The 54,510-nt window shown below is 66.7% G+C and carries 54 protein-coding genes, 3 tRNA genes and 1 riboswitch (1 of these 58 only partly in view); of the genes, 28 read left to right on the top strand and 29 right to left on the bottom strand.

Features of this window, described 5'->3' with window-relative positions:
• The 3 genes from AC3WLC_RS28205 to AC3WLC_RS28195 form a co-directional block, all read right to left on the bottom strand.
• A protein-coding gene (locus AC3WLC_RS28205; protein WP_493687210.1) for a DMT family transporter crosses the window boundary here: on the bottom strand, positions 1-264 show its 5' end (the start). It extends 645 nt beyond the left edge of the window; only the first 264 of its 909 coding nucleotides appear in the window; it begins with the start codon at positions 262-264; the stop codon falls past the left edge of the window.
• Positions 265-545: 281 nt separating this feature from the next.
• Positions 546-1,616 carry a serine hydrolase domain-containing protein gene (locus AC3WLC_RS28200; RefSeq protein ID WP_493687209.1) on the bottom strand — a complete coding sequence of 357 codons (1,071 nt, stop codon included), beginning with the start codon at positions 1,614-1,616 and terminating at the stop codon, positions 546-548.
• Positions 1,617-1,759: 143 nt separating this feature from the next.
• A complete protein-coding gene (locus AC3WLC_RS28195) occupies positions 1,760-2,008 on the bottom strand; it encodes a DUF6894 family protein (RefSeq protein ID WP_493687208.1) in 249 nt (82 codons plus the stop codon).
• A 235-nt stretch (positions 2,009-2,243) separates the two neighbouring features.
• On the opposite strand from AC3WLC_RS28195, the gene AC3WLC_RS28190 reads away from it, so the two are divergent.
• Positions 2,244-3,476 (top strand): HWE histidine kinase domain-containing protein, encoded by a 1,233-nt coding sequence (locus tag AC3WLC_RS28190; RefSeq protein ID WP_493687207.1) that lies wholly within the window; start codon positions 2,244-2,246, stop codon positions 3,474-3,476.
• Between the two features lie 65 nt (positions 3,477-3,541).
• Here the strand turns inward: AC3WLC_RS28190 and AC3WLC_RS28185 are convergent, their stop codons facing one another.
• The 3 genes from AC3WLC_RS28185 to AC3WLC_RS28175 all read right to left on the bottom strand — a co-directional run bounded on the left by AC3WLC_RS28185 (position 3,542) and on the right by AC3WLC_RS28175 (position 5,866).
• On the bottom strand, positions 3,542-4,303 hold the full coding sequence (locus AC3WLC_RS28185) for an AAA family ATPase (protein ID WP_493687206.1): 762 nt from the start codon (positions 4,301-4,303) through the stop codon (positions 3,542-3,544).
• A 675-nt stretch (positions 4,304-4,978) separates the two neighbouring features.
• Positions 4,979-5,188 (bottom strand): DUF4167 domain-containing protein, encoded by a 210-nt coding sequence (locus AC3WLC_RS28180; RefSeq protein WP_493687205.1) that lies wholly within the window; start codon positions 5,186-5,188, stop codon positions 4,979-4,981.
• A 420-nt stretch (positions 5,189-5,608) separates the two neighbouring features.
• Entirely contained in the window at positions 5,609-5,866 is a 258-nt protein-coding gene (locus AC3WLC_RS28175; RefSeq protein WP_493687204.1) for a hypothetical protein, read from the bottom strand.
• A 377-nt stretch (positions 5,867-6,243) separates the two neighbouring features.
• Between AC3WLC_RS28175 and AC3WLC_RS28170 the strand changes: the two genes are divergently transcribed.
• Positions 6,244-8,919, top strand: a complete 2,676-nt coding sequence (locus AC3WLC_RS28170) for a phosphoenolpyruvate carboxylase (protein WP_493687318.1) — start codon at positions 6,244-6,246, stop codon at positions 8,917-8,919.
• 60 nt (positions 8,920-8,979) lie between these two features.
• Here AC3WLC_RS28170 and AC3WLC_RS28165 read toward each other — a convergent pair whose 3' ends face one another.
• The 4 genes from AC3WLC_RS28165 to AC3WLC_RS28150 all read right to left on the bottom strand — a co-directional run bounded on the left by AC3WLC_RS28165 (position 8,980) and on the right by AC3WLC_RS28150 (position 12,585).
• On the bottom strand, positions 8,980-9,270 hold the full coding sequence (locus AC3WLC_RS28165; protein WP_493687203.1) for a hypothetical protein: 291 nt from the start codon (positions 9,268-9,270) through the stop codon (positions 8,980-8,982).
• A 120-nt stretch (positions 9,271-9,390) separates the two neighbouring features.
• The gene (locus AC3WLC_RS28160) at positions 9,391-9,750 is read right to left on the bottom strand and encodes a hypothetical protein (RefSeq protein WP_493687202.1); all 360 of its coding nucleotides are present in this window, start codon (positions 9,748-9,750) and stop codon (positions 9,391-9,393) included.
• Positions 9,751-9,900: 150 nt separating this feature from the next.
• Positions 9,901-10,413, bottom strand: a complete 513-nt coding sequence (locus tag AC3WLC_RS28155; protein WP_493687201.1) for a hypothetical protein — start codon at positions 10,411-10,413, stop codon at positions 9,901-9,903.
• Between the two features lie 228 nt (positions 10,414-10,641).
• Positions 10,642-12,585 carry an SGNH/GDSL hydrolase family protein gene (locus tag AC3WLC_RS28150; RefSeq protein WP_493687200.1) on the bottom strand — a complete coding sequence of 648 codons (1,944 nt, stop codon included), beginning with the start codon at positions 12,583-12,585 and terminating at the stop codon, positions 10,642-10,644.
• Positions 12,586-12,718: 133 nt separating this feature from the next.
• Here AC3WLC_RS28150 and AC3WLC_RS28145 point away from each other — a divergent pair, with 133 nt between their 5' ends.
• The 3 genes from AC3WLC_RS28145 to AC3WLC_RS28135 all read left to right on the top strand — a co-directional run bounded on the left by AC3WLC_RS28145 (position 12,719) and on the right by AC3WLC_RS28135 (position 15,126).
• Positions 12,719-14,299 carry an AMP-binding protein gene (locus AC3WLC_RS28145; RefSeq protein ID WP_493687199.1) on the top strand — a complete coding sequence of 527 codons (1,581 nt, stop codon included), beginning with the start codon at positions 12,719-12,721 and terminating at the stop codon, positions 14,297-14,299.
• A 29-nt stretch (positions 14,300-14,328) separates the two neighbouring features.
• A complete protein-coding gene (locus AC3WLC_RS28140) occupies positions 14,329-14,979 on the top strand; it encodes a DUF1190 domain-containing protein (protein ID WP_493687198.1) in 651 nt (216 codons plus the stop codon).
• A 60-nt stretch (positions 14,980-15,039) separates the two neighbouring features.
• Positions 15,040-15,126: transfer RNA gene (locus AC3WLC_RS28135), tRNA-Leu, on the top strand.
• A 6-nt stretch (positions 15,127-15,132) separates the two neighbouring features.
• On the opposite strand, the gene AC3WLC_RS28130 is transcribed toward AC3WLC_RS28135, so the two are convergent.
• Entirely contained in the window at positions 15,133-16,863 is a 1,731-nt protein-coding gene (locus tag AC3WLC_RS28130) for a S1C family serine protease (protein ID WP_493687197.1), read from the bottom strand.
• Between the two features lie 282 nt (positions 16,864-17,145).
• Here AC3WLC_RS28130 and AC3WLC_RS28125 point away from each other — a divergent pair, with 282 nt between their 5' ends.
• Positions 17,146-18,156, top strand: a complete 1,011-nt coding sequence (locus AC3WLC_RS28125) for a DUF1254 domain-containing protein (RefSeq protein WP_493687317.1) — start codon at positions 17,146-17,148, stop codon at positions 18,154-18,156.
• Between the two features lie 134 nt (positions 18,157-18,290).
• Here the strand turns inward: AC3WLC_RS28125 and AC3WLC_RS28120 are convergent, their stop codons facing one another.
• The 6 genes from AC3WLC_RS28120 to AC3WLC_RS28095 all read right to left on the bottom strand — a co-directional run bounded on the left by AC3WLC_RS28120 (position 18,291) and on the right by AC3WLC_RS28095 (position 24,157).
• Positions 18,291-18,617, bottom strand: a complete 327-nt coding sequence (locus AC3WLC_RS28120; protein WP_493687196.1) for an NIPSNAP family protein — start codon at positions 18,615-18,617, stop codon at positions 18,291-18,293.
• 103 nt (positions 18,618-18,720) lie between these two features.
• Positions 18,721-19,944, bottom strand: a complete 1,224-nt coding sequence (locus tag AC3WLC_RS28115) for an MFS transporter (RefSeq protein WP_493687195.1) — start codon at positions 19,942-19,944, stop codon at positions 18,721-18,723.
• Positions 19,945-20,119: 175 nt separating this feature from the next.
• Positions 20,120-21,079: an ABC transporter substrate-binding protein gene (locus AC3WLC_RS28110; protein ID WP_493687194.1), complete on the bottom strand. Its 960-nt coding sequence runs from the start codon at positions 21,077-21,079 to the stop codon at positions 20,120-20,122.
• A gap of 43 nt (positions 21,080-21,122) precedes the next feature.
• Positions 21,123-21,866 carry an ABC transporter permease gene (locus AC3WLC_RS28105; RefSeq protein WP_493687316.1) on the bottom strand — a complete coding sequence of 248 codons (744 nt, stop codon included), beginning with the start codon at positions 21,864-21,866 and terminating at the stop codon, positions 21,123-21,125.
• A gap of 98 nt (positions 21,867-21,964) precedes the next feature.
• Positions 21,965-22,061: riboswitch (TPP riboswitch) on the bottom strand.
• 226 nt (positions 22,062-22,287) lie between these two features.
• Positions 22,288-22,932, bottom strand: coding sequence for a TenA family protein (locus AC3WLC_RS28100; protein WP_493687193.1), 645 nt, complete (start codon positions 22,930-22,932; stop codon positions 22,288-22,290).
• A 58-nt stretch (positions 22,933-22,990) separates the two neighbouring features.
• On the bottom strand, positions 22,991-24,157 hold the full coding sequence (locus tag AC3WLC_RS28095; RefSeq protein WP_493687192.1) for a hypothetical protein: 1,167 nt from the start codon (positions 24,155-24,157) through the stop codon (positions 22,991-22,993).
• A 187-nt stretch (positions 24,158-24,344) separates the two neighbouring features.
• Here AC3WLC_RS28095 and AC3WLC_RS28090 point away from each other — a divergent pair, with 187 nt between their 5' ends.
• On the top strand, positions 24,345-24,974 hold the full coding sequence (locus AC3WLC_RS28090) for a glutathione S-transferase family protein (protein ID WP_493687191.1): 630 nt from the start codon (positions 24,345-24,347) through the stop codon (positions 24,972-24,974).
• A gap of 33 nt (positions 24,975-25,007) precedes the next feature.
• Here the strand turns inward: AC3WLC_RS28090 and AC3WLC_RS28085 are convergent, their stop codons facing one another.
• Positions 25,008-25,409 carry a VanZ family protein gene (locus AC3WLC_RS28085; protein ID WP_493687190.1) on the bottom strand — a complete coding sequence of 134 codons (402 nt, stop codon included), beginning with the start codon at positions 25,407-25,409 and terminating at the stop codon, positions 25,008-25,010.
• 90 nt (positions 25,410-25,499) lie between these two features.
• Positions 25,500-25,574: transfer RNA gene (locus AC3WLC_RS28080), tRNA-Asn, on the bottom strand.
• Between the two features lie 191 nt (positions 25,575-25,765).
• Here AC3WLC_RS28080 and AC3WLC_RS28075 point away from each other — a divergent pair.
• Positions 25,766-25,839 (top strand) — tRNA-Cys (locus AC3WLC_RS28075).
• A 105-nt stretch (positions 25,840-25,944) separates the two neighbouring features.
• Here the strand turns inward: AC3WLC_RS28075 and AC3WLC_RS28070 are convergent.
• Together AC3WLC_RS28070 and AC3WLC_RS28065 are read right to left on the bottom strand one after the other, a co-directional pair.
• Positions 25,945-26,436: a hypothetical protein gene (locus AC3WLC_RS28070; RefSeq protein WP_493687189.1), complete on the bottom strand. Its 492-nt coding sequence runs from the start codon at positions 26,434-26,436 to the stop codon at positions 25,945-25,947.
• Positions 26,437-26,562: 126 nt separating this feature from the next.
• Positions 26,563-26,874 carry a hypothetical protein gene (locus AC3WLC_RS28065; protein ID WP_493687188.1) on the bottom strand — a complete coding sequence of 104 codons (312 nt, stop codon included), beginning with the start codon at positions 26,872-26,874 and terminating at the stop codon, positions 26,563-26,565.
• 316 nt (positions 26,875-27,190) lie between these two features.
• On the opposite strand from AC3WLC_RS28065, the gene AC3WLC_RS28060 reads away from it, so the two are divergent.
• The 5 genes from AC3WLC_RS28060 to AC3WLC_RS28040 all read left to right on the top strand — a co-directional run bounded on the left by AC3WLC_RS28060 (position 27,191) and on the right by AC3WLC_RS28040 (position 32,777).
• Positions 27,191-28,291 (top strand): hypothetical protein, encoded by a 1,101-nt coding sequence (locus tag AC3WLC_RS28060; protein ID WP_493687187.1) that lies wholly within the window; start codon positions 27,191-27,193, stop codon positions 28,289-28,291.
• A 183-nt stretch (positions 28,292-28,474) separates the two neighbouring features.
• Positions 28,475-29,599 (top strand): helix-turn-helix transcriptional regulator, encoded by a 1,125-nt coding sequence (locus AC3WLC_RS28055; RefSeq protein WP_493687186.1) that lies wholly within the window; start codon positions 28,475-28,477, stop codon positions 29,597-29,599.
• A gap of 130 nt (positions 29,600-29,729) precedes the next feature.
• Complete coding sequence (locus tag AC3WLC_RS28050) at positions 29,730-30,371, top strand: protein-L-isoaspartate O-methyltransferase family protein (RefSeq protein ID WP_493687185.1); 642 nt, start codon at positions 29,730-29,732, stop codon at positions 30,369-30,371.
• A 219-nt stretch (positions 30,372-30,590) separates the two neighbouring features.
• A complete protein-coding gene (locus AC3WLC_RS28045) occupies positions 30,591-32,009 on the top strand; it encodes a TolC family outer membrane protein (protein ID WP_493687184.1) in 1,419 nt (472 codons plus the stop codon).
• Between the two features lie 168 nt (positions 32,010-32,177).
• The gene (locus AC3WLC_RS28040; RefSeq protein WP_493687183.1) at positions 32,178-32,777 is read left to right on the top strand and encodes a PopZ family protein; all 600 of its coding nucleotides are present in this window, start codon (positions 32,178-32,180) and stop codon (positions 32,775-32,777) included.
• A gap of 6 nt (positions 32,778-32,783) precedes the next feature.
• Here AC3WLC_RS28040 and AC3WLC_RS28035 read toward each other — a convergent pair whose 3' ends face one another.
• Both AC3WLC_RS28035 and AC3WLC_RS28030 read right to left on the bottom strand, forming a co-directional pair.
• Entirely contained in the window at positions 32,784-32,999 is a 216-nt protein-coding gene (locus AC3WLC_RS28035; protein WP_493687182.1) for a hypothetical protein, read from the bottom strand.
• A gap of 10 nt (positions 33,000-33,009) precedes the next feature.
• The gene (locus AC3WLC_RS28030) at positions 33,010-33,495 is read right to left on the bottom strand and encodes a pyridoxamine 5'-phosphate oxidase family protein (RefSeq protein WP_493687181.1); all 486 of its coding nucleotides are present in this window, start codon (positions 33,493-33,495) and stop codon (positions 33,010-33,012) included.
• Between the two features lie 130 nt (positions 33,496-33,625).
• Between AC3WLC_RS28030 and dps the strand changes: the two genes are divergently transcribed.
• The 6 genes from dps (at position 33,626) to AC3WLC_RS28000 (ending at position 41,375) form a co-directional block, all read left to right on the top strand.
• Positions 33,626-34,105: a DNA starvation/stationary phase protection protein Dps gene (dps, locus tag AC3WLC_RS28025; protein WP_493687180.1), complete on the top strand. Its 480-nt coding sequence runs from the start codon at positions 33,626-33,628 to the stop codon at positions 34,103-34,105.
• A 133-nt stretch (positions 34,106-34,238) separates the two neighbouring features.
• Entirely contained in the window at positions 34,239-37,067 is a 2,829-nt protein-coding gene (locus tag AC3WLC_RS28020; protein ID WP_493687179.1) for a valine--tRNA ligase, read from the top strand.
• Between the two features lie 171 nt (positions 37,068-37,238).
• The gene (locus AC3WLC_RS28015; RefSeq protein WP_493687178.1) at positions 37,239-38,867 is read left to right on the top strand and encodes an alkaline phosphatase D family protein; all 1,629 of its coding nucleotides are present in this window, start codon (positions 37,239-37,241) and stop codon (positions 38,865-38,867) included.
• A gap of 170 nt (positions 38,868-39,037) precedes the next feature.
• Positions 39,038-39,619, top strand: coding sequence for a YqaA family protein (locus AC3WLC_RS28010; RefSeq protein ID WP_493687177.1), 582 nt, complete (start codon positions 39,038-39,040; stop codon positions 39,617-39,619).
• Between the two features lie 147 nt (positions 39,620-39,766).
• Positions 39,767-40,711, top strand: a complete 945-nt coding sequence (locus AC3WLC_RS28005; protein ID WP_493687176.1) for a hypothetical protein — start codon at positions 39,767-39,769, stop codon at positions 40,709-40,711.
• A 73-nt stretch (positions 40,712-40,784) separates the two neighbouring features.
• Positions 40,785-41,375: an SH3 domain-containing protein gene (locus AC3WLC_RS28000; RefSeq protein ID WP_493687175.1), complete on the top strand. Its 591-nt coding sequence runs from the start codon at positions 40,785-40,787 to the stop codon at positions 41,373-41,375.
• A gap of 4 nt (positions 41,376-41,379) precedes the next feature.
• On the opposite strand, the gene AC3WLC_RS27995 is transcribed toward AC3WLC_RS28000, so the two are convergent.
• Positions 41,380-41,988, bottom strand: a complete 609-nt coding sequence (locus AC3WLC_RS27995; RefSeq protein WP_493687174.1) for a DUF938 domain-containing protein — start codon at positions 41,986-41,988, stop codon at positions 41,380-41,382.
• 108 nt (positions 41,989-42,096) lie between these two features.
• Here AC3WLC_RS27995 and AC3WLC_RS27990 point away from each other — a divergent pair, with 108 nt between their 5' ends.
• The 5 genes from AC3WLC_RS27990 to AC3WLC_RS27970 all read left to right on the top strand — a co-directional run bounded on the left by AC3WLC_RS27990 (position 42,097) and on the right by AC3WLC_RS27970 (position 47,264).
• Positions 42,097-43,356 (top strand): hemolysin family protein, encoded by a 1,260-nt coding sequence (locus AC3WLC_RS27990; protein WP_493687315.1) that lies wholly within the window; start codon positions 42,097-42,099, stop codon positions 43,354-43,356.
• Between the two features lie 241 nt (positions 43,357-43,597).
• A complete protein-coding gene (locus AC3WLC_RS27985) occupies positions 43,598-44,416 on the top strand; it encodes a chromate resistance protein ChrB domain-containing protein (RefSeq protein ID WP_493687173.1) in 819 nt (272 codons plus the stop codon).
• A 10-nt stretch (positions 44,417-44,426) separates the two neighbouring features.
• Positions 44,427-45,824 (top strand): chromate efflux transporter, encoded by a 1,398-nt coding sequence (gene chrA / locus AC3WLC_RS27980; RefSeq protein WP_493687172.1) that lies wholly within the window; start codon positions 44,427-44,429, stop codon positions 45,822-45,824.
• Between the two features lie 122 nt (positions 45,825-45,946).
• Positions 45,947-46,492, top strand: coding sequence for a carboxymuconolactone decarboxylase family protein (locus AC3WLC_RS27975; RefSeq protein ID WP_493687171.1), 546 nt, complete (start codon positions 45,947-45,949; stop codon positions 46,490-46,492).
• Positions 46,493-46,631: 139 nt separating this feature from the next.
• Positions 46,632-47,264 (top strand): pyridoxamine 5'-phosphate oxidase family protein, encoded by a 633-nt coding sequence (locus AC3WLC_RS27970; protein ID WP_493687170.1) that lies wholly within the window; start codon positions 46,632-46,634, stop codon positions 47,262-47,264.
• A 51-nt stretch (positions 47,265-47,315) separates the two neighbouring features.
• Here the strand turns inward: AC3WLC_RS27970 and AC3WLC_RS27965 are convergent, their stop codons facing one another.
• The 4 genes from AC3WLC_RS27965 to AC3WLC_RS27950 form a co-directional block, all read right to left on the bottom strand.
• Positions 47,316-47,627, bottom strand: a complete 312-nt coding sequence (locus AC3WLC_RS27965; protein ID WP_493687169.1) for a hypothetical protein — start codon at positions 47,625-47,627, stop codon at positions 47,316-47,318.
• Between the two features lie 208 nt (positions 47,628-47,835).
• On the bottom strand, positions 47,836-49,032 hold the full coding sequence (locus AC3WLC_RS27960; RefSeq protein ID WP_493687168.1) for an FAD-dependent monooxygenase: 1,197 nt from the start codon (positions 49,030-49,032) through the stop codon (positions 47,836-47,838).
• A gap of 38 nt (positions 49,033-49,070) precedes the next feature.
• Positions 49,071-49,325, bottom strand: a complete 255-nt coding sequence (locus AC3WLC_RS27955; protein WP_092159679.1) for a zinc-finger domain-containing protein — start codon at positions 49,323-49,325, stop codon at positions 49,071-49,073.
• A 121-nt stretch (positions 49,326-49,446) separates the two neighbouring features.
• Positions 49,447-50,418, bottom strand: coding sequence for an acetyltransferase domain-containing protein (locus AC3WLC_RS27950; RefSeq protein ID WP_493687167.1), 972 nt, complete (start codon positions 50,416-50,418; stop codon positions 49,447-49,449).
• A gap of 131 nt (positions 50,419-50,549) precedes the next feature.
• Here AC3WLC_RS27950 and AC3WLC_RS27945 point away from each other — a divergent pair, with 131 nt between their 5' ends.
• Both AC3WLC_RS27945 and cysE read left to right on the top strand, forming a co-directional pair.
• Positions 50,550-51,317 (top strand): alpha/beta fold hydrolase, encoded by a 768-nt coding sequence (locus tag AC3WLC_RS27945; RefSeq protein WP_493687166.1) that lies wholly within the window; start codon positions 50,550-50,552, stop codon positions 51,315-51,317.
• A 173-nt stretch (positions 51,318-51,490) separates the two neighbouring features.
• Positions 51,491-52,339 carry a serine O-acetyltransferase gene (cysE, locus tag AC3WLC_RS27940; RefSeq protein WP_493687165.1) on the top strand — a complete coding sequence of 283 codons (849 nt, stop codon included), beginning with the start codon at positions 51,491-51,493 and terminating at the stop codon, positions 52,337-52,339.
• A 176-nt stretch (positions 52,340-52,515) separates the two neighbouring features.
• Here cysE and AC3WLC_RS27935 read toward each other — a convergent pair whose 3' ends face one another.
• Entirely contained in the window at positions 52,516-52,827 is a 312-nt protein-coding gene (locus AC3WLC_RS27935) for an Rdx family protein (protein ID WP_493687164.1), read from the bottom strand.
• A gap of 177 nt (positions 52,828-53,004) precedes the next feature.
• On the opposite strand from AC3WLC_RS27935, the gene AC3WLC_RS27930 reads away from it, so the two are divergent.
• Positions 53,005-53,670: a hypothetical protein gene (locus AC3WLC_RS27930; protein WP_493687163.1), complete on the top strand. Its 666-nt coding sequence runs from the start codon at positions 53,005-53,007 to the stop codon at positions 53,668-53,670.
• Positions 53,671-53,755: 85 nt separating this feature from the next.
• Positions 53,756-54,510 (top strand): elongation factor Tu (locus tag AC3WLC_RS27925; RefSeq protein ID WP_493687162.1); only part of this gene is annotated, 755 nt, incomplete at its 3' end.

Genomic DNA, 54,510 nt, shown 5'->3' with positions numbered 1-54,510 from the left:
GAGCGGGCCGACCAATGCGGTCAGGATCAGTGCCCGCTTCCAGCCGAGCTTGCCGACCGGGAAGGGCTTCAGCCGCTTCAGCGCGAAGGGCAGCAGCACCAGCGAGGCAGCGAGGAAACGCAATATGGTGACGTCGCCGGCCGAGAGCCCGTCCGCCACCGATTGCCGCGAGACCACCGCCTGCACGCCCCAGATCAGCGAGGCGAGGATGCCGCAGGCAAAGCCGATGGCGAGGCGAGGGGAGGCGGGCGCGGCTGGGGACACTGGCTCTGGGCCTTGCGGGGGCAGGGCGGCTTATGGGGGCAAGGGGAGGTGCCGGCAAGGGTGGCCGCGGCAGGAGGCTCTACGTCGGACGCATGGGCGAGGAACGGGATGAAGGGCGCGGGGAACCCTCTCCTGTAAGGAGAGGGTAGGGTGAGGTGTAGGCCGTTCGACCAGTTCCGCGAGCGCTCACGGCGCGGTTGGGTCCAGGCCAACGTTTTCAGCCCGAACACCTCACCCCTGCCCCTCTCCTTCCAGGAGAGGGGTTCTGCGTCGAGATCCTCTCACCCCACCGCCGCCACCAGCCGCTCCAGGAAGCCGTCGATCGCGGCCTTGTCGATCCAGCGCAGCACCGCGACGAGCTCGTGCTCGGGGTCGATCCAGATCAGGTTGTTGCCGGCGCCCTGGGCGCTGAAGGCGCTCGCCGGCAGCTTGGGATTGGCCGCGGCGCCGCGGTTCAGCCACCAGAGGAAGCCGTAATTCGGCAGGGTCGGCGAGGGCACGACCGACTGCGCCAGCCAGGCGGACGGGATCAGCTCGCGCCCCGCCCAGACGCCGTTCTGCGCGATCAACTGGCCGAAGCGGGCATGGTCGCGGGCGCTGATGAAGAGGCCGCCGCCCCAATGGCCGCCGCCGGGGACCGACTGCATGCGCTGCCCGTCGATCTCGAGCCATGAGGTCTCGTAGCCCTCCCAGCGCCAGCCCTGCGAGGCGCCGATCGGGTTCATGATGCGCTCGCGCAGCACCTGCGGCAGCGGCTTGCGGAAACGGCGCAGCAGCGCGTAGCCGAGCGCGTTGACCCGGACGTCGTTGTATTCGTAGAGGCTGCCGGGCTCGCGCAGCTCGCGGCGCTGGCCTTTGCGGCTGTTGTCGGCGCCGATGCCGATCTGCCTGAAGTGGTCGACCTGGTCGGATTTTCCAAAAATCTCCCCCTGCCATTCGCTGTTCATGTTGAGCAGATGGCGCCAGGTGATCTTCGCATTGTGCGGGCTGGCGAAATGCGGGCCGTCGACGCTCCGGCCCACCGGCTCGTCGATATCGGCGATCAGCCCATCGGCGACGGCGAGGCCCGCCAGCGCCGAGAGATAGCTCTTGGCGATCGAGAAGGTCATGTCGGCACGCTCGACATCGCCCCATTCGGCGACGACCTTGCCGCCCTGGAGCACGACGCCGGCCGGCCCGCCGCGCGGCTCGACCGGCCCGACGATCTCGGTCCAGGGACCCTTCTCGTCCCATTCGCGATTCCCGACATAGGCGCCGTCCGGATAGAACATGCTGCGCGGCCAGGGGGAATCATGCGCCTGCGCGAAGTCGACGGCGGCCTGGAGACGGGTGGGGGAGAGGGAGTTTGGCAAGGCGGGGACTCGGGCAGGGGAGGACAACACTGGTCTAGCATTGCTGCTGGAAGGCGTCTTTGCCCGCTCGCGCAAACTGTATGGCGCGATCGGAATGGGTCCCATCGCCGAAAGGGCGGACTGCTGCCCCCGGAAACACCCTGTTACTGCTTCAATTTGTTTGGATTCAGCCAAGTCGACCTAAAATCGAGCGAGGCACGATATATTTGCGCTCCCGTTTCGTCACTGATCACTGCTTCGAATTTGAGATACGGACTATCCGACGGCGCGTCCCACATCATGTCGACCAAGGCTTGCTGGGCTTCGTCGGCAGCGGCGGTCTGGCTGGTGACGGCGATCAGCGTGTCGAACGATTCCCGGGTATCGAGCGTGGTGATCTTGAAGATTGGCATGGTTGCGCCTCGTGCCTCTGGAGGTCACCGGTCGCAAAGCACCGCGGGCGGCATCCAAGCCCAACATTGTACGCGTTCCGAAGTTCCGGTCGGCACTTGGAGGAGTGCATTAGCTTTTGACATGGCCCCTTCTGCGGAAACCCGATATCGAGCAATGGATTCGCAATCCGGCTCGCGATCGGTAGTCTGGAGCTCAGTGGTTTCCGTTTGAAACCTCCAGTCCTCAGGAGGGATTATGGCAAGCCTGCTTCAAGCCCGATCGGTCAATCCCAACTCTGTTTCGACCGATGCGCGCGAAGCCGAACTTGCCGACATCGATCTTCTGCACAGGATCAGCGTCGAGCTGATCGGCGAGCAGGACCGTGTCGAGCTTTGCGGCAAGATCGTCGATGCCGCCGTCTCGATCACCGGCTCGCAGTTCGGGACGATGCAGCTGCTATGCCCGAAGGGCGATCCCTCCGGCCATGGCGGGGAATTGCAGCTGCTGTGCCATCGCGGCTTGCCGCCGGAGGCTGTCGCGTTCTGGCAATGGGTCAGGCCCTCCGCCCACAGCAGCTGCACATTGGCGCTCAAGCTCGGCAAGCGATCGATCATTCCCGATTTCGAGGAATGGGACGACATCGCCGGCACGCCGGATCTCATCGCTTTCCGTGCGGCCGGAATCCGTTCAGCGCAGACCACGCCGCTGCTGTCCCGCACCGGCAACCTGCTCGGGATGATTTCGACGCATTGGAACAGGCCGCACCAGCCCTCCGCCCGGGACTTGCGCCTTCTCGATATTCTGGCCCGACAGGCGGCCGATCTCCTCGAGCGGACGATCGCCGAGGAAGCGCTCCGCGCCCGCGAACAGGCTCTGCGGGAGAGCGAACAGCGGCAGACGATGCTGGCGGGCGAGATGAGCCATCGGGTGAAGAATCTGTTCGCGCTCGTCAATATGATGATCCGGTTCGGCGCGAAGAGTGCGAAAGACAAGGACGATTTTTCCAAGAGCCTGTCCGGCCGGATTCAAGCACTCGCCGAGGCGCACCATCTGGTGCTGGCCGGCGAGGCGACAGCCTCCGCCCTGGAGCTTGAACAGATCATCCGGTCGGTGATCGAACCCCATCAATCCGAGAACGCACTTCGCTTTGGCCTGGCGGGCTCCCCTTTGTCGATCAAGCCGGAATCGATCAGCGGCCTAGCGCTGGTCGTCAACGAACTGGCCACAAATGCGATCAAATATGGTGCGCTCGCCGCTGACGAAGGAACCGTCGCAATCTCCTGGAGCACCGAGGACGACCAATTGTCGGTTCGCTGGGAAGAACGTGGCGGTGCAGCGGTCGAAGCCGCGCCGGATCGCATCGGGTTCGGCAGCCGTCTGCTGGACGGAACGATCGTCCGTCAGTTCGGCGGGACGTTTTTGCACGACTGGCAACGTGAAGGCGTCGTCGTTTCGATCAGGCTGCCGCTGTCGGCCATTTCGACCTAGACGGCCGCCTCGACGTTTCCGATCTTCGCCTGTCGGCACGCGAAGTGCAGCGCATTGCGGGGCCCTCACTCCTCCATCATCGTCTCCACAAACGTCGCCGGGTCCATGCAGAATTCCCGGATGAGCCGGAAATGCTGGGTCTGCTCGATCGTCACCGGATCGAGCCCGTATTTGGTCAGGCCCAGCAGGCGGGCGCCGGGATAAGCCATCAGGATCGGGGCGTGGGTCGCCATGATCACCTGGCACTGGCCGAGCCGGTCCATGCGGCGCAGCAGCTTGAGGAACTCGATCTGGCGGGCCGGCGACAGCGCCGATTCCGGCTCGTCGAAGATGAAGATGCCGCGGCGCTGGCAGCGCTCCTCGAAGAAGCGCAGGAAGCCCTCGCCATGCGAATGGGAGAGGAAATCGGGCGGGGCGTAGCCGGCCGCGCGGGCCGCGCCATCGAGATAGCGCGCTACCGAGAAGAAGCTCTCGGCCCGGAAGAACCAGCCATCGGTGACTTTTGGCAGCCAACTCGCCTTGAGCGAGCGGGCGAGGGCGCCGCCCATGGCTTCGACCGCCTGGGCATGATCAACCGGGCGATAGCCCTTGCCGCCGCCGGCCTCGTCATAGCCGGCGAGCACGGCGATGCCTTCGAGCAGCGTCGATTTCCCGGTGCCGTTCTCGCCGACGATGATGGTGATCGATCTGTCGAAGGAGAGTTCGAACGCCTCGCGCAGGAAGGGCAGGCACCAGGGATAGGCCTCAGGGTCCGGCACCGCCTCGCGGTCGAGCCAGATGCGCCTGAGATAGGGCGCGGGCAGGCGGGTCGGGCTGCTTCGTCTCATGGGGGCTCGGGGGTGAGGTGGAGCAGGTTAGGGCGTGCGATGCTGCAATCAAAGCGCGGGTTATCCCGAATCTCCGCTGCGCTCCGTCCGGATGACCCGCGCTTGAATGACGAAGGCTACGACGATCGTCCATGCACGAATGCCTCGCCGGCTTCCGCCGCGAGGTTTCGAGGGAATCGCCATCCGAGGGAGGGCGCGGGGTCGGGCGGCGTCGCAGTCGACGACTGCGTGCCGAATGTCGATGTCGATGATGTCGAAGCAGCGCCACTGGCCGCTGCCCGAACCCCGCGCGCGGTTCTCTTGTGAGCTCTCGTCATCTGTTTATGTCCGGCGGGACCGGGACCGCATGTCCCGAACGACGATCACCCTCCGCAGCTACTTTGGACCCGCAACAGTCCATTCGCCACGGACACCGCTCTCCCGCCCGGCCTCATGATGCCTCGCGAAGCCCCCTCGGTTCGGGCGGGACGGGGAGAAGCATAAGCCAGGTTTCGGGGGCGGGGATCGATTGGGGACTTGTCCCCGTTTGCTCGACCGTCATGCTCGCCCTTGTGGCGAGCATCCACGTCTTGAACTTCGGCCAGCGGAGTAAAGACGTGGATGGTCGGGACAAGCCCGACCATGACGGAAAAGGCGTGGGGAAGCCTTCCTGAAAGGAGAGGGGCCTCCGGCGCCTCAGGCGGCCGTGCCTTTGATCAGGCGCAGATAGTGCTCGGCGTATTGATAATAGCGCTCGGCTTCGATCCGGTCGCCGGCGAGGGCCTTGGCTTTGGCCAGAGCGAGATAACGCTCGTAATTGGCCTGCGCGGATGAGGCTCGCCGCGCCGGCGCGGCGTTGGTCGGGGAGACGCGATTGTCGAAGGCGATGGATCCGGGTTGGCGCATGGGCATTTCCAGCCTCCTTATCCCAGCATCTTCCTGACGATGCGCCGCAGTTCCTGGCGGCTGAGGCCGCATGGTTGCGGCTTCCAATCGGGGGCGGATTTCGGCGGAAGCGTCGTGGCGGTCGCAGTGGCGACACAGCCGGTCTCGGGTGATTTCAGTTCGATTGATTCTTGCATTTATATCCGTTTGCCGCCCGGCCGGGACCGTGCGGTCTTGTGATGGCATCGCCGGGCACATTGCGTGCGACGATGGTGCTGCCGAGGGCAGCAATCAGTTTTTGACGGTAGGATGGAGGCGTGAGGCCGCTTCCAATCAGAGGAGCCAGCCGGTCAGTCTTCGCCTGCATGCTGCTTGTACAGAGGCAATGTGGCTAAAACAAGTTGTTCAGATGAGCTTTTCTATTTGGTGACTGTGGGCAGCTTACGGGAAATAGTTCGTCGGAAGAGTTGCCGCATGATGGCGGCAGGGGCCGTTGAGGTTCTTCTCGATCGCCGTCATGGCCGCCTCGACCGACAGGAACGGTCCTTTCCGGATGTCAGTCAGGCGCGCAACCTGATCCTGCGAGAGGATGATCCAGCAACTGCCGTGCGGGTCGCGAATGATCGAGCAGATCGAGCGTTCGAGCAGGTCGGAGACACCCCAGTTGCCGGAGAGATTACGCCGCACGGTCGTATCCATGGCTTCCTCCGGGTCCATCCCGATATGGCCATGGAAACCTGTGATTGTAAGGGCCGGATATCGGTCGCGGCGCAGGCATCCGCTCCGACGCTGCGCTGGCATGGCGAGGACGCGCGTCGTGCAACGAGCGCAACGCCTTCTTGCTGCGGGGCCGCAATTCATTTCGCGGTTGCAGCAAAATCGAAATCCTGCTCACCTGCGGCTCGCCTCATCAAACGATTGAAAAAGCGGAGAGCGGCGTGGCGGGTGCGGAGGAATTGTCGCCATCGGCGCTGGCCGGCGAATTGTCGGCGGCGATCGTGCAGGCGCGCTCGGATGCGCGCGAGGACCCGTTCGGCAATCCGGTGCTGCGCGCCACGCTCTGGCTCACCCGCAGGATGGATCGCGGCGAGGTGACGCTTGCCGACACCGCCGCGCTGATCCGCCAGCTCGGCCGCGCCGCGCTCGCGGACAGGGCGGCGCGCGTCGCGTCCTATGTCGGGCTGGAGCGTGACGAGGCCGCAGCCTATGCGGCGCTGGCGCGGCGCGTCGCCGAGGAGGCGAGCGCTTCGGCGCAGCCTTTCGAGGCCTATGGCGCGGCGCTGGCGCGGGTGCGCTTCGCCGCCGTCTTCACCGCGCATCCGACCTTCGGCATGAGCCGGACGGTGGCGCATGCTTTGGCCGAGCTCGCCTCGAACGAGGGCGAGGCGGCGGCGCTGATGGCGGCCGACCTCTCCTTCCGTCCGGATGCGGCGATCACCCTGCAGGACGAGTTCGAGCAGGCGCGCTTTGCGGTCCGCAATGCCCGCGACGCGATCGACCGGCTGAACGCGGCCTTCCTGGCCGAGGCGCGGGCGCGCTGGCCGCAGCGCTGGCGCGAGCTCAGGCCGCGCGCCTTGCTGCTCGCCTCCTGGGTCGGCTGCGACACCGATGGGCGCACCGATATCGGCTGGTGGGACACGCTGCGCTACCGGCTGGAATCGAAGCGCGGCCAGTTCTTCCGGCTGCTGGAGAAGCTGCCAAGGGCGCCGGCGACCGCTGAGGTGACGGCGCTAGTCGAGGCCGCACATGCCGCCGTCGAGCGGCAGCTCGCGCTCTGCCCGCCCTTGAACAACAAGCCGGAGATCGCGGCGCTGCAGGCCTTCTCGCTGGCGCTGGTCGGCGAGCGCGAGGCGGCGCTGCCGGAGTCCTCCAAGCTGGTGGCGGCGCTCGACAAGGCGATCGTGCTGGCCGAGGATGAGGCGACGGCGGAAGCGCTGGTGCTGGCGCGGGCCGGTGTGATCGCCCATGGCGTCTCGATCGCGCTGCCGCATTTCCGGCTGAACGCCTCGCAGCTCCACAACGCGATGCGCGGCGTGATCTCGCTCGACGAGGAACCGGCCCAACCGGCCCAGCGGCGCGCCTTCCTCGCTGCAGTCAACCAGGCGCTGGCCAAGGTGAAGCCGACACCGGTCGATTTCGGGGCGCTCGCGGTCGAGCGCGCCTCGGCGGCGCGGATGATGATGATGGTCGCGCAGATCGTGAAGCATGTCGACGGCTCGCGGCCGGTGCGCTTCCTGATCGCCGAGACCGAGACCGGCTATACACTGCTCAGCGCCCTCTATCTTGCCAAGCGCTTCGGCATCGCCGATCTCGTCGAGATCTCGCCGCTGTTCGAGACGTCGGATGCGCTGGAACAAGGGCCGCGCATCATCGACGAGGCGCTGCGCAGCCCGCATTGGCGCGACTATCTCAAGCGCCATGGCCGGCTCTGCGTCCAGTTCGGCTATTCCGATTCCGGCCGCTATATCGGCCAGGTCGCGGCGACCTTCTGGGTCGAGCGGCTGCGCAGCCGCATCCTCGAATTGCTGCAGCGCTACGGCCTCACCGAGATCGAGCTGGTGATCTTCGACACCCATGGCGAGTCGGCCGGGCGCGGCGCCCATCCCGACAGCCTCAACGACCGGCTCGCCTATCTCGATCCGGAATGGCCGCGGCGTGCCTTCGCCAAGGCCGGCGTCAAGGTCACGCGCGAGACGAGCTTCCAGGGCAGCGACGGCTACCTGCTGTTCGGCACCAAGGGGCTTGCCGGGGCGACGGTGGCGCGCATTGGAGAGGCGGTCTTTGCCGATGCGACTGCGGGAGCGGACGATCCGATCTATGCCGAGCCGGACTTCGCCACCGAGTTCTTCCAGACGGTGCGCGAGGAGATGACCCATCTCGTCGACGATCCCGGCTATGCGGCGCTGATCGGCACCTTCGGTCCGTCCTTGCTCGATAAGACCGGTTCGCGCCCGGCGGCGCGGCAGAGCGATGCCGGCGGGCCGGCGGTGATCCGCCATCCGCGCGAGTTGCGCGCCATTCCCAACAACGCGATCCTGCAGCAGCTCGGCTGGCTGGCGAACAGCGTGCACGGCATCGGCCAGGCGGCGGCGCGGGCGCCGGAGCTGTTTTCGAGCATGCGCGAGAGCTCCGAGCGCTTCGGCCGGGCCTACCGCCTCGCGGCCCATGCGATGGCGAACAGCGATCTCGACGTGCTGCGCGCCTATCTCGATACGCTCGATGCCGGCTCCTGGTTCGACCGGGCCCGGCGCACCGAGAAGGAGGGGCGGCGCGACGAACTGCTCGCGGTCGCCGAGGCGCTGGCGCAGCTCGATCTCGCCCCGGCGCTGCGTCGGTTGTTCTGGCGCTTCGCCTCCGACCGGCTGAAGCTGAAGGAGGCGGCCGGCGAGCCGCCGGCGATGCCGGTCCGGCTGGTTGCGCTGCACACGCTGCGCCTGGCGCTGCTGCACCGGATCTGGCTCCTGGCGACGCATATCCCGGATTTCCGGCCGCATGCCGGGGTGACGCGCGAGCTGCTGCTGGAGCGCATCCTGCGCCTCGACATGACCGGCGCGCTCGCTCTGCTCGGCGAGATCTTCCCGCTCAACCCCGACCCGGCGCTCGGTCTCGATTTCGGTGAGCCACCGGGGCCACGCGAGGGCGGCGCCTATGCCGCCTTCCATCGCGACGTGGTCGAACCGATGCGGGAGTGCTTTTCGCTGCTGCGCGAGATCTCGGGTGCGATCCAGCATGAGATCGGGGCGTTCGGCTGAATTCGAACTCCGTCATGCTCGCCGCAACGACGAGCATGACGGAGGAGATGCCGGACGGCCTCACGCCGCCTTGTCTAGGGCGACCACGACGTCGGTGTATTCCGGCTCGTGCGGCGCGAGGTTCCTGCGGGTCTCGTCGCCCCAGCGCGCGAGCTTGACCACGCGGCCCATGGCCTCGGCAGCTCCATCCGTCTTGACCGGCTCGAGAATGGTCAGGCCGCCTGAGTCCAGAAAGAAGGTATGGTCACCGAACAGCTCGCCGAGCTGGACCGTGGCAGGGTGGTTCTCGGGGATAGCCTGAGCCTCGAGCTGGCTCAGGGCGCTGTCGATGCGTGCTTCGGTCAGCTTCATGATCCGTCCTTTCGAGATGGCGCTGCGCGGGATCGGGCAGGAGCGCCGAACTGCCCCATGAAGGCGCTTGGCCTTGCAGCCGCACTCTCCAAGTCGTCTGGGCCCCAAGTCGTCTGGGTCTCAGATGTTCTCTTCGGCGATCAGGGTCAGGTCGCCATCCTCGTCGACGGCGACCGCGATCACCGCGGCGGCGTTCATGCCCCTGGCCTGCAAGGCCCTGGTGGCGGCGGGAATGGTCGCGACCGTATCCCTGAGCTGCTGCAGGTCGTCGGGGCTGGCCTGGGCGACGGCGCTGTCGACCTGCACGCGCAGTTGCGGCGGCAGCGAGCGCCGTTCGATCACGGTGGCGTTGCGGATCGCGGCGGGATCCTGCAGGCCGGGAGCGTCGGGGCTGGGCATGGAAGGAGACTGGGCCTGCGCTGCCACAGCGCCGGCCAGCAGCGCGAGGGACAAGCAGGCGGCTCCGGCGAGATGTCGCATCATTGGCTCCTTTCCATCGCTGGAGGGAGGGGCAAACGCCCGATGCGGACCGACGCTAGTTGCGAAATCCGGTCAGCCTCTGTCTGAGGTCTGACCGTTCGAAGGTATCAATGCGACGGGAATGCGATGGCGCCGGCCTTGCCCGGAGGCTCAGCGCGAGCGCTCGGAGAGCTCGGCCGAGGCGCTGGTGTTGCGATCCGTGATCGCCTGGACCGGCTCCCACACCGTGTGATTGTCCCGCGGTGTCGAGACCAGATATTTGAGCTGGCCCTTGGCCTTGGCCGAGAGCAGCTTGCTGGTCTGGAAGCTGGCGAAATTGGCATAGTCGCGGCCGCCGCCGTCGAAGACCACGACGCGATCCTTCAGGACGATGATGTCGCCCTTCTTCAGCGTCTCGTCCTTGAGGTACCAGAACGGATCGTTGGCATATTCCATCGGCTTGACGAGCTTTGGCTTCGGCCCGTCCTTGCCGTCTATCGTCGTCGCGGCCTTCTTGTGCTTGGGCCGCACGGTCATGTGCAGCGGGTTGCTGTCCGGCACGGGCGCCACGGCGGGCCGCTGCGGGACGCCGAACAGCGTCTCCCAGAAACCCGCGGCATTCGCCGGCGCGGCGCTGGCGACGAAGGTCGCTGCCAGCGCGGCGGCTATGATCTGTTTCGACATGGTCGGCACGGCCGCAATCCCCAGCTCCGCAACCGGAGATAGCGACTAGACTGCCCGATCTCAATGACGGCCGCGCGACGTGATGAATCGCTTCTTCGTCACATTTCGGCGATTGCGTCGGCTTCGTTTCGGGATTGTTGAGTTGCGGCCGGCTTTCGCTCCGGTTTTTGTTGCATTGCAGCATTTCGGCCGCGCCCGGCGCATCGCGGCCATGCGCCGGCAAAGCGATCAAGGCTGTGGAAGGCCGAGCACCTCGCGCAGGACCGGAATGGTCGCATCGGCGATCGCGGCGTGGCCGCTGGCGTTGGGATGAAAGGAGCCGCCGAGCGTCGCGGCGAAGAGCGGCTGCTCTGGGCTCAGCGGGTCGGTGGTGTCGGAGCCTTCGAACCTTCCGACGCGCATGTAGTGGCCGGTCAGGAAGGAATCGTTGGGCGTGACGAACCAGCGCTGCCGCGGACGATAGGCGCGCCAGGCGCTCGGTGCGAACGGCTCCCAGCGGCGTTGTGTGAAATTCCAGGTCGGAAAGCGCATGGTGCCGGAGACCGCGTTGTCCGGCGCCTCGGCCGGTGCGCCCGCCGAGCACAGGGCGTGGCCGGCGAAGCGCTCGACATGGGCATCGACGAAGCGCCAGCGCCGCGCTTCGGGAAGGGCGGCGATCGCTGCGGCGATGCCCCGGTTGAGATGGGGCACGAACGACGCTGCCTCGCTGCCCGTGCTCGCCTTGCTGATCGACAGGATGCGGTGCACGTCCATGCCGGTGGTGCTGATGCCGCATGGCCCGCTCTCGCCGCGCGTGATTTGCGGATAGGCGGTCTGGACGATGGCCGAGGCCGGGACGTCGAGATGCTTCTCGAAGGCTGCGGAGAGCTCTCGGATACGTTCCGGGATCACCTCGTCGACGGCCCGGCGCGCTTCGGCGAAGGTCTTTGTGTCGATCTGGCTGAGCCAGAGCTTGTAGAGCAGGCCGATGCGCAGGCCGAAACGGCCGCGGCCGACCACTTCCTCGGCGATGACGCTGGAGAAGCCGATATCGTTGCCGCCGATGCTGAGTAGCACCGCATCCGGCTTCAGGGCGCGCGGCTGGCTGCAGCGCGGGAGATCGCGCCGCCAGTCGAAGCCTGAGCCCTCGTCGTCGAAGCGGTTGTAGCCGGCGAAGCTGCGGCAATAGTCGCGCCAATAGCGCATCAGTTGCGGCGAGGCGTCGTAGACGGCATCGCCGACATCGTCGCGGGCCGCGTAATAGCCGAGGAGCCCGGCGCTGACTTCGGCTCCGGTGCAGCTATAGGGCGTCAGCGTCACCGCGACGTCGCGATGGGCCAGGGCCAGGACGAGCGCGGCGCGGACATGCTGCGAATAGAGCGAGCGGTGGCATTGCGCGTTGAGCCAGATCGCCGCGGCCGCTCCGCCCAGCGAGCTGTCGGTCGCGCCGCGCCGCCGCGGATAATTGCGGAAGCCGTGGCCTTCGGGCAGGGGCGAGGAATTGCGATAGGTGTTGATGCCGTCGTCGACGAATTCGGCTGGCCGGTCGGGATTGCCTTCGCCCGAGGAGAAGGAATCGCCGAAGCCGGCAATGGCGATGTGGCGCAGCTTCACCGCCTTGGCCTCGGCAATGGGCGCGCCATCGACGCTGACCGCGATGTCGAACGGCTCGCCGAAGGCGCGGCGCGCAAGCCTGGCCTCCTTGGAGCAAGGAGCGACTACGGCAAGCTCGCCGGCCGTCCAGCGGCAGGTCTTGCCGGCGAGCGCCGGCGGCAACTCGGCGATCCGCACGAGCACATCGGCGACGCGCGGCTCCATGAACTGGTCGCCGGTGTCGAGCAGGCATTGCCAGTGGCCGCGATTGCCGTTCTCGAAGCAGGTCCGGCGCGTGACCGCCGAGGTCCAGCCCCAGCGCGCGACGCTGACGGAATCGCCGAAAGCCGGCCCGAGCGTGCGGGCGGCCGCGGTACGCTGCATCGCCTCCTCGAAGGCGAAGGCCGGGCGCTCGCGCCGGTCGGCCGCGGGCAGGGTGGCATAGATCTCGGCCAGCTTGCGGAACTGCGCCTCGTCGCGGAACAGGCGGAAGCGGTTGGCGATTTCCCACTCGATACGCGGCTGGGCGAGCGCGCCGCCAGCCGCGAATTGAACCGTAACGATCAGAAGCAATGACAGGAGCAGGCGCAGTCGAGGCATGGCGGCGGCCTCCAGTGGCGGCGCAACCCTAGCGGGTTGGGTAACGCCGGGGAAGTTGCCGCCGGTGCATTGTATCGCCGCCCGTTGGCCTTAGGTTGCGGGCGAGAGGAACGACAAGGGGAGCACGAGCCGAATGGCCGCAACCGAACTGCCGGCACAGCCCTTCGACGTCGAAGGCGCCAGGATCACACTGTTCCAGGCGCTGCTGGCTGCCGCCGGCAAGCACGGCAAGAGCCGAGTCGCGCTGGAGGATCCGGAACGCAAGCCGCTGAGCTATGGCAGCCTGGTGCTGGGCGCGCTGGTGCTCGGCCGCAAGCTTTCGGCGCTGACAAAGCCCGGCGAAAAGGTCGGGCTGATGCTGCCGAACGTGCAGGGCATGGCGGTGACGCTGTTCGGGCTCTCGGCCTATGGCCGCGTGCCGGCGCTGCTCAACTTTACCGCCGGCCTGAAGAACCTCACCGCCGCCTGCGAGATCGGGCCGATCTCGACCATCGTCACCTCGCGACGCTTCATCGACCAGGCCAAGCTCGACGACATCGTCGAGGCGCTCGCGCCGGGGCGGCAGGTGATCTATCTCGAAGACGTCCGAAAGGACCTGACCAGCCTCGACAAGGCGCTCGGCGCGCTGGCTTCGTACGTGCCCGGGCTGGTGCTTCGCCGCCATGCCGCCAGGCCCGACGATCCCGCCGTGGTGCTCTTCACCTCCGGCACCGAGGGCAAGCCCAAGGGCGTGGTGCTGAGCCATGCCAACCTCGTCTCCAACGCCAACCAGATCTTCCAGCTCGCTGCCGGCTTCCTGAGCGAGCGCGACGTCGTCATGAACCCGCTGCCGGCCTTCCATTCCTTCGGGCTGACGGCGGCGCTTTTGATGCCGCTGACCCATGGCATGAAGGTCGTGCTCTATCCGAGCCCGTTGCACTACAAGCAGGTGCCCAAGCTGATCGGCGAGACCGGGTCGACCTTCCTGTTCGCCACCGACACCTTCCTTCAAGGCTATGCCCGCGCGGCGGACGAGGGCGACCTCAAGAGCGTGCGCTATGTCGTCGCCGGGGCCGAGCGGGTGAAGCCGGAGACCCGCAAGCTCTGGGAGCCCTACGGCACCACCATCCTCGAAGGCTATGGCTGCACGGAGTGCTCGCCCGTGCTGGCCTGCAACACGCCGGTGGCGATGCGCGAGGGCACGGTCGGCCGGCTCCTGCCCGGCATCACCGCCAGGCTCGAGCCGGTCGAGGGCATCACCGAGGGCGGGCGGCTCTGCGTGAAAGGGTCGAACGTGATGCTCGGCTATCTCAACGCCGACAATCCCGGCGCGATCGTGCCGCCCGAGGGCGGCTGGCACGACACAGGCGACATCGTTTCGATCGATGACGGCTTCGTCGCGATCAAGGGGCGGGCCAAGCGCTTCGCCAAGCTCGGCGGCGAGATGGTCTCGCTGGCGGCGGTCGAATCGATGGTCGCGGGGCTCTGGCCCGGTCACAATCACGTGGTCGTGGCGCTGCCCGACGTTCGCAAGGGCGAGCAGCTCGTCCTCGTCACCGAAAAGCCCGATGCCGAGAAGAAAGCGCTGCAGGACGAGGCCAAGCGCCAGGGCTTCCCGGAATTATGGCTGCCCAAGGCGATCCTGGTCACCCGAGCGATTCCCGTCCTCGGCAACGGCAAAATCGATTATGGTGGCACGCGCGAGCTCGCCATCACGATGAGGCCGCTGCTGTGACGCCACAATCGCATGCTCAGGGAAGCCGCATGATCACGCTCCTTCCCCTTGTCTTCGCCCGCGCGGCGGCCTTTGCCGTGGCCGGGATCGCCCTGACGCCCGCCGATGTCGTCGCCCAGGCGGCCGGCCAGACCTATGTTCGCCGCGACGAATGCATCGACGCCGGCAAGCTTTCGGCCGAGCAATGCGAGCACGCCTATCGCAACGCCCGTGCCGAATTCGAGCAGAAGGCGCCGCGCTACGCTTCGCGCGCCGCCTGCGAGCGCGCCCATAAGCGCTGCGGCGCGCAGATCTCGACCACCGGCGGCTGGGACGCGCTGGCGCGCGCCGGCGGCGGGCAGACCTACGTGCCGCGTTTCGTCGGCATCCGCGTGACGGGCGAGGGCGCTGCGGGCAAGGCGCTGCCGATCATCGAGGGCACGGCCAAGGTCGCCTTCGCGGCCCGCCAGGTCGCGGCGCTCGACGACAAGGTCGCGGCCCGCCGTGCGGTGATGGGCGGCGGCGATGGCGGCGGACGCGGCCAGCACCAGCAGGCGAGCGGCCCCTATATCCGCCGCGGCGACCGCGACGACACGGTGCGTGTGCCGATGCAGGAGAAGAAGATCGGGTCGGACGTTGCGCCCGGGCTCTATGTCGATCCCGACGGGGTCGAATGGTACAAGCCGGCGCATCGGCGCTGAGGGCAAGTGCGCAACCGGCGCTTGTCGCCGGGCGCTTGCAACGCTAACCAGTCTCGCCGCGCGGACGTGGCGAAACTGGTAGACGCAAGGCACTTAAAATGCCTCACCGGAAACGGTATGCGGGTTCGATCCCCGCCGTCCGCACCATGCTCCTTATCGGCAAGTGATAAATACACTTGCTTTCTTGGCCCGCTCAGCAAGATCGGCCGGATCGAGTTTATCCCCCGGTACCCCGGTCTCGTAGGCGATCTGGTTAGCATCCAAGAAGCTGCCAGCGAGCGACGCTTTGACCGCGAAGTTGACGTTCTGCGGAAGGTCTCCTCGCTCTGAAGCCATTTTGATCGCGTCGAGCTTGGCCGACACCACGCCTACGACATTACCAGCGCCGTCGAGGAGGGGCCCGCCAGAATTGCCCGGCTGGACCGGGGCAGATACTTGAAGGTACCGACTGTCGTCTCTCAAGCCTGCCAATGCAGTTACGTTTCCGAGTGTGAAGTTGCCTGTGGTCGCCAGTATGTCGCTATGTGGAAAACCGAAGGCGGCAATACTCTCGCCAAGACGAACGCTTGCCCGAATAGGCAGAGTCTTGTCTGGCGAACCGGCGATTTTCAGAACAGCAAGATCGTTAGTCGGGTCCCGCGCCAGGACCTGAGCGGGCACAGCTACAGCCCCGTCAGGGCGGGCGGTAATGGTCGAGCATTCGCTGACGACATGCGCATTCGTCATTACATGCCCGGCTTTTGAAACGAAGAAGCCAGAGCCAGAAGAGGAAGTCTTTTTTGGAGGCTCCGGAGCTGGAGTCGAGACCGGCTGAGACGGCACAGAGCGCGGGGCGCTTGCGACCTCAGGCTCCCTAGACTCCCAAGGGTAGCTGGCCCGCGTCGTGGTGGGAAATGGTGCTCCGGTCATCGCCGCCCACAGCGACCCCGAGATGACCGTCACCAGTCGGTTCCCGTAGACAGGCGCGTCGTCATCCGCCCACCCCATGTCGAAGCCTAAGATACCGTCGCCGTCCGTGTGATAGCGAACATAACGGCTGTAACGACCCTGGTTGCCTGTGATCACGAAGAAACCCGGCTTGAGCACCTTGAAATTGATGTTATCGCCGCTTCCGAGCATCTCCCGAAGGGTCGCCTCATACGCGGCCTTCACGTCGGTCCCCGAGATGAAGTTGAACTTCAGTCGAAACCTGTTGCGTGGCTCTCGCATCTCGACGCCGAGATCAGTTCTGGTTACTGCGAGATCCAGTCCCTTGGGCACCCAGAGTTGCCTTCCACGCGTCGGATGCGGCACCCAGCGTAGCTGCCATCCGGCCAGAACCGACGCCGCTGACTGAAGCATGAGGCTAATTTGGCCGCTTGTCAGAACGCCGGTTGGCTCCTCTCCACGCGACCGCTGATACTGTTTGGTCGCCTCGAAAAGGCGCCGCGAATAACCCATATTGGGCACGGCAGGCCAATGCCCAGCACTTGTTAAGAAAAGCTGGAACCACAAGCGAGTTTCAGGCTTCAGCTCTTGAAAGGCTTGCTGAGCGGCTTGAAAATAAGGGTCAGGTGACTGCGCGCCCCCGGCCATTGGAGTCAGCACTAAAAACAGCCCGAAAGCGGCTGCTCGCAAACGCATAGCTTCCCCCCAACGCACAACTGAGGCGGAACCGTAAGCGCTGGCTGGCAGGCCGACAAGACGCTCCTTGCTTTTGGGAGTAATACTGAGCGGCTCTTTGACCTTCGCTCCGATTTCGCGAGGGCACTGCCCCCGCCGATGCTTCACCTTCAGCAGACCCGACGCCAGCAATCGGGTCGCCGGCAGAAAGGCGCAAGGGCAGTAAACTGCCTCGATACCGATCCAGTCAGTGGGCCCTCGGGTGGGCAGGCCGAAGCTCACCCGAAACCTACTTGCACCCCAACCGCTCGATCCGCGGCAGGCCGAACTCCGCGGAATTCGCAGCGGTCGATGACAGCGCATGGCCGTGCGCGATTGGCGCGAAATGGCAAGACGGGCGGGCCGCTCCTGCACGAAATGCCCGCGACCACATCCCGGGCCCGGCGGATCACAGGCATCTCTCGAGCCCAAGCCGATGATTGGCCGATATGCGGGCGCTGACCCGTCCGGCCTCGCCCCTAAAGACATGGATCAACGACGCCAATGAGGTACGGTTCGATGCGAATGACGCTGGTCTACGGCCTGAGTTTCCTGGTGCTCGCGCCATGCGTGGCGATCGCGCAGTCGGTTCCGGTCAATGTCGGCAATTTCAAGCGAGCCGAGAGCGATTTCTACATGCGCAAGACGGTCGACGCAGGCGGTCTCGGGACGTTCGTCCACACCAGGGCGCCGACGCCGATCGACAACCAGCCCGTGGTCCGGATGAACCGGGATACGCTCTATTCCCAGGCGCTCTTCGACCTCGACGCCGGCCCGGTGACCATCACCCTTCCCGATGCCGGCAAGCGCTTCGTCTCGATGCAGGTCATCAGCGAGGACCATTACACGCCGATGGTGGTCTACAAGCCGGGCCGCACGACGCTCAGCAGGGACAAGGTCGGCACCCGCTATGCGTTCGTCGCGGTCCGTATCCTTGTCGATCCCAATGACGCCAAGGACCTCGCGCAGGTTCACGCCCTGCAGGATGCGGTGAAGGTGGAGCAGAAGTCGGTCGGCAAATTCGAGGCGCCGAACTGGGACCTAGCTCAGCAGAAGAAAATCCGTGATGCGCTCGAAGCGCTCTCCGCCGCATCATCAGGCAGCTTCACCAACGCGTTTGGTCCGAAGGGAAAGGTCGATCCGGTCATGCACCTGCTCGGCACGGCGGCCGGCTGGGGCGGCAACCCCGACAAGGACGCGTCCTACCCCTCGGTGACCCCGGCCAGGAACGACGGCAAGACGGTCTACAAGCTCAAGCTCAAGGAGGTCCCCGTCGACGCGTTCTGGTCGATCAGCGTCTATGACGACAAGGGCTTCTTCCGGAAGAACGACTACGACGCCTACTCGGTCAACAGCATCACCGGCACCAAGAGCGCCGATGGCGCGATCGATATCCAGTTCGGCGGCTGCGACGGCAAGATCGCGAATTGCCTGCCGATCACGCAGGGCTGGAACTACACATTCCGGCTCTACCGCCCTCGCGCCGAGGTCCTGAACGGCACGTGGAAGATCCCGCAGGCGCAGGCTGCATCGTAGACGGCACCAGCACCGCGACGGACCCCGGACCGTTGCCGCGACTGCGTAACCGTAAGGGCTTCAACTCAACCGACAGCAAGGGCGACATCGCCCTTGCCGCTCTTGTTCTGGCATAGGCAAGCGTCTGTCCGGGCTTACTTGACCGCGGAGAAGGCCGTCGGCGCCAGAATCTGGCTGACGATGTTGGCAACGATCTGGCCGTCCGCTTCACTCTTGATGCGCGCCTCGGCCCACTCCGGATCGGTCGCAAACGCCGTCCATTTCGTCTCGCGCTCGGCGAGCGATTCCCAGGCCAGGAAATAGGTCAGGTCCTGATTGGACTCCCCGATCAGCGTGGTGAAGAATCCGGCTTGCCGGATGCCGTGCTTGTCCCACAGTTTCAGCGTGGTCTTGTCAAAGCGGTCGAGCAAAGCCGGAAGCCGGCCAGGCAGGCAGCGATACACGCGCATTTCGTAGATCATCGAAAATCACGTCCTGTTATTGGTCTTGCGGCGAGCGATTGGCCGCAAGGATGGTCTGCCCCGATCGCGTGGCCGGGCCTCGGTCCGCTGGCGCCGGCCGGCCCTAAGCCCGCCGGTGCTCGACCTTCGGCAGGAACCAGGCGAGCAGGCCGATCGCCGGCAGGAAGGCGCAGATGCGGTAGACCGCCTCGATGCCGATCCAGTCGGCGACTTCGCCGAGGATCGCCGCCGCAAGGCCGCCGAGGCCGAAGGAGAGGCCGTAGAACAGCCCGCCGATCAGGCCGATCCGGCCCGGCATCAGTTCCATCGCGTAGATCAGGATCGCGGCGAAGGAACTCGCCATGATCAGGTTGATCACCACCGTCAGCACGCCGGTCCAGAACAGATCGGCGAAGGGCAGCATCAGCGAGAAGGGCAGGGCGCCGAGGATCGAGAACCAGAGGATGCGGTTGCGGCCGATCTTGTCGCCGATGATGCCGCCGGCGAGCGCCCCGACGGCGGCGGCTGCGAGGAAGAGGAACAGCATCAGCTGCGAAGCCTGCACCGAGACGCCGAACTTCCCGATCAGATAGAAGGTGTAATAGGAGCTGAAGCTCGACGAATAGGCGTTCTTCGAGAACAGCAGGATCACCAGGATGGTGATCGCGAAGGCGATCTGGCCCTTGGTATGCGCAGGCGCCACTGGGGCGGTTGCCGCGGCCTTGGCGGGCTTCGCTGCAGCGGCGGCAGCGGCTGCCTTGCTCAGCTCGGCATAGCGGCGCGCCGTCCAGACCATCAGGATCATGGCGAGCAGGGCCGCGGCCGAGAACCAGGCGACGCTGGTCTGGCCGCGCGGCACGATGATGAAGGCGGCGAGCAAGGGGCCGAGCGCGCCGCCGCTCTGGCCGCCGACCTGGAAGATGCCCTGCGCCAGCCCCTGCTGGCCGCCCGAGGCGTTGCGGGCCATGCGGGTCGCCTCGGGATGGAAGATCGAGGAGCCCAGCCCGACGCAGGCCGCCGAGATCAGCAGCAGCGCATAGCTGCCGGCATAGGCGAGGCCGATCAGCCCGGTCAGCGTGCAGCCCATGCCGACGACCATCGAATAGGGCATCGGGTTCTTGTCGGTGTAGTGGCCGACGATCGGCTGCAGCAGCGAGGCGGTGATCTGGAAGGTCAGCGTGATCAGGCCGATCTGGCCGAAATCGAGCGCGTAGGCCGTCTTGATGATCGGGTAGATCGCCGGGATCAGCGACTGGATCATGTCGTTGAGCAGATGCGTCGCGCTGAGCACGAACAGCACCGGCAGGTCGGCGCGGTGGGTTTGGGCGATCGGCTGGCTGACGTTCATGCGGCTGATGTCACCGGAGGCAGCCCGGAGGGCGGGCGAGGGCCCGCTGGATAGCTGCAAAGTCGGCTCATAGCATCGCGATCGGCGACGAACCCAGAGCCTACAGCACAGGGCGGCCCTGATGTGGACGCGGGATGGGCGGCGGCTGGCGAAGCTGCTGCCGCCTATCCACCGGCTACTTCACCTCGCTGGCGATCTCGGCGAGCGCCGGCGCCTTCTGGATCAGGCCGCGCTCGACGAGGAAGGCGCCGAAGCGCTCATAGCGGCCCTGGTCAAGGGCGCGCGGGCGCTTGGCGAAGCGCGGCAGCGTGTCGGTCCAGGCCTGGCGATTAAGCGCGTCGTCGAGATCGGGATGGGCGGCGATGAAGAGCTTCCAGGCTTCCTGCGGGTGGTTGGTGAGGTAAAGCGCTGCCTTCTCGATCGCGTCGAGGAAGCGCGGCAGGCGGCTGTCGTTGAGCCCGTCGCGGCGGGTGATCAGGATCAATTCGTCATAGGCGGGAACGCCGTGCTCCTCGGGATAGAAGGCCGTGCCGGGATGGCCTTCGAGCTTGAGCTGCGTCAGCTCGAAATTGCGGTAGCCGCCGATGGTGGCGTCGACCTTGCCGCCGATCAGCGCGGCGGAAAGCGCGAAATTGACGTTGACCAGCTTGACGTCGTCGAGCTTGAGGCCGGCCTTGGCCAGCATCTGGCCAAGCAGCGTGGTCTCGGTACCGGAGACGGCATAGCCGACCGTCTTGCCCTTGAGATCGGCGAGCGACTTGATCGGCCCGTCGGCCTTGACGATGACGCTGTTGAGCGGGGTCTCGACCAGCGTGCCGACGCGGACGATCGGGATGCCGGCGGCGTGGTCGAGATAGAGATTGGGCTGGTAGTGGATGCCGATATCGGCCTGGCCGGCGGCGACGAGGCGCGGCACCGCCGAGGGGTCGGAGGGCGGCACCATGGTGACCTCGAGCCCGGCTTCCTTGAACAGGCCGAGCTGCTGCGCGACGACCAGCGGCGCATGGTCCGGGTTGACGAACCATTCGAGCATCACGGTCAGCTTGTCGGCGGCGCGGGCCGGGCTGGCGAGGCCGGCAGCCAAAGCGAGGCCGGTGGCGAGGAGGGCGCGTCTGGAGAGGGCGCGGAGGGGCATCAGTCGAAATCCTTCTGCGTGATCGATTTGAAACAAAATGGCGTCACGGCTCGCTCGCCCAGGGAAGCAGGCGCGGGCCGAGCGCATCGACGAGATGGCGCAGGACGAGGCTGAGCACGGCGAGCACGGTCATCGCGGCGAAGACCGTGTCGGTCTGCATGCGGGCATTGGCCTGGACCATGACGAAGCCGAGGCCCGCGGAGGCACCGACCCATTCGCCGATCACCGCGCCGAGCGGTGCCAGCGGGGCAGCTACCCGCAGGCCGGTGAGCAAAGCGGGCATGGCCAGCGGCAGGCGGACATAGCGCAGGGTCTGCCAATGCGTCGCCGTGGTCAGCGCGGTCGCGTCGATCAGCTCCGGATCGGTCCGGCGCAGGCCGTCGGTGAAGGCGGAGGCGACCGGGAAGAAGATGATGATCGTCGCCATGATCACCTTCGAACCCATGCCGAAGCCGAACCAGACCACCAGCAGCGGCGCGATGACGAAGACCGGGAAGGATTGCAGGACCAGCAGCACCGGCCAGAGCAGGCGCCCGAGCCGCGGCAGCGCCACGATGGCGAGTGCCGTCAGTGCGCCAAACGCTGAGCCCAGCACGAAGCCGAGCGCCATCTCGGCGATGGTGGTCAGGCTATGGCTGAAGAGGAAGCCGGGCTGGCGCTGGAAGGCCAGGGCGACGTCGAGCGGCGAGGGCAGGATGTAGCGCGGCGGATGGAACAGAAAGATCGCGCCTTGCCAGGCCAGGAGCAGGACGAGAATCGTGCGAAGCGCCGGGGCGAGCGCGGCCATCACCGGCTTCGTGCCGGCAGCCGGGTTCCGCTCTGCCGCGTCCTGCGTCGTCAAGGTCCGCCTTTCCGGGGGAAGGCGGGCGCGGGGAAATGCTGGCGAGGCTGCCCCGAGCGACTCCCTCCGCCAGCATGATCTGGTTCAGGTTCGAAGGGTGCTTCTCAGCTCGCCTCGCGGCGAACGCCCCCGTCTCTCGATCGCCCTTGTGACAGAGCGGCCGGCGGCTGTCACGTTGAAGGGCATTGATTTTCGCAGTGTTGCGCCGTTGTTCCGGGACTTCGCGAAGCGAAGGGCCCGGAATCCAGAACCGATGTCGGTCAGGAGGCAGGCGCTGCGATCGGCGTGCTTCTTCCAGAGCTGACATCGGTTCTGGGTTCCGGGCTCAGGCCTATCGGCCTGCCCCGGAAAGACGGTGAGCTCCTTCTCAGGCTTCCACGTAAGCCGAATCGAAAAACGCTTTCTCCAGCGCCACGGCGCGCAGGAAGAAGTCGCGGCTCGTCTCAGCGTCTTGCGGCCCGACGCGATCGAGCTCACTCCGCAGGAAGCCGACGAAGTCGCGGAAGTCGGGATTGTCGTGCAGGGTGACCCATTCGGCATGGATGAAGTTCGCCGGCAGCGGCTGCGAGGCCTGCTGCGCCCAGTCGAGATAGAGCCATTCGGCGACGACCAGCACGGAAAGCGCGGCGGCGTAGGAGCGTGTTGCGGCGGCCTCGCGCATCAGCGCCTTGAAACCGGCGGTAGGCTTGGTGTCGGGCGGCGCGGTGCGCTCCTGCTGGCTGACGCCGAGGGCGTCGAAGGAACGCAGGAAATAGGTGTTCTCCTCGCCGCTGACCATGCCGATGAAGCGACCGAAGCGAATGCGGGCCTCGAAGCTGTCGGCGCTGGCGAGAGCGCCGCCGAGCAGGGTCAGGAAGCTGTCGATGAAGCGGTGATCCTGGACGAGGTAGCGGACCATGACCGCGTCGGACACCGTGCCGGCGAGCAGCTCCGTGACGAAGCGGTGGCCGACGGACTGCGACCAGGCCGGCTGGCTGGCCTGGCGGAGCGTCTCGGTGAAGCGGGTGGTCATGGGCATAGCCTTCTGCTGATCGGGCTCTCCCTATCAGCAGCCGCGCCGCGACCGCACGCTATTTCAGCCGCGCCGAGACGATCTTCGCGAGCTCGCCGACGCGCGCCTTGGCCAGATCGTGCAGCGCCTGGTCGCGCTCGCCGCCGGAGACGCGGACCTCGACCGTGGTCAGGCCCTTGCGGACATGGATGCGGTTCATGATGTCGAGCGCTGCCTCGTCGCCCAGCCCTTCGACCGGCGTCTTGGCTTCGGAGACCTTGATGGCGCTCTGGAACCAGCGCTTCGACAGATCCTCGTTGGCCGCGACATTGCGGACGCTGACCTGGATCTGGTTGAGCTCGATCATGCGCTTGCCGTCCTTCTCGACGGTGCGCTTGGCGTCGAACTGGCAGCCGATCGGGTTCGGCAGGGCTTCCTGCCGGTTCTCGCGGCTCTCATGGGTGATCTTGCCCATCAGCTTGCGCGGCTCGCTGATGGTCATGCCGGGGAAGGTGGCCTTGACCTCCTCGGGCGTCAGCAGCGCGCAGGCATCCGGCCACTGCTCGACCGGGGCGACGGACGAGGGGCGGGTATCGGCCGGCACCGTCACGGCGCTGTTGGCGGCGACCTGCTGCGGCGTATCGACCATGCCGGTGCCGCCCTGCCAGCGCGCCGCCGCCTGCTTCGCCAGAGCGAGTGCGTTCGGCGCGGTCTGCTCCGAATAGAGATCGAGCGAGACGGCGTAGATCAGGTCGTCCTTGCGGGCGCGGACCACCACGCTGGACGAACTGGTCTCCTGGAAGGCCTCGTCGCCGATGCTGCTGAGCGGTTCGAGCTTGAGCGTGATCTTCGGGTCGGCCGCGACCTTCTCGCGCGTTCCCTTGATCGAGGCGAAGGCCTGCGCCGGCGTCTCTCGGCCCTTGGCGATGCCGTCCCAGCGGATCACCGTGACCGAGGCGAAGCGGGCATGGTCGAGTTTCGAGGTCGGGCTCGGCAGCTTCACCGAGTACATGCAGCTCTCGGCATATTGCGGGCCGCGATAGATCGGGCTCAGCGTCGGGCCCTTGGCGGTGATCGGGCGGCCAGGGAAGAGCGCCTCCAGATCGGCCTGCGGCAGCAGGCGGCAGGCATCGGGCGCCTTGTTCGCCTCGGGTGCGGCCGGAGCAGTGGTCGCTGCGGTCTGGGCGAGGGCAGGGCTGGCGAGAATCAGCAGCAGCGGCGTCACGAATACGGAACGGGCGAACATCGCGTCGGTTCTCCAGGGACGGGCGCGCGTCGCGATCGACTGCGGCGGCGCCGTTCGGGACCGGTCAAGCTAGGCGCGATGGTGGCGCGATCATGGCGCAGCGGCAGCTTGCGGCAGAGAGTGCTGACACAGATTGTCAGCCGGAAGCGCGTCAATACAAACCATATGGTATGTATAGGAGAAGGTAATGAAGCTCTACGGATTTGGACCGACCCGGACCCTGCGTGCCTTGTGGGGACTCAAGGAGCTCGGCGTGCCGTTCGACTACGTCCATGTCGACCTGCTGGGCGGCGAGGCGCAGACGCCGGAATTCCTCAAGATCAACCCGGCCGGCAAGCTGCCGGTACTGGTGGACGGCGACAACGTCCTGCCAGAATCGGCGGCGATCATTCTCTATCTCGCCGAGAAGTTTCCCGAGAAGCGCCTGCTGCCGGATGATCTCGACGAGCGGGCCCAGGCCTATCGCTGGATCCTGTTCGCGATGACCGAACTCGAACAGCCGCTCTGGCGCATCACCAAGCACAGCTTCCTCTATCCGGAGGAACAGCGGCTGCCGCAGGACATCACGCTCGCCAGCGAGGAGTTCCGGCGGATGGCGGCGGTGCTGGAGGCCCATATGGCAGGGCGGAACTTCATCGTCGGCGACAGGATGGGCGCCGCTGATTGCGTTACCGCCTATCTGATGGACTGGGCGAACGAGCAGGGTCTGCTCGATGGTTTCCCGCGGCTCAACGCCTATCTGGAGCGCATGTACGCCCGCCCGGCGGCGCCGCAGCGAATCGCCGAGGCCTTCGCCAGCGTGCAGCCGGCGGCGTAGCGGGGCAGAAAGGAGGCCGCTGGCAGAGCGCGCTCAATCCGGATGGCGCGCCGCAACGGGGGCGGCGATGCGCTTCGGCCAGAGCCGCTCGCACAGGGCGACGATGGCAAGGCCGCTCAGACCACCCATGATCTTAACCACGGCATCGAGGAGGCGGGCATGGCGACTCGCCTCGAAATGCTGGGCGATCTCGAGCCCGGCGGCGCCGGCGACGATGCAGGCGAGAATCGCGCCCTTGCGCGCCGGGTAGGCGGTGGCGAGTGCCGCCGCGGCGACCAGGTAGGCGATGAAGCGTTCGAGCTGCGGCCCCATATGTGCCAGATGCGGACGGGCGCCGATCGGCGACAGCGTCGCGAACACGACGAGGGCAACGGCTCCCCAGCCGACCAGCGCAGCCCAGCGGCGCATCGAAAGCTCGTCTCCGAAGAACCGCATCGCCGCCTTCTGCGCTTGCCGCCGCACCATTTCCGTCCCCGAAAAGCAGAAAGGGCCCAAGCGATCATCGCTCAAGCCCTCGAAAAATGCTGGCTCCCGGAGCAGGATTCGAACCTGCGACCAATCGATTAACAGTCGATTGCTCTACCGCTGAGCTATCCGGGATCGGTGGGCGGCGTATAGCGACGCTGCCGGGAACACGCAACCCCTTTGCTGGCATCGAGGCGGAGAAAATCGTGGGCAGGCGATCTGCCCCATCGTCAATTCACATTGGCGAGAGAGTTTCGGTTGCGGCGCGCCGCGGCATGTGGTTATAGGCCCAGCCGTGGAGCACGCCTCGGGCGGCGCTCCCGGATGGCCTCGTGGCGGAGTGGTTACGCAGAGGACTGCAAATCCTTGCACCCCGGTTCGATTCCGGGCGAGGCCTCCAAATTCCTTTCATGGTCATGCGCTGATCCCGACCATGAACCGGGCGCCGCAATCCGAGCGGCCGGGCAGGACATCTGCCGCAGCCGCCCAGATCGGCCCCAACCGGCTAGTTGATCGGCTTGATGCTGCCGAAGATCGTGTCCAGCGCCTTGCCGTTGGCTTCGCGCTCCGCATCGTTGCCCCAGACCGTCAGCATCATCACGCGGCCGTTGCCGGCCGGCATCAGGATCAGGTCGACGGTCGTCGGCCCGTTCTCATCGCTCGTGCGGAACTGGAAGACCGTCGAATCGATGCCGCTGATCTTCATGTCGGCCTTGATCGGCTCGACGGACTTGATCTTGTTGTCGCGCATCCAGGTCTTGGTGTCGGCCAGCATCTTGTCGATCTGGCGTGCCTCGGCTGATTCCACCGAGAAGAAGACACCCTCGTCCTTCGGGCGCGCCTGGAAGCCGTATTCGATGTCCTCGGTCGACCAGTCGTTCGGCAACGTGATGGTGATCGAGGGATTCTTGGCCGGAACGGCGAAGTTCTTGGCGAAAGCGGGCACCACGAAGAGGCCGAGCGCAAGGGCGCCGGCGGCAATGCGGGAGAGGAGCATCTGGAAGGGTCTCTCGTGCCAAACCAAGATGATGGCCTGCAGCACGCCACCAAAATAGCGCCTCGCTGATCTGACGCAACGGCAAGCCCCGAAGAGCCTTAATCGCGTGCGCTATTGCGCGCTCGATCAGCCCGAGCGGCGGCGCCTGAAGCGCTCCAGCAATCCCAGGCACCAGTGCGCGAAGCGCGCCATCGGCCGCTGCAGCGGCGGCACGTCGGCCGCCAGCAGCATCAGGCCGAGCGGCAGCATCCAGGCGCCGAGTACCGGCAGGAACGAGAACACGCCGCCGACCATCAGCGCGAGCCCCGCCGGAACCCGGATCAGGCGCGAATCGCGGTGGCGGAGCCAGCGCATCGCCCTGGCGAGCCGGGGAGGGAGCTCGGCTTCGATCCGCTTGAACGCGACCCTGAGTTCCTGTCTCGCGGATGAAAACTGCATGTCCCCTCGATCGTCGCTGCCCATGGAAACGCGCAGCGCGCGCCCTGGTTCTCGCCGATATGGCCGATCACCGTGCTCGCGCGCTGCGTCTTGCCCGCAACCGCGGCTGTCCTAGATCATCGCGCGTCCGAACGGACGCAGCCACGATGATCTATTGTATTGTTATCGCATCGGATTCCTCCGAAAAGTGGATTCCACTTTTCGGTCCGATGCGTAGCAAATAGGGGCCGAAAGCGGCGCTGACACCCGCAAGGCGGCCGGATGACGCGCCGAGCGGCCAAATGCCGCGCGGGCGCGAACAGGAGCGGGGGACGAGATGGGGTGGAAAGACCTGGTCCGCAGCGTGCGCGACAAGGTGCTGGGCGGACGGGCCACGCCCGAGCCGGCCGAGGAACTGACCAACTACCAGATTCTGCTGCGGGACTACGATCTGCACTCGCTCTTCCTGCATGACGAGATCCCGCGCCTTTATGGCGAGCGCGACGCGATGCGCCGGGCCTGGCAGGAGCGCGATTTCGCCGCCTATCGCGCGGCCTTCGAGGCTGCGCGGGCGCAGGGCGACCTCGCCGAGAACGGCAAGCCACGCTACCTGCTGGTCAAGGACTGGTTCCTCGAAGATTTCATGGCGCTTCCCGACAGCGACGATGCCGGGCCGCGGCACGAGGCGCTGCTCGATGGCTTCGCCGCCTATTTCCGAAGGGATCCCTCGCCCTTCTCGGCGGCGACCTATGCCGATGCGCTCAGGGTGACGGCCTATGCCTGGCGCGGCACCGCCTGCGCCGCCGACGTCAACATGGATCAGGCCGACCAGTTCCGTAAGTTCCTGCGGCAGGCGGATGCAGCGCTGGACAGCCAGCCCGATCCCAGCGACTTCTCCTGGCGCGCCAGCGATTTCCGGCGCAGCGCCGAGACCGGCTCGTTCAGTGATTACCAACGCCGATTCGAGGCGGCCTGGGCGCTCGACCGCTACAATATCGACCTGTGCCGCACCTTCGCCCGGATGATCATGCCGCGCTGGCTCGGCCGCGACGAGCATGACCTCGAAGTCTTCGCCCGGCGCGCCGCCGAACTGACCAAGGACCGCTTCGGCTACGGCTTCTACGCCCTGATCCAGGCGGCCAATACCGAGGTTGGCGAGCATGAGATCGAGGACACGCTCTGCGATCCAGCCTTGGTCAAGCAGGGCTTCGAGGACCTGCTCGCCCGCTTTCCGGCGCCGAGCAATGTCAACCTCTATGCCGACATGCTGGAGTGGATGAAGGATACGCAGGCGCTGGCCGACCTGCTCGAGACCCGCTTCCGCACCATCGTGCCGGAGGTCTGGTACGGCGACACGATCGACGACAAGTTCGTCTACGCCTTCGAGACCCTGCTGGAAGCCGACGAGGTGCTGAAGGCGCGCCGGCGGCCGGCGTGAGCGAAGGACGGCGAGGTCGTATTGCGTAACCTTAGGGAAGATTTTTGGCTTTGCGCCGCCGGATCATGAGGTTAGCCTGATTCTCCGGCCCGCGTTCCGCGGCCGGTGCCGTAGCGGACGATGCCGGGCCGAGGGGGAAGGTCAGGCCGCGCTGGCAGAGCGCATGGCTGGCCGAGGACTGAGATGGCGCGGGCGAATCTCGACGTGGTCACCGACGCCGTCGACGGACTGCTGGATGCGGCGCTCGATTTCCGCCAGATGTCCGGGGCGATCGAGCAGGTCCGCCGTCTCTTCGACGGTTCCAAGATCTGCCTTGGGTATTTCGGCCCGGATTCGCATCCCGACGATGCGATCACCAATGCGTCCGACCCGGACCTCAATGCGTTCCTCTATCGCGAGCTGATGCCGGACGCCGCACGTTTCGCCGCGCGGGTGGCCGCGGTGCCGATCGGCTCGGCCTACCGGGACCAGATCCTGTTCGGCGAGGACTTCCGCGACAGCCGCCTCTGGCGCGAATGGATGGCGCCGCAGGACATGTATGGCGGGATGGCGAGCCGCGTGCTCGATGTCGACGGCTCCTTCTGGATGTTCGACATCCAGCGCGGCCGCCGCCAGGAGATGTTCGACGCGTCCGAATTTGCGCTGTTCGAGCGGGTGGCGGGGGTGATGCGGCGCGTCACGCTGCTGCATCACCAGCTCGGCGGCGTCAGCATCGAGCGCGAGATGGCGCGGCGGGCGCTCGATGAGCTCTCGCTCGCCGTCATCATCGTCGATCGCGCCATGCAGTTCGCCTATGCGAATGCGGCTGGCGATGAGCTGCTGGCCAATCCGGCGGGCCCGCTCGGCTTGCGGGGCGGCAGGCTGTGGGCTCGTGCGACATCCGAGCAAGGCGGGCTGAAGGACCTGGTCGCCAAGGCGAGCGATCTCGCCGGCGCGCGGGGGCAGATGCTGCTCAGGGCGCGCAGCGGGGAGGGACGTGACGTCTCGCTCTGCGTCACGCCGCTGTCGGTAGCCTACGCCCTGCCCGGGCGGATGAACGATGTGATGATCGTGGCGCGCCCGCTTGAACCCGCTGGCGGGGGGCTCGCTGCCGCAAGGCAGATGTTCGACCTGACCGAGGCCGAAGCGGGATTGGCGCTGGGGCTGGCCTCCGGCCTGTCCCTGACCGAGCTGGCGCGGCAGCAGGGCATCAGGATGACGACGGCGCGCACCCATCTCGCCCGGATCTTCTGGAAGACCGGGACGCGGCAGCAGAGCCAGGTCGCGGCCCTGCTGCGCGCGGCGGAGCTGCCGCTGCGCCGGCGATAGGGCGGCGCCCGGCCGGGGTGGGCGCCGATGATGCACTGCCGCGACGGCTTGCCTTTTGCCGCCGCCTCGCCCAAAACCCGCGGGCAGGGTCGAGGCGCCCGTCCGGGCGTCTTCCTTCGGAGATTTGAGCATGAGCAGCTTCGCCGATCTGCGGCGCATGATGGTCGATTGCCAGTTGCGCACCTATGACGTGACCGATCGGGCCGTGCTCGCCGCGGCCGACACGGTGCCGCGCGAAGCCTTCCTGCCGGGCGAGCTTTCGCATCTGGCCTATCTCGACCGCCAGGAGCCGCTACCGGGCACCGGCCGGGCGCTGCCGGCTCCGATGGTGACGGCGCGGATGATCCAGGTGCTCGATCTGCAGCCGGGCGAAGAAGCCCTCGAATATGGCGGTGGCTCGGGCTATGGCGCGGCGCTGATGGCGGCGATGGGTGCCAAGACGACGCTGCTGGAGCCGGACGAGGCTGCTCTGGCGCTGGCGCGTACCGCCTTCGCCCAGCCAGGCGTGCCCGCCGCCGAATTGCTGGCGAAATTGCCGGAGCACCGGCAGTTCGATGCCGTTCTGGTCAGCGGTGCCTGCGAGACGCAGCCCGAGCCGCTGTTTCGTCATGTCCGCCAGGGCGGACGGCTGATCGTCGTCGAGGGGGTGGGGCGCGCGGCGCGCGTGGTGCTCCACCGCAAGGCGGGCGAATCGCTCTCCGGCCGGCCGGTTTTCGATGCAGCGGCGCCCGTGCTGCGCGAATTCCGCAAGGCGGAGGTGTTCGCGCTGTGAGGGCAAGGCCGGCCGTCGGGTCGGTTTTCCCCAGAAGGGCTAGCCCGTCGGTACTAATCCCGACGGGAGTGTCGCATTTTTGCGGCAGTTGCGAATTGAAAAGCGGCCGGTTCGTCTCGCATCATTGGCGAGGGGAGCTGCAAAGCTTATGATTTTAAATCGAGTGCCGAGGCTGGGGCGATGCCTGGGCGTGACTAGAGTCCGCACAAGAGGCGTCCAGTGATCCTAACGCGACCGACCTTGAAGAAGACCGCGAGCCGCCTGCTGCTGGCCGGCATGCTGGGAGCCGTCACCGGCTCGCCGGCGCTGGCGCAGACGATGGAAGCGGCGCTGGGGCGCGCCTATTCGGGCAATCCAACGCTGAACGCACAGCGCGCCTTGGTGCGCGCCACCAATGAGAACGTGCCGCAGGCGCTCTCCGGCTACCGCCCGCGCATCACCGCCTCGGCCGATATCGGCGCCAGCATCACCGAGAGCGACACCCCGTTCAACGCGCAGGGCACCGGCTCGGCGCACAACCGCAGCGTCTCGCGCCTCAATCCGCGCGGTGGCGGGCTGCAGGTCGACCAGAACATCTTCGATAGCGGCAAGACCCGCAGCTCCGTCAGCCAGGCCGAATCCCAGGTGCTGGCGGCGCGCTCGACCTTGCTCAACACCGAGCAGAACGTGCTGCTCGACGCGGCGACGTCCTATATGAACGTGCTGCGCGACACGGCGATCCTCAACCTCAACCGCAACAACGTCGAGGTGCTGGAAGAGCAGCTGCGCCAGACCAAGGACCGCTTCCAGGTCGGCGAGGTGACGCGCACCGACGTCGCCCAGGCCGAGGCGCGCCTGTCCTCGGCGCAGTCGCAGGAGATCCTGGCGGAATCCAATCTCAAGACCTCGATCGCGCGCTTCCGCCAGAATGTCGGCGTCGAGCCCAAGCAGCTCGCTCCCGGCCGGCCGGTCGAGAACCTGCTGCCGAAGTCACTGCCGGCCGCGCTCAACGTGGCGCTGCAGGGCCACCCCGCCATCATCGCGGCGCTGCATGGCGTCGATGCGGCGGAACTGCAGGTCAAGGTCACCGAGGCTGATCTCGGCCCCACGATCGGCGTGCGCGGCCTCGTGCAGCAACGCTACGACTCCCAGTTCTTCGGCGACAATCGCACCTCGGCCAGCGCGGTCGCGACCCTGACCATCCCGATCTATGAGGGCGGGCAGGTCTATTCGCGCACCCGCCAGGCCAAGGAGACTGCCGGGCAGCGCCGGATCGAGGTCGACACCTCGCGCGACACGGTCCGCGCCGCGGTCGTTTCGGCCTGGGGCGCGCATGACGCCGCCAAGGCGCAGATCGTTTCCGCGCAGGCACAGGTCCAGGCCGCCGAGACTGCGCTCGCCGGTGTGCGCGAAGAGGCCAAGGTCGGTCAGCGCACCACGCTCGACGTGCTGAACGCTCAGCAGGAACTGGTCAGCGCCCGCTCGTCGCTGGTGACAGCGCAGCGCGACCGTGTCGTCGCCTCCTATGCCGTCCTTTCGGCGGTCGGGAAGCTTTCGGCCGATACGCTGAAGCTCAAGGCCGAGCGTTACGACTCGCGCAAGCATTACGATCAGGTCAAGGGCCTGCTCTGGGGCACGCAGACGCCGGACGGGCGCTGAGCTTCATGCTCGTCTGAGCCGGCGCGGCGCAGCGCCGGCGCAACACTCGGGATTTCTCCTGTGGGCCGGCCTCCAGTTGCCTTGCCTGCCGCTTTCCCGGTGAAATACTCATGCAGCGGGGCGCACTGATTCCTTAGGCGTCTCTTGCGTCGAGTGACCGGAATCAGCATGAGCGCGCAGCCCAAGGCCAATGAACCTTCGATGGAGGAAATTCTCGCCTCCATCCGGCGGATCATCGCCGATGACGAGAAGCCTGCTGCGCCGCCGGAGGAGGCCGCTCCCGAGCCGGTTGCGCTGGCGCCTCTGCCTGAGCCGGAACCAGAGCCGGAACTGATCGAGGACGACGTGCTCGACCTCGGCGCCGAGGCCGAGCGCATCGTCGAGGAGCCGCCCGCACCCGTCGCGGCCGCCCCGGCTGACGATGTCGAGTTTGCCGAGCCGCAGGCCGCGGCGCCGGAGCCCGAGCCTGAACCCCGGCCAGAGCCGCCTCAGCCCCAGGCCTTCGTGCCGCCGCCGATCCAGCCGCAGCCAGCACCGCCGATGGACATGACGGCGCTGATCTCGGACCAGACCGGCGCCGCCGTGCAGAACGCCTTCGGCGCGCTCGCAAACACCGTGCTCAGCAACAATGCGCGCACGCTGGAGGATCTCGTCAAGGAGATGCTCAAGCCGATGCTCAAGACCTGGCTCGACGACAACCTGCCGGCGATGGTCGAGCGGCTGGTCCGGGCCGAAATCGAGCGCGTCGCCCGCGGCGGGCGACGCTGAGCGTTTTCAACGCCGCCGCCGGCGGCGCTGTGTCCGGGGCGGCCCGAAGGCCCCGCCTTCATTGAGGCTCTGGATCGCGTAGCCTGCGAGCGCCATCAGCGCAGTCTGCGGGCCGAGGCGCGAGACCAGCAGCTGCATTCCGAGCGACAGCGGCCGGGGATAGCGGCCCGACGCCGCTTCCGAGGCGACCCAGGCGCCGACGAGATGAACGAGAAATCTCATCGCGCCCTCCTCAGAGCAGGACTTTGCGGTTGCTGCCGAGGTCGGGCCGCGAACCGGTGACCGCTGCGGCCACCATCTTCACGCTCGTCACGATCTTGCCAGGACTGTCCCAGAACTCGGCCAGACTGGGACGCACCTTCAGGATGCGGATATTCGGATCGTCCTTGCTTTCCCAGAAAGCGCGGGCCGCAGGCGACCAGAGTTCGGCGACGCGCCCCCGATCGTCGAGCAGGTTCGCCGTGCCGGTGACCGAGACATATTTGTACGAGCCGTTGTCGCCGAAGCAGAGGCAGACATTCTCGTTGATCTCGATCTCGTCATCCTTGTGGGAACGCAGATCGGTGAGGAAATAGATCGCATCCTCGTCGCGGCGGGGATGGGCGCTCATCGGGCGGGCGCGCAAGACGTCACCGCCTTCGTCATGGCTGACGAGCATGCACAGGCCGATCTCCTCGATCAGCTCCCAGACTCGGTCCTGGTCGGTCTTCCTGGTCATTGCGGCCTCCTGATGCGGTCTTGTTCCAACTGGCGTCGGCCCGTACTGTTCCCGCGGAACGCTTGGGCGGGCGACGCGTTCGAAAGGTCATACGGCGCCAATGCACGTGCGCCTGGCCTGGAGTGTCCCCATGAAGAAGCCCGCCTCGCGGATCGACATGCCGTCGAACGCCAAGAACGAAGTGATCGCCATTCTCAACGAGCGCCTGCAGGACGGGATCGATCTGGCGCTCGCCACCAAGCAGGCGCACTGGAACCTGAAGGGCCCTGGCTTCATCGGCGTGCATCTGATGCTCGACGGCTTTCGCAAGGATCTCGACGAGCATGTCGACACCGTCGCCGAGCGCGTGGCCCAATTGGGCGGCACGGCGCTCGGCACGACCCAGACGGTCGCGTCCGGCAGCAGCCTCAAGCCCTATCCGACCGACATCATTGCCGTGAAAGACCATCTCGACGCGCTGATCGAGCGCTACGCCGGCGCGGCGAACAGCGTGCGCGATGCCATCGACAAGACCGACGAGGCGGGGGACGCCGGCACTGCCGACCTGCTGACCGCCTACTCGCAAAGTCTCGACAAGGCCCTGTGGTTCCTGCAATCGAGCGCCGCCTGAACGTCGACAGGGCCGCCATGCATCGAAATCGTTGACGGGACGCCCGTCCGTGCGCTCTTAAGACCGCAGACCTTTTGGCTTCGTTTTCGCGGCCGGGGCAGGTTCCCCGGCCGTTTGGCGTTCGAGCAGAGCGATGATGGACAAGACATTCGAGCCGGCCTCCGTCGAGGCACGCATCAACAAGGCCTGGGAGGAAGCGGACGCCTTCAAGGCGGGCCGCGGGGCGGCCCCCGGGGCCGAGCCCTATTGCATCGTGATCCCGCCGCCGAACGTCACCGGCTCGCTGCATATGGGCCATGCGCTCAACAACACGCTGCAGGACGTGCTCTGCCGCTTCGAGCGCCTGCGTGGCAAGGACGTGCTCTGGCAGCCGGGCACGGACCATGCCGGCATCGCGACGCAGATGGTGGTCGAGCGCAAGCTCGCGGCCGAGAACAAGACCGACCGGCGGACGATGGGCCGCGAGGCCTTCCTGGCCGAGGTCTGGAAGTGGAAGGACGAGTCGGGCGGGACGATCGTCAACCAGCTCAAGCGCCTCGGCGCCTCCTGCGACTGGTCACGCGAGCGCTTTACCATGGACGAGGGCCTCTCGGCCGCCGTCCTCAAGGTCTTCGTCGGCCTGCACAAGCAGGGGCTGATCTATCGCGCCAAGCGGCTGGTGAACTGGGACCCGAAGTTCCAGACCGCGATCTCCGACATCGAGGTGCTGCAGCTCGAGAAGACCGGCTCGTTCAAATGGCAGCGCGGCGGCGAGGAGGCGTTTGACGCCAACAAGCTGGAGAAGGCGCTGGCCAAGGACCCGAACGGTCATCTCTATTACTTCGACTACCCGATCGAGGGCGTCGCCTACGATCCGGAGGACGCGTCGACCTACATCACCGTCGCTACGACCCGGCCGGAGACGATGCTGGGCGATACCGGCGTCGCCGTGCATCCCGAGAACGACAAGCTCAAGGGGCTGATCGGCAAGAACGCCGTCCTGCCGCTGGTCAAGCGCGTCATCCCGGTCTTCGGCGACGACTATGCCGATCCGGAGAAGGGCACCGGCGCGGTCAAGATCACCCCGGCGCACGACTTCAACGATTTCGATGTCGGCAAGCGCAATTCCCTCAGGGTCGTCAATATCCTGGACGGAGAAGCTCGCATCCTGATTCAGGACAATGCCGACTTCCTGGAAGGCGCCGCACCTGAGCCCGAGACGCTGGCGCTGCATGGCCTCGACCGCTTCGCCGCGCGCAAGGCCGTGGTCGGGCTGATGGCGGCGCGTGGGCTGCTGCGCAAGGTCGAGCCGAACACCCATACCGTGCCGCATGGCGACCGCTCGGACGTGGTGATCGAGCCCTGGCTGACCGACCAGTGGTATGTCGACGTCCAGCCGCTGGCGCAGCGCGCGCTCGCGGCGGTCAAGGACGGCAAGACCCGGATCACGCCGGAAAGCTGGACCAAGACCTACAATGACTGGCTCGAGAACATCGAGCCCTGGTGCGTCTCGCGCCAGCTCTGGTGGGGCCACCAGATCCCGGCCTGGTACGGGCCGGACGGCGAATGCTTCGTCGCCGAGTCGGAGGCCGGTGCGCAGGCGCTGGCGCTTGCCCATTACGGCGGGCCGGTCGAGCTCAAGCGCGACGAGGACGTGCTCGACACCTGGTTCTCGTCCGCCCTGTGGCCGTTTTCGACCCTCGGCTGGCCGGAGGAGACGCCGGAGCTCAAGCGCTACTATCCGACCGCGACGCTGGTCACCGGCTTCGACATCATCTTCTTCTGGGTCGCCCGGATGATGATGATGGGCCTCAACTTCATGGACGAGGTGCCGTTCCGCGACGTCTATCTCCACGCGATGGTTCGCGACGAGAAGGGCGCGAAGATGTCGAAGTCAAAAGGCAACGTCATCGATCCGCTCGTGCTCATCGATACCTATGGCGCGGATGCGCTGCGCTTCACCTTCGCGGCGATGGCGGCGCAGGGGCGCGACATCAAGCTCGCGACCTCGCGCGTCGAGGGCTACCGCAACTTCGCGACCAAGATCTGGAACGCAGCCCGCTTCGCCGAGATCAATGGCTGCCTGCGAGCGGAAGGCTTCGACCCTGCCGGGGCCAAGCTGCCGCTGAACCGCTGGATCCTGTCCGAGGCGGCCCGCAGCGCCAATGCGGTCGCGGGCGGCATCGCCGAGTTCAAGTTCAACGAGGCGGCGGATGCGGCCTATCGCTTCGTCTGGGGCCAGTTCTGCGACTGGTATCTCGAATTGTCGAAGCCGGTGCTGCAGGCCGAGGATCTCGACGCGGCCGGCACTGCGGCGCGGGCGGAGACACAGGCGACGGTGGCGCATGTCATCGACCTGATCTGCCAGCTGCTGCACCCGTTCATGCCGTTCCTGACCGAGGAGCTCTGGGCGCAGAAGGCCAATGCCGGCGCGCCGCGCACCGTTCCGGCCGGGGAGGCGGGCCTCGTCTGCCTGACGCGCTGGCCGGAGCTCAACGCGCTGGTCGACGAGGCGGCGGAAGCCGAGATCGGCTTCGTCGTCGATCTCATCTCCGACATCCGCTCGATCCGCTCGGAGGCCAATGTGCCGGGCGGGACGCAGGTGCCGCTGGTGCTGGTCAAGGCGAGCGCCGCGACCAGGGCTGCGGTCGAGGCCTGGGCGCCGATGATCGAGCGGCTGGCGCGGCTTTCTGCGATCGAGTTCGCCGATGAGGCGCCCGGCCAGTCGGCGCAGATCATCGTGCGCGGGGAGGTCGCGGCGCTGCCGCTGGCGGGGATCATCGATCTCGACGCCGAGCGGGCGCGTCTCACCAAGGAACTCGGCAAGCTCGACCAGGACATCGCCGCGGTCGACAGGAAGCTCGGCAATCCCGACTTCATGGCGCGGGCGCCGGAGGAGATCGTCGAGGAGAACCGCGAGCGCAAGGCGGCCGCCGAAGCCCGCAAGCTCAAGATCGCGGAAGCATTGGAGCGGCTCCAATAGATCGCCGCGCGTCCGATAGGACGCGATAACGGTGATCTATCGATTTGTCATAGCATCGGATTTGTCCGAAAAGTGGATTCCACTTTTCGGTCCGATGCTGCCGCCGTTCCTGTCACGTGCGCGTCAGGCGAAACTTGGTATGGTTCCAGGCAATGAGCCTGGAGCCCCGCCATGTTCCGCCGCAACGCCTTCGGCCAGTTCAGCGTCGATGATTTCCTGACCGAGGCCGGCACGCCGTCGCGGCGGCGTTTCCTGATCGGGCTTGCAGCCTCCGGCCTCTTGCTGACCGGCGGCGGCGTCATCGACCAGCGCGTCTGGGCCAATCCGGTCTTCGCTGCCTACCCGTTCGGGCTCGGCATCGCCTCTGGCGACCCTTCCGCCGACGGCTTCGTGATCTGGACCAAGCTCGCGCCGCTGCCGCTTGCCCGCAATGGCGGCATGCCGATGAAGGCGGTCGAGGTCGCCTACGAGATCGCGACCGAGACCAATATGCGCGGGGTGGTGCAGCGCGGCACGGCGCTGGCGCGACCCGAGCTCGGCCACGCGGTCCATGTCGAGGTCGCCGGGCTGGAACCCAACCGCGACTATTTCTATCGCTTCAGCTGCGGCGGCGAGCGCAGCATGATCGGCCGGGCCCGGACGCTGCCAGCTGCGGGGGCGAGCGTCGAGCGCGTCAATCTCGGCGTGCTCGGCTGCCAGCGCTATGAGGACGGCTTCTTCACCGCCTTCCGCCATGTCGCCGACGAGCGCTTCGACTTCGTCTTCCACTATGGCGACTACATCTACGAGTACCGGATGGTCAGGCCGAACGAGCGGCCGCTGCCGGTGGCACGGGTGATGCCGGGCGAGCCCGACGAGATCTATGCGCTCGCCGACTACCGCCAGCGCTACGCCATCTACAAGATGGATCCCGACCTCCAGCTCGCCCATGCCTCGGCGCCGTGGATCGTCTCCTTCGACGACCATGAGGTCGACAACAATTTCGCCGGCATGATCTCGGAGGAGAACATTCCGCCGGAGATCTTCGCGCTGCGCCGCGCCGCCGGCTTCCAGGCCTGGTACGAGCACATGCCATTGCGCCGGACTTCGCTGCCGAACGGGCCGTGGATCCAGGCCTATCGCCGTTTCCAGTTTGGCGACCTCGCCCAGATCGACGTGCTCGACACCCGCCAGTTCCGCAGCGACCAGCCTTGCGGCGACGGCTCGCATGCGGCCTGCGCCGACGCGCTGAAGCCTGAGAACACCATGCTCGGCGAGAAGCAGGAGGCCTGGCTCGGTGAAGGCCTGCGCGCCTCGAAGGCGCGCTGGAACGTGCTGGCGCAGCAGGTCATGCTGATGCGCCACGACCGCGATCCGAACCCCGAGAAGACCGGCTTCAGCATGGACAAGTGGGACGGCGCCGTCGCGGCGCGCAAGCGGCTGTTCGACACGCTGGAGAGCGCCCGCATCGGCAATGCCGTGGTGCTGACCGGCGACATCCACCAGAACTGGGCCGGCGAGCTCAAGGCCGATTTCGACGACCCGAAATCGAAGACGCTCGGCGTCGAGTTCGTGTCGACCTCGATCACCTCGGGCGGCGACGGCGCCGACATGACGAAGGCAGGGCAGGCGGGGCTGAAGAAGAACCCGCATATCGGCTTCTTCAACAACCAGCGCGGCTATATGCGCCACAGCCTGTCGAAGGACCGCTGGCAGGCGGATTACCGCGTCCTCGACAAGGTCACCGTCGCCGGCGCCGCCGTCTCGACGCGGGCGAGCTTCGTCGTCGAGGCCGGGCAGCCGGGCATGAAGCCGGCCTAAGGAGGCCGCGCGGGCCGCAGCAATCGCGCCGCCATTGCGCTGCCACGAACCGGTCGCGATGTTGACTCTAGCCCAAGAGATTAGTGGCCTGATCGCGACAATTGAATTAATGCATAGGACGCAGGGCAGCCCTGCAACCGGCGCGAGAACCGAGGAACGGTTTCCCTTTCATGCTCAAGCGTGCTTACGACTGGTGCGTTTCCTACGCGTCCCACCCTGCCGCGCCCTGGCTGCTTTTCGCCATCACCTTCGTCGAGAGTTCGGTGAGCCCGCTGCCGCCGCTCCCGCTGCTGATCCCGATGTGCATCGCGCGGCCCGACCGAGCCTGGGTCTATGCGGGCGTCTGCTCGCTCGGCGCCGTCACCGGCGGCTATCTCGGCTACGCGATCGGCGCGCTGCTCTATGAGTCGGTCGGCGCCTGGCTGATCGGCATCTACGGCCTGCAGGAGAAGGCAGCCCACCTGATCCATAGCTCGCAGGACTACTGGTTCTGGGTGCTGCTGACCAAGGGCCTGACCCCGATCCCGTTCAAGATCGTCACGATCATGTCCGGCTTCCTGCATTTCGACATCTGGAAGTTCACGCTCGGCATGGTGATCTCGCGCGTCACCTTCTTCGCGATGATCGCGGTGGCGCTGCGTTATTACGGCGACGACATCCGCATCTTCATCGAGAAACACCTGCCGATGACGGCATTGGCGCTGGCGGTGGTCGTGATCGGCGGCTTCTTCGTGCTGCCCATGGTGCTCTGAGCGGGCGAAAAGCCCCCAAATCCTCCCAAGCTGCTGAGAGACCGGCCGCTCGCCGCCTGACCTTCAGGCGGCGTTGGCCTATGGTCGCTCTGATGACGCTGTGGTGGAGGGCTCGATGCATCCATGCCAACGATTGGATGGCGAGGCATGAGCGCCCGTCGCCCAGAGCTCGCCGAGCTCGATTTCGCCAATTTCGCCCGGCAGTTCGACCGCTGCCTGCGGCAGGACAAGGTCATCGCCTTCTCGCGCTGGCGCGACATCATCGAAGCGGTGCCGCCCGGCCTGCAGGACTTCTTCTGGCGCGTCGTCGAGGCCCATCTCAGCCCGGCTGCCGAGACGCGGCTGCGCGGCCTGCGGGACTGGCGCGACTTCCATGGCGAGGTCCTCGATACGCGCTTCCGGCGCCCGTCTGCCGAGCGCCCGCAATTCCGCACGCAAAAGCAGGCCTTCGATTCCTATTCGGCGATCTTCTGGCGCTTCGGCACGACCGAGGCGCGCTTCGACCAGAGATTCGGCCGCCTCGTCCTGCTGGCTCTGCGCAAGGAGAGCAGCACGATCGCCAATCGCGGCAAGGGCTCCTATGACGATCTCGTCGTGGTGATGCGCCGGACCGGGCGCTTCCGCGAGCTCACGAGCTTTCCGATCTGCACCGAGCCGGGCGCCCAGTACTCGCAGCGCGCCAGCGGCGGCGATGCGCGCTACAAGGGCGTCAAGTTCAGCAAGGCCGATGGCGTCGACATCAACAAGGACGGCATCAAGGATGCCGGCCGCCTGACCGAGGGCACCTACCAGTATTTCGAGAAGAAGGGCGGCTTCCTGGGAGACCGCGCCTTCCAGGTGAAGGCCACGCAGGTCGCCGAGCGCGATACAGACGGCGATGGTCGCTTCACCCAGGACGATCCGAGCCGGATCGATCCGTCAGGGGCGGGGACCAGCATGTACATTCACCGCGGCGGGGCGGACAATGTGCTGGAGCCCAACACATGGTCGGCCGGCTGCCAGACGATTCCCAAGAATCGCTATCCGACCTTCCTCAAGGCGGTCGGGACCCCCGGCGCCTTCTATTATGTGCTGGTCAATGCCGCGTCCTGAAGCTCTTGCCGCAGGCTTGGCGGCAGCTCTGTTCTTCGCCGCGCCCGCCGCGCGGGCGCAGTCGGAGGGCGTCATGCCGGCGCCTGGCGGGCAGGTCGCCTGCTCCTTCGGCGCTTTCGTCAGCGAGACCGATCCGGAGGGGCTCAATGTCCGCGCCGGCCCGGGCACGTCACACAAGGTGCTCGGCACGCTGCCGCCGGTGAAGCTCAGCGGCGACGATCCGCCGGTGCGCGCCATGGTCGAAGTCGAGGTCTCGGCCGGTGCCAATGGCTGGTTCAGGATCGCCAAGGCGCGCGACAACGAGATGCTGACCGATGCTGCGCCGCGGCCGATGTTCAAGGGCTCGGGCTGGGTCAGCGGGCGCAAGCTGACCGTGAAGTCGCAGGCCGCCGTCGGCCGACAACGCCCGGACGCCAAGGCACCAACTGTCCTTTCCCGCCAAGACGGGGCGGGGCTCGACGGCGACGCCTTCGTCCAGAACGGTCGCCTTCTCGGCTGCAGTGGCAAATGGGTGCTGGTCGAGTATGGCCTGCCGGCGGACAGCGAGGCGCTGTCCGGAGTGGAGATCAAGCCGGCTGCGAAAGCCGGAGCCGAAGCAGGCCGCTTCCGCGCCTGGGTCGACCGCATCTGCGCGACGCAGGAGACGAGCTGCGACGGCGGCTGAGCGGTCAGGCCTTGCGGAACACCACGCTGAGATTATTCGCCGGCATTGCCGTCACCGCGGGCTCGCCGAAGCCGGCGGCTCTCGCAAGCTCGGCGACGGCTTCCAGCTCGCGCAGCCCCCATTTCGGATTGCGCCGGCGCAGGCTGTCGTCGAAGACGGCGTTGCTCGCCGCCAGCGGCACGTCCTTCTGGCGATAGGGGCCGTAGAGATAGAGCGGCCCGCCCGCCGGCAGGAGCTGCGCCGCCTGCCGGATCAGCCCTTCCGTCGCTACCCAAGGCGAGATGTGGATCATGTTGATGCACAGGATCGCGTCCGCCTGCGTGACCGGCCAGCGCGGCGCGATCGCATCGAGGCGGATGGCCGGGCGCAGGTTCGGCAAGGCGCTCTCGCTGGCCCAGGCATCGATGCTCGCCAGCGCGGCCGGGTCGGGGTCGCTCGGCTGGAAGGTCAGGTCCGGAAAGGCGGCGGCAAAGTGGACAGCGTGCTCGCCGGAGCCGCTGGCGACCTCCAGCACCAGGCCTTGCGCCGGCAGGACCTCGCGCAGCACGGCCAGGATCGGCTCGCGGTTGCGCTGCGTCGCCGGAGCAAATTGCCGGGATTCGTCCTGGGGCATCCTCTTCTCCCATCGCGTTCGGCTGTCGATGCGTTATAAGCGGCAAAGAAGCAGGCCGATAGCGAGCGCGGTCCTGCAGCCCCCGAGCCGGTTTTGTTAACCGAGATCCTGATCGTCATCGTCCTCACCGTGATCAACGGTGTGCTGTCCATGTCCGAACTCGCAGTGGTCTCATCCCGGCCGGCACGGTTGAAAGTCCTCGCCGATCAAGGCAGCAAAGGGGCCGCCACGGCGATCCGGCTCGCCGAGAATCCCGGCCGCTTCCTCTCGACCGTACAGATCGGCATCACGCTGGTCGGCGTGCTCTCCGGCGCCTTCTCCGGTGCGACGCTCGGCGCGCGCCTGTCCGAATGGCTCGGCACGCATGGATTTTCGAGCTCCGCGGCCGATGCGCTCGGCGTCGGCACGGTCGTCGTCCTGATCACCTATCTCTCGCTGATCGTCGGCGAGCTTGTGCCGAAGCAGATCGCGCTGCGAGATGCCGAGCGCGTCGCGGCGCGTGTCGCGCCGACCATGGCGGTCCTGGCCAAGATCAACGCGCCCCTGGTCTGGCTGCTCGATGCGTCGGGCAAGCTCGTGCTGGCGCTGCTCGGCCAGAAGGGCGAGGCGGAGGAAACGGTCACCGAGGAGGAGGTCCGCACCATCATCGCGGAGGCCGAGAATGCCGGCGTGCTGGAGCGCGACGAGCGCGAGATGATCTCGGGCGTGATGCGCCTCGCCGACCGCTCGGCGCGGGCGCTGATGACTCCGCGCCGCGAAGTCGAGGTGATCGACCTCAGCGACACGCTCGACGAGATCCGTGCGCAGGTCCGCGCAACGCGGCGCAATCGCCTGCCGGTGCAGGATGGCGAGGCCGATTCGATCATCGGCATCATCGAGATGAAGGACCTGTTCGAGGCGCTCGCCGACGACAAGGTCGAGTTGCGCAGCCTGGTGCGCGAGGCGCCGGTCGTGCTCGACACCACCGGTGCGCTCGAAGTGCTGCGCGCGCTCCGCGCCACCCATGTCCACATGGCGCTGGTCTTCGACGAGTACGGTCATTTTGAGGGAATCATCACTTCGAGCGACGTGCTGGAAGCGATCACCGGCGTCTTCCAGGACGAGGACGAGGAGGAACCGGCGATCGTCACCCGCGCCGACGGCTCCTTCCTGGTCGCCGGCTGGATGCAGGTCGACGAGTTCTCGCACGAGCTCGGCATCCATGTGCCGCGCGACGCCGACTACCAGACCGTCGCCGGGTTCGTGCTGGCCGAGATGAACCGGCTGCCCAATGTCGGCGAGAGCTTCGAGAAGGGCCATTGGCGCTTCGAGGTGGTCGATCTCGACGGCAGGCGGATCGACAAGCTCCTGGTCAGCCGGGTGGATTGAGGGGCTGCCGTCCCGGCAACCTTCACTCGTCATGGTCGGGCTTGTCCCGACCATCCACGCCTTCCTGCAATGCAGTGTTCAAGACGTGGATGCTCGCCACAAGGGCGAGCATGACGGCAGTGACGATTGACGCTGCTCAGGCCAACTGATGTAAGATAAGCTCAGGGGCCCATCGCGACCGCCCCGTGAGGCGTCAGCCCAAGGATCGCGTCCAAACTCCTTCATGCAAGGATGGACGCTCATGTCTTCCAACATCCAGATCACGCCTGCGCAATTGTCCCGGCTCGTCGGCCTGCCCGATGCACCAACTCTCATCGACGTCCGCATCGACGAGGACGTCGCCGCCGATCCGCGCCTGCTGCCGACGAGCGAGCGCCGCAGCCATCGCGATGTCGCCAATTGGGCAGGCGCCTATGCCGGCCGCAAGGTCGTCGTCATCTGCCAGCGCGGGCAGAAGCTCAGCGAGGGCGTCGCCGCCTGGCTGCGGCATGAGGGCGTCGAAGCGGAGAACCTCACCGGGGGATTCGAGGCCTGGCGCGAGGTTGGCGGGCTGCTGGTCGAGACCGGCAAGCTGCCGAAGCGTGATGTCGCCGGGCGCACGCTCTGGGTGACGCGGGCGCGGCCCAAGGTCGACCGTCTCGCCTGCCCCTGGCTGATCCGCCGCTTCGTCGATCCTCGCGCCGTCTTCCTGTTCGTCTCGGCTGCGGAGGTTCCGGCGGTCGCCGACAGGTTCGGGGCGACGGCCTTCGACATCGACGGGGTGTTCTGGAGCCATCGCGGCGAGCGCTGCAGCTTCGACACGATGATCGAGGAGTTCGGGTTGTCGTCGCCGGCGCTCGACCAGCTCGCCACCATCGTGCGGGCAGCTGATACGGCCCGGCTCGACCTGGTGCCGCAGGCGGCCGGCTTCCTCGCGGCGTCGCTCGGCCTGTCACGGATGTATCGCGACGATCTGGCACAGCTCGAGGCCGGCATGCTGCTCTACGACGCCTTCTATCGCTGGTGCCGCGATGCGAGCGAGGAAACCCATAACTGGCCGTCCGCGCCGGTGAAGAATTGAGGACCGGGCGATGACGGCCGCGACACATGAAGGGGCGGCGACAGCCGCCCCTGCCACACCGACTCTCGTGCAGGCGACGCGGGTCTGGCTCAAGATCGGCCTGCTCTCCTTCGGCGGGCCGGCCGGGCAGATCGCGCTGATGCACAAGGAGCTGGTCGACGAGCGCCGCTGGATCGGCGAGCGCCGGTTCCTGCATGCGCTCAACTACTGCATGCTGCTGCCCGGCCCCGAGGCGCAGCAGCTCGCGACCTATATCGGCTGGCTGATGCACCGGACGGTGGGCGGACTGATCGCCGGCCTGCTCTTCATCCTGCCGGGCGCGCTGGTGATGTGGGCGCTGAGCCTGCTCTATGTGCTCTACCGGCAGATCCCGCTGGTCGATGCGATCTTCTTCGGCGTCAAGGCGGCGGTGCTCGCCATCGTCGTCGAGGCGGGCCTCAGGATCAGCAAGCGGGCGCTGAAGAACCGCGCGATGGTGGCGATCGCGATCGTCGCCTTCCTCGCGCTCTTCCTGCTCAAGGCGCCGTTCCCGCTGGTGATCTTCTGCGCGGGGCTGGTCGGCTGGCTCGGCAATCGCTGGGCGCCGGCATTGTTCGGCGGTGGCGGCCATGCCGGCAAGGACGGCGCACCGGAGTTCAAGGGCGTGGTCGACCTGATGTTCGAGCGTGGTGAGCTCGCCCACGCCGAACCCTCGGCGGGGAGGGCGCTCAGGGTGCTGGCGCTCTGGCTGCCGCTTTGGCTCGGGCCGGTCGTGCTGCTCTGGGCGCTGCTCGGAAGCGGCAATGTCTTCACCCAGATCGGCGCCTTCTTCAGCGCCATGGCGGTCGTCACCTTCGGCGGCGCCTATGCCGTGCTGGCCTATGTCGCGCAGGCGGCGGTCGAGACCTATGGCTGGCTCGTCGCCGGCGAGATGGTCGACGGGCTCGGTCTGGCAGAGACGACGCCCGGGCCGCTGATCCTGGTGCTGCAGTTCACCGGCTTCCTCGCTGCCTGGCGCGGCCATGGCGGGCTCGATCCGCTTCTCGCCGGCAGCCTCGGCGGCCTGCTGACGGTCTGGGTCACCTTCGCGCCCTGCTTCCTCTGGATCTTCCTCGGCGCGCCCTACATCGAGGCTCTGCGCGGCAACAAGTCGCTTTCGGCGGCGCTGACCGCGATCACGGCCGCCGTCGTCGGCGTCATCGCCAATCTCGCGCTCTGGTTCGGCCTGCATGTGCTGTTCAGGACGGTACAGCCTGTGGTCCTTGGACCGCTGGCACCGGACCTGCCGGTGCTGGCCTCGCTCGATTGGCGGGCGGCGATATTGGCGGCGTTGGCGATGATCGCGCTGCTGCGTTTCAAGCTCGGCATGGTGCCGGTGCTGGCCGTCTGCGCCGCGGCGGGTGTCGCGTTGTTGAGGTTAGCGGGCTGATCCAGATTGTTTCAGTAAGTGGAATTCTGAACTGTCCGGCTTGCCGATTATTTTTCCAGGCGTGCAGGGACATATCCTGATGGCTGCCAATGATCGGCCGCTGCCAGTCTCAGGAGACCACCATGTCCCGTATCGCCATTCCCTCGCGCGCCGAGGCGCCCGAAGCAGCGCGGCCATTGCTCGATTCCGTTGAGAAGCAACTCGGCTCCGTGCCCGATCTGTTCCGGTTGCTGGCTCAGAGCCCGGCGGCTCTCGAAGGCTTTCTCGGGTTGAACGGCGCGCTCGGCCGCACGCTCAATGGCCGTTTGCGTGAAAGCGTCGCGCTTGCCGTGGCGCAGAGCAATGGCTGCGATTATTGCCTGTCGGCGCACAGCTACCTCGGCGCCAATCTGGCGAAGCTCGACGTCGCTGAGATCGCCCGCAATCGCGCTGGCGCCTCCAGCGATCCGCGATCGGACGCGGCGCTGCGCTTTGCGCTGCGCATCGTCGAGACCCGAGGGCGAGTCAGCGACGCCGAGCTGGCCGAGATGCGCAATGCCGGCTTCAGCGAGGCGCAGCTGGTCGAGATCGTCGGCCTCGTCGCCGTCAACGTCTTCACCAACTACCTCAACAATCTCGCTGAAACCGACATCGACTTTCCGGTGGTGCTCGCTGCCGAAGCGGCCTGACGACTGGCATCCGCCCTTCGACCAGCGACGGCAAAAGGGCTGTAATGCGCTCGACCGATGCTTTGGCATGGTGGCGAGCGCAAAGGTCGGCATCGCCACTCCCGGCGATGCCCGGCGGGTATTCCTGCGGAGCGATGCGATGACCCACCGTTTCCTCGAGATCGCGACGACACCGGCCGTTAAGGCGGCGCAGGAGGCGCAAGGCAGCCGGCGCGCCTATGCCAGGCAGGAGGAGGGCGAGCCGCACAATGACCGGCTCGGCGAGGCCGAGGCCGGCTTCATCGCGGCGCGTGACTCCTTCTATCTGGCGAGCGTGTCGGAAACCGGCTGGCCCTATCTGCAGCATCGTGGCGGCCCGGCCGGCTTCCTGCGCGTGCTCGACGAGACCACGCTCGGCTTCGCCGATCTGCGCGGCAATCGGCAATATTTGAGCCTCGGCAACCTCTCGGCCGACGACCGGCTCTGCCTGTTCCTGATGGATTACGGCCATAAGGCGCGGCTGAAGATCTTCGGGCGGGCGCGGTTCCATGATCTCGCGGCCGAGCCGGACTTGGCCCGGCGCCTGATCGTGCCGGGCTATCGCGCCGTGCCGGAGCGCGGCGTCACCATCAAGGTCGAAGCCTTCGACTGGAACTGCCCGCAGCACATCACGCCGCGCTTCAGCGAGGCCGAGCTGGCGCTGGCGCTCGCGCCGGTGCGGCAGCGGCTCGAAGAGCTGGAAGCGGAGAATACCCGGCTGCGGGCTGAGCTTGCGGCCCACGCCAATGTCTAGTGGCGCATCGGATTGGTCCAAAAAGTGGTGCCCACTTTTCGGTCCGATGCGCTAACGCCGTTCGCCCGGCTCGATCACCCGGTATTCGGCGTCGACGATCTCACCGCGGGCGGCGTCCTGCTGCCGGCGCTCGAAGGGATTGTCGGGATTGATACCGGCGGCGCGCATACGGCGGCGCATCTGCCAGGCGGCGAAAGCGCCGCCGGCGATGACCAGCGGCACGAGGATCAGCGCCAGGCTGGCCGCGACCAGGAAAATCAGCACGCCGACGACAAAGGCACCGGCCATGACCAGCCAGCTCGCCCAGCGGGGCAAGCGGACCAGGCGGGCGCTGGCGGCGTTGTTGAGGTCGATACGGATCATTGGCTCGTTTCGTTTCGTGTCACCCGCGCACAATCTAGGAAGCGAATGCGGCGTTGACGAGATCGGGCGAGCCCAGGCGATGACGATTTCGTCAGGATGGCGCGCTCCACCGTCATTGCGAGCGTAGCGAAGCAATCTACGGGGACGTAACGCTCTGCCGCCCTGGATTGCTTCGTCGCTACGCTCCTCGCAATGACGGAAGAGGCCGTCAGCCCGGCGCGCGCCAGTCATAGATCCAGGCGTGGCGCTTGCGCATGCCGTCGGGGCCCATGCGGCGCATGGCGAAGTCGCGGGCGAAGCTCCAGGGCCGGCCGAGATGGTAGGCCTCGCCATTCTTGCGGCTGGCCTGCTGGACCCGCGCCGCGCGCTCGCCGCGCGCCTTGGCATAGGCCGTAAGCGCTGCCGGCACCGCGGCTGATCCTTCGCTCGACAGTCGCGTCGCGAGTTCATGGGCCAGCACGGCGGCGTCCTCGATCGCGAGGGCGGCGCCCTGTGCCAGGAAGGGCAGGATCGGGTGGGCAGCGTCGCCGAGCAGGGCGATGCGGCCTTTCGCCATACGGGCCGGCGCACGGTCGTAGAGCGACCAGATCCGCCAGTTCGGGGCTCGCTCGATCAGTTCGCGCAGGCCCGGGCCGGCAGTGCCTACGATCTCGGTCAGTTGCGAAGCTTCGCCCTCGCGCGACCAGCCGGGCCGTGCCTCGCGTGCGGCGCGGATCAGGACGAGGTTGATCTCCTTGCCGGCGGAGACGGGGTAATGCACGGCATGGCGGGCGCGGCCGAGATGCAGCGCCACCGCGGGGCGGCGCAGCGCCTCCGGCAGCCCCTCCGCCGGGATCAGCGCGCGCCAGGCCTCCCAGCCGGTGAAGCCGGGCTCGGTCGTGTCGCCGACGAGGGCGCGGGCGCGCGACCATAGGCCGTCGGCGCCGATCAGGGCCATGGCCTGGACCGTTTCGGTACCGCCGCTTTCGCTGGCGAGGGTAACCACAACGCTGCTTTCAGTCTCATGGGCGTCGACGAGGCCGCGGCCGATGATCCAGCGGATGTTCGGCAGGGTCCTGGCCGAATCGAGCAACAACTGGTGAAGATCGGCCCGCTTCAGCGAGCGCGACGGCGTCGCGCCCTCGACCGGTGGCGCGAAGGGCATGGCGAGCAGGGGCTTGCCGCCGCCCCAATGGCCGATCGCCAGCGCCTCGGGCCGAATCGCAGCGCGGCGCAGGGCGAGGCCGAGATCGAGCGATTCGAGGACACGCCCGGCATTGGGCGAGACCTGGATGCCGGCGCCGGCCTCGTCGAAGCGGGTGCGCTTCTCGGCGATGGCGACGGGAACGCCACGGCGGGCGAGCGCGATCGCGGCGGTCAAGCCGCCGATGCCCGCGCCTGCGATGAGGGTGGGTAGGGTTGCCATAGCTTAAGTCCCGCCGCGCCCCCGGCGGGAGGCGCCGCTCACGCCGCTTTGGCGGCGGTGTCGTGGTATTCGCACTCGGCCGGCTTGCAATGGCCATGGCCGAGCGAGGGCTCGTATTTGAACAGCGTCGAGCAATAGGGGCAGACGATCTCGTCATCCGAGCCCATGTCGAGGAAGACGTGGGGGTGGTCGAAGGGCGGCTTGGCGCCGATGCACATGAACTCGCGCGCGCCGACATGGATCACGGCGACGCCGGGATCATTGTGGAAATGCGGGGTGCCGTGATCGGCCATGGTTCTCGTCCTTGCGATTTGGGCGGCACCATAATCGTTCGCCTCGGGCTGCGCCAGCGCGCGCGAGACAGATCGACCTCGATGCTGCCGTGTCCTGTCGCCGCTGAGCGCGGCGAGGTGATCAGGGCTGGCGGGCGCAGGTCATGCCGATCTCGCGAGCCCGCTCGGTCTCTGCCGGGCTCAGCGCGTCGGCCATGGCCTTGACCCAGAGATTGGCCTGCTTGAGCCCGTCCATCGAGCAGCCGCAGACGCGCTCGCAGATCTCCTTCGGCGTGCCATTCCCGGTGCAGGACCGCTGGCAGGCGGTCAGGAACGGGGCGGCCTCGGCATCCGGCAGTTTCGCGGCCATATGCCCGGTCGCCTGCATGAACAGGAACAACGCGCCGATGAACAGCGGCTGATGGACGAGGTAGACGAACAGGCTGTTGCGGCCGCCGAGGACGACGATCTTGGCCGGAGCTGACGTCGCCCGCCAGTTCGCCCAGCCGCTGCCCTGTGCCCTCGGCAGAACGATCCGTGCCAGCGCCATGCCGGCGAGCACGCAGCCGAACCAGGGGAAGACCGGGACGAAATCGGCGGTGACCGGCCAGGGGCCGAAGCCGAGGAAGGCGAGCCAGTCCTGCGTGAACAGGTCGTGACCCAAGATGAAGGGCAAAGCGAAGACGATGACGGCCGCGATCGCGATGACGGCTGTGGGCAGGAACAGGAAGGGCAGGGCCAGCAAGCTCGCCAGCGCGATGTGGTGCAGGATGCCGAAGAAGATGAAGACGTCCGGCAGGGCGAACCAGGTGGCGGAGGTGACGAGGATCGCCGCGCAGGCGACCAAGGCGAGGCGGCGCAGATAATTGCCGCGGTCGAAGCCCTTGCGCGTCGCCAGCACCAGGCTGAAGCCGACGATCGCCAGGAAGGAGCCGGCGATCAGCCGCGCGAAGACGCGCCAGCCGGGGTCGCTGACGACATCGACCCGGATCAGCCGAAAGAAAGAGAGGTCATAGGCGAAGTGGTAGACGAACATCGCGAGCAGCGCGATGCCGCGGGCCAGATCGACCAGTTCGATACGGCCGCCGGCCGGAGATTGGGCTTGCTCGCTCATGGCTTCGTCATAAGCGGCGCGATGCGGCTGGGGAAGGGGTGGTCCGCACCCGCGAAACGCCAAGCATGCTACCCAAAGCCGCGCCGCCGTGGCAGACCTGCCCCAAGACCAGAGCAGCCGGCGGCAGGACCATGCAGACATTCGATTCCGACGGTGTGAGCATCGCCTATCTCGACCTGGCCCCGACCGGCGAAGGGACCGGCGATCCGATCCTGCTGATCCACGGCTTCGCCTCGAGCCATGCGGTGAACTGGGTCAACACGCAGTGGACGAAGACGCTGACCCATGCCGGCCGACGCGTCGTGCTCTACGACAATCGCGGCCATGGCCGCAGCCAGAAGCTCTACGATCCCGAGGCCTATCACTCGAACATCATGGCCGAGGATGCGCGCCGGCTGATGGACCACCTCTCGATCGAGCGTGCCGATATCATGGGCTATTCGATGGGGGCGCGGATCTCGTCGCATCTGACGCTCGCCCATCCCGAACGCGCGCGTTCGCTGCTGCTCGGGGGCTTGGGCATCCATCTGGTCGAGGGCGTCGGCCTGCCGCTCGGCATTGCCGACGCGATGGAAGCGCCCTCGCTCGCCGACCTGACCGACCCGATGCAGCGCATGTTCCGGGCCTTCGCCGAGAACACCGGCAGCGATCTGCGGGCCCTCGCGGCCTGCATACGTGGCACGCGCCAGACGCTGAGCAAGGAGGAGGTCGGCAAGATCGCGGTGCCGACCCTGGTCAGCGTCGGCACGAAGGACGACGTCTCCGGCTCCGGCCCGGAGCTGGCGGCGTTGATCCCCGGCGCGGAAAGCTTTGCCATCGAGGGGCGCGATCACAATCTCGCGGTTGGTGATCGTACGCACAAGCAGGCCGTGGTCGAGTTCCTGGCGCGCCGGCCGTAGAATAACGTTCTCCGCAGGTAGAATATTATTCTACGGCAATGGCTTGCGGCACTTGTCTCGCAAATCGATTCTTGTTCTTCGCGGCTTGATTCAGCTAGAAGGCGGCACCACGTGCTCTGGCGCGAGCTCATCGTGCCAGATTGATCTACGAGCGAACCGCAGCGGAGAACGCCATGCCATCCGGGCGCCCGAATATCGAGATCCGCGATCCCGCCACCGGCCTCGACCGGCTCGACCCCGTCTGGTCGCGCCTGCGCAACGAGGCCGAGCAGGCGATCGCGAGCGAGCCGGCGATGGCGAGCTTCATCCTGGCGACGATCGCGAACCAGCCGAGCTTCGAGGCGGCGGTGGGCCATCGCATCGCGGCGCGGCTCGGCCATGGCGCCGTGCCGGCCGAGCTGATCGCGCAGGCCTTCGACGAGGCGATCGACGCCGATCCCGAGATCGGGCAAGGCATCCGCGCCGACGTCCTTGCCGTGCTCGACCGCGACCCCGCCTGTTACCGGCTGATCGAGCCGGTTCTGTATTTCAAGGGCTTCCACGCGCTGCAGACGCACCGCCTGGCGCATTGGCTGTGGCGGCAGGATCGGCGCGACTTCGCGCTCTATCTGCAGAGCCGCTCCTCCGAGGTGTTCCAGACCGACATCAATCCGGCCGCGAAAATCGGCAAGGGCGTCTTCCTCGACCATGCCACCGGGCTCGTCGTCGGCGAGACCACGGTGATCGAGGACAATGTCTCGATGCTGCAGGACGTCACGCTCGGCGGCACCGGCAAGCAGGGCGGCGACCGCCATCCCAAGATCCGGAAGGGCGTGCTGATCGGCGCCGGCGCCAAGATCCTCGGCAATATCGAGGTCGGGCAATGCGCCCGCGTCGCTGCCGGCTCGGTCGTGCTCGCGGCGGTGCCGCGCAACACCACGGTCGCCGGCGTGCCGGCCAAGGTGGTCGGGGAAGCCGGCTGTGCAGAGCCCTCGCGCTCGATGGATCAGATCCTGGCCGGCGATTGCGGCGGGGGCATCTGAGGCCGCCCCGAAACTCTACTCCAGCGGCCGTCTGACGGCGTTTTCTGCGCTTCCGGTGCTCACGGACCAATGTCCGCTGCGCTCCGGTTCTCGAAAACACCGCCAGCCGACTCGCTGGAGCGACTTTCGAGAAGGCCTCGGGAGTGCTTTCACAACGACGTCGGGCGCCCGCCCGCTCAGCCCTCGACGAGCTTCTTCTTGTGGTCGTCGAGATGGCCGAGATCGCGTTCGGGATCGAGCCGGTCGCGCACGCGCTGCTTGAGCTGCTTCACATCGGGGAAGCCGCCATCGACGGTGCGGTCCCAGATCAGATCGCCGTCATAGTGGATCTGGAAGATGCCGCCGGTGCGCGGGATCAGCACGACCTCGCCGAGATCCTGGCCGAAGGTCTGCAACAGCTCCTGCGCCATCCAGGCGGAACGGAGCAGCCAGTTGCACATGCTGCAATAGGTGATGGCGATGCGCGGGCCGGGCTTGGGTTCGGTCATGGGATGATCCTGCAGGCGAAGATAGCTTGCTCTTAATCCACGGCGGGAAGCGCAGCCAGCAGTCTTGCGGTGAGTGACTGCGCGGCATGGTTGTGTGGCCGACTATCGTATGCGATGGCGTGGTGGCTGCTCCACGGCAAACCGTTTTGATTCCAGACACCTGGCCGGGCTCTTGCGATGATCTCACGACGTGCCTTCGCCGCCTTGGCCGGTGCAGCTGTACTTGCCGGCTGTGTCTCAACGCAACCAAAGCACGACCTGTCCCTGGATCTCGTCCAGAGCTTCAAATTCGCCGGTGTCGAGGGACGCATCGATCCCGCGATCAGTGGCACCTGGCTTTCGATGAAGGAGGATTTCCTCGCATCGAAAGGCATCGCCATTCCGCAACCCGACTATGAGAATCCCGGCGGCCAGCCGAAGGTGCCGGAGTTCTCACATGATGAGCTCCGCGCTTTTCTCGGTGGTCAGTTCAACGAGCGGCTTGCGAAGGCGTTCGCCGGGCCGATGGCGCAGGAACTGAAAGGTACTCGCCCCGTCCGGATCGTCGCCACCCTCCACTTCGTCGATATTCCGACGCGGGGAGCCCGGGTGATGCGCACGGTCCTGAGCGGCCAGTCTGGCAACGACAACACCATCATCGTTAGCTTCGACATCGTCGACGCGAGATCGGGGCAGAGCCTATTGCGCTTGCCCAATGTCCGCGAGAAGGGCTTCGGGGGAGAGCCGGTCGTCGACTTGGGGCCGCTGACGGTGAAGGTGACCGACCCCGATCCGATGGTGCGGATGCTGATCTCGCTGCGGTCGAAATTCTCCGACTGGCTGTTCAAGCGAGCCGGGACCTGAGCGGCAGCCTTGCACTTCGCCCCAAAACCCCCTAATGCGACCGCGTTTTCAGGCCCTGCGCGGGCGTCGTCAGGAACAAGGTGTCATGGCCAAAGAGAAGTTTGCTCGCACGAAGCCGCACTGCAACATTGGTACGATTGGTCACGTCGACCATGGCAAGACGTCCTTGACGGCTGCGATCACGAAGGTCCTGGCGGAGTCGGGTGGCGCGTCGTTCACGGCGTATGACCAGATCGACAAGGCGCCGGAAGAGAAGGCGCGCGGCATCACGATCTCGACGGCGCACGTCGAGTACGAGACCCCGGCCCGCCACTACGCGCACGTCGACTGCCCCGGGCACGCCGACTATGTGAAGAACATGATCACGGGCGCGGCGCAGATGGACGGCGCGATCCTGGTGGTGTCGGCCGCCGACGGCCCGATGCCGCAGACCCGCGAGCACATCCTGCTGGCGCGCCAGGTCGGCGTCCCGGCGCTGGTGGTGTTCATGAACAAGGTCGATCTGGTCGACGACGCCGAGCTGCTCGAGCTGGTCGAGATGGAGATCCGCGAGCTCCTGTCGAAGTACGACTTCCCGGGCGACGACATCCCGATCACCAAGGGCTCGGCCAAGGCCGCGCTGGACGGCGTCACCCCGGAGATCGGGCATGACGCGGTGATCGCGCTGATGAAGACGGTCGACGACTACATCCCGCAGCCCGAGCGCCCGATCGACCAGCCCTTCCTGATGCCGGTCGAGGACGTGTTCTCGATCTCGGGTCGTGGCACGGTGGTGACCGGCCGCGTCGAGCGCGGCATCGTCAAGGTCGGCGAGGAAATCGAGATCGTCGGCCTGAAGGA

It is taken from the genome of Allobosea sp. GW821-FHT03A12 (assembly GCF_058986765.1).
The sequence above is the reverse complement of the archived record's forward strand: the minus strand, read 5'-3'. Positions and strand labels throughout refer to the sequence as shown.

Excerpts from the sequence above, each read along its gene's own strand:
- AC3WLC_RS28195 (WP_493687208.1), bottom strand. The coding sequence starts at position 2,008 with ATGCCAATCTTCAAGATCACCACGCTCGATACCCGGGAATCGTTCGAC.
- AC3WLC_RS28190 (WP_493687207.1), top strand. The coding sequence starts at position 2,244 with ATGGCAAGCCTGCTTCAAGCCCGATCGGTCAATCCCAACTCTGTTTCG.
- AC3WLC_RS28185 (WP_493687206.1), bottom strand. The coding sequence starts at position 4,303 with ATGAGACGAAGCAGCCCGACCCGCCTGCCCGCGCCCTATCTCAGGCGC.
- AC3WLC_RS28180 (WP_493687205.1), bottom strand. The coding sequence starts at position 5,188 with ATGCGCCAACCCGGATCCATCGCCTTCGACAATCGCGTCTCCCCGACC.
- AC3WLC_RS28175 (WP_493687204.1), bottom strand. The coding sequence starts at position 5,866 with ATGGATACGACCGTGCGGCGTAATCTCTCCGGCAACTGGGGTGTCTCC.
- AC3WLC_RS28170 (WP_493687318.1), top strand. The coding sequence starts at position 6,244 with ATGGATCGCGGCGAGGTGACGCTTGCCGACACCGCCGCGCTGATCCGC.
- AC3WLC_RS28165 (WP_493687203.1), bottom strand. The coding sequence starts at position 9,270 with ATGAAGCTGACCGAAGCACGCATCGACAGCGCCCTGAGCCAGCTCGAG.
- AC3WLC_RS28160 (WP_493687202.1), bottom strand. The coding sequence starts at position 9,750 with ATGCGACATCTCGCCGGAGCCGCCTGCTTGTCCCTCGCGCTGCTGGCC.
- AC3WLC_RS28155 (WP_493687201.1), bottom strand. The coding sequence starts at position 10,413 with ATGTCGAAACAGATCATAGCCGCCGCGCTGGCAGCGACCTTCGTCGCC.
- AC3WLC_RS28150 (WP_493687200.1), bottom strand. The coding sequence starts at position 12,585 with ATGCCTCGACTGCGCCTGCTCCTGTCATTGCTTCTGATCGTTACGGTT.
- AC3WLC_RS28145 (WP_493687199.1), top strand. The coding sequence starts at position 12,719 with ATGGCCGCAACCGAACTGCCGGCACAGCCCTTCGACGTCGAAGGCGCC.
- AC3WLC_RS28140 (WP_493687198.1), top strand. The coding sequence starts at position 14,329 with ATGATCACGCTCCTTCCCCTTGTCTTCGCCCGCGCGGCGGCCTTTGCC.
- AC3WLC_RS28125 (WP_493687317.1), top strand. The coding sequence starts at position 17,146 with ATGACGCTGGTCTACGGCCTGAGTTTCCTGGTGCTCGCGCCATGCGTG.
- AC3WLC_RS28120 (WP_493687196.1), bottom strand. The coding sequence starts at position 18,617 with ATGATCTACGAAATGCGCGTGTATCGCTGCCTGCCTGGCCGGCTTCCG.
- AC3WLC_RS28115 (WP_493687195.1), bottom strand. The coding sequence starts at position 19,944 with ATGAACGTCAGCCAGCCGATCGCCCAAACCCACCGCGCCGACCTGCCG.
- AC3WLC_RS28110 (WP_493687194.1), bottom strand. The coding sequence starts at position 21,079 with ATGCCCCTCCGCGCCCTCTCCAGACGCGCCCTCCTCGCCACCGGCCTC.
- AC3WLC_RS28105 (WP_493687316.1), bottom strand. The coding sequence starts at position 21,866 with ATGGCCGCGCTCGCCCCGGCGCTTCGCACGATTCTCGTCCTGCTCCTG.
- AC3WLC_RS28100 (WP_493687193.1), bottom strand. The coding sequence starts at position 22,932 with ATGACCACCCGCTTCACCGAGACGCTCCGCCAGGCCAGCCAGCCGGCC.
- AC3WLC_RS28095 (WP_493687192.1), bottom strand. The coding sequence starts at position 24,157 with ATGTTCGCCCGTTCCGTATTCGTGACGCCGCTGCTGCTGATTCTCGCC.
- AC3WLC_RS28090 (WP_493687191.1), top strand. The coding sequence starts at position 24,345 with ATGAAGCTCTACGGATTTGGACCGACCCGGACCCTGCGTGCCTTGTGG.
- AC3WLC_RS28085 (WP_493687190.1), bottom strand. The coding sequence starts at position 25,409 with ATGCGGTTCTTCGGAGACGAGCTTTCGATGCGCCGCTGGGCTGCGCTG.
- AC3WLC_RS28070 (WP_493687189.1), bottom strand. The coding sequence starts at position 26,436 with ATGCTCCTCTCCCGCATTGCCGCCGGCGCCCTTGCGCTCGGCCTCTTC.
- AC3WLC_RS28065 (WP_493687188.1), bottom strand. The coding sequence starts at position 26,874 with ATGCAGTTTTCATCCGCGAGACAGGAACTCAGGGTCGCGTTCAAGCGG.
- AC3WLC_RS28060 (WP_493687187.1), top strand. The coding sequence starts at position 27,191 with ATGGGGTGGAAAGACCTGGTCCGCAGCGTGCGCGACAAGGTGCTGGGC.
- AC3WLC_RS28055 (WP_493687186.1), top strand. The coding sequence starts at position 28,475 with ATGGCGCGGGCGAATCTCGACGTGGTCACCGACGCCGTCGACGGACTG.
- AC3WLC_RS28050 (WP_493687185.1), top strand. The coding sequence starts at position 29,730 with ATGAGCAGCTTCGCCGATCTGCGGCGCATGATGGTCGATTGCCAGTTG.
- AC3WLC_RS28040 (WP_493687183.1), top strand. The coding sequence starts at position 32,178 with ATGAGCGCGCAGCCCAAGGCCAATGAACCTTCGATGGAGGAAATTCTC.
- AC3WLC_RS28035 (WP_493687182.1), bottom strand. The coding sequence starts at position 32,999 with ATGAGATTTCTCGTTCATCTCGTCGGCGCCTGGGTCGCCTCGGAAGCG.
- AC3WLC_RS28030 (WP_493687181.1), bottom strand. The coding sequence starts at position 33,495 with ATGACCAGGAAGACCGACCAGGACCGAGTCTGGGAGCTGATCGAGGAG.
- dps (WP_493687180.1), top strand. The coding sequence starts at position 33,626 with ATGAAGAAGCCCGCCTCGCGGATCGACATGCCGTCGAACGCCAAGAAC.
- AC3WLC_RS28020 (WP_493687179.1), top strand. The coding sequence starts at position 34,239 with ATGATGGACAAGACATTCGAGCCGGCCTCCGTCGAGGCACGCATCAAC.
- AC3WLC_RS28015 (WP_493687178.1), top strand. The coding sequence starts at position 37,239 with ATGTTCCGCCGCAACGCCTTCGGCCAGTTCAGCGTCGATGATTTCCTG.
- AC3WLC_RS28010 (WP_493687177.1), top strand. The coding sequence starts at position 39,038 with ATGCTCAAGCGTGCTTACGACTGGTGCGTTTCCTACGCGTCCCACCCT.
- AC3WLC_RS28005 (WP_493687176.1), top strand. The coding sequence starts at position 39,767 with ATGAGCGCCCGTCGCCCAGAGCTCGCCGAGCTCGATTTCGCCAATTTC.
- AC3WLC_RS28000 (WP_493687175.1), top strand. The coding sequence starts at position 40,785 with ATGCCGGCGCCTGGCGGGCAGGTCGCCTGCTCCTTCGGCGCTTTCGTC.
- AC3WLC_RS27995 (WP_493687174.1), bottom strand. The coding sequence starts at position 41,988 with ATGCCCCAGGACGAATCCCGGCAATTTGCTCCGGCGACGCAGCGCAAC.
- AC3WLC_RS27985 (WP_493687173.1), top strand. The coding sequence starts at position 43,598 with ATGTCTTCCAACATCCAGATCACGCCTGCGCAATTGTCCCGGCTCGTC.
- chrA (WP_493687172.1), top strand. The coding sequence starts at position 44,427 with ATGACGGCCGCGACACATGAAGGGGCGGCGACAGCCGCCCCTGCCACA.
- AC3WLC_RS27975 (WP_493687171.1), top strand. The coding sequence starts at position 45,947 with ATGTCCCGTATCGCCATTCCCTCGCGCGCCGAGGCGCCCGAAGCAGCG.
- AC3WLC_RS27970 (WP_493687170.1), top strand. The coding sequence starts at position 46,632 with ATGACCCACCGTTTCCTCGAGATCGCGACGACACCGGCCGTTAAGGCG.
- AC3WLC_RS27965 (WP_493687169.1), bottom strand. The coding sequence starts at position 47,627 with ATGATCCGTATCGACCTCAACAACGCCGCCAGCGCCCGCCTGGTCCGC.
- AC3WLC_RS27960 (WP_493687168.1), bottom strand. The coding sequence starts at position 49,032 with ATGGCAACCCTACCCACCCTCATCGCAGGCGCGGGCATCGGCGGCTTG.
- AC3WLC_RS27955 (WP_092159679.1), bottom strand. The coding sequence starts at position 49,325 with ATGGCCGATCACGGCACCCCGCATTTCCACAATGATCCCGGCGTCGCC.
- AC3WLC_RS27950 (WP_493687167.1), bottom strand. The coding sequence starts at position 50,418 with ATGAGCGAGCAAGCCCAATCTCCGGCCGGCGGCCGTATCGAACTGGTC.
- AC3WLC_RS27945 (WP_493687166.1), top strand. The coding sequence starts at position 50,550 with ATGCAGACATTCGATTCCGACGGTGTGAGCATCGCCTATCTCGACCTG.
- cysE (WP_493687165.1), top strand. The coding sequence starts at position 51,491 with ATGCCATCCGGGCGCCCGAATATCGAGATCCGCGATCCCGCCACCGGC.
- AC3WLC_RS27935 (WP_493687164.1), bottom strand. The coding sequence starts at position 52,827 with ATGACCGAACCCAAGCCCGGCCCGCGCATCGCCATCACCTATTGCAGC.
- AC3WLC_RS27930 (WP_493687163.1), top strand. The coding sequence starts at position 53,005 with ATGATCTCACGACGTGCCTTCGCCGCCTTGGCCGGTGCAGCTGTACTT.